Consider the following 57,671-nt stretch of genomic DNA (forward strand, 5'->3'; position numbering starts at 1 on the left):
GATTGTTACATGGAATTTGCCGAGATTTAGCTCTGCAAGTGCAGATTGGTCGCCCTGCTTAATAAGGAACTGCCGACTAAACTCACCAAGTCCTTTGATCAATTCAAATTCAGCATCTGTAAGTTTAAAGCCTTCTGTATAATCTTCATAATTTGCTTTGGGGTTTGCTAGAAAAATGTAAGTCGCACACTGTTGAATGAGCGTTTTGGCGATATTGCTTTCTAGGGCATCACCGGGCTCTTGTGTCGCGTACACAAAAATACCATTTTGTTTACGGATTGTTTTTTGTTTGTTTTTTGCTAAATCTTCAAAATATGGGTCTTGTAACGGTTTCCAAAACTCATCGAAGATATACATGAACCGCTGCCCACTAATCATTCCTTCCGTACGGTAAAGCAAATACATCATGACCGGAGTGCGAGTCTCTGGGTTATCTAAGAATTCGGTAATATCAAAGCCGTAAATTTGATGTGTTGAGAGATCAAGTGCATCATTGGGATTATCAAATAACCATCCATAATCACTACCCTCACACCATTTTATTAAACGAGCATGCACTGATGGGTGTGCGTTATAATCACTCAAATGTGGGTTTGGTAAGAATTGTATCAGAAAAGACAAGCGGCGTAGCGATTTGTCAATATTATCACTCATAATAGATGTGACAGCTTGGTTAATTTCCTCTTCGTCATGGTGTGTGACTTCACCACCAGCTTCTGCCAACTTCTTAACAAATTGTTTCAAAAATATCAGATTATCTTGTGTGGGGGGAAGCTGGAATGGGTTAAAACCGCTTGCTTTACCGGCTTTAAATGACAGATATCGCCCTCCCATTGCTCGAATGGCAATTTCCATACCGCGATCTTTATCAAAAACAACAGTTGTTGGCTTGAATTTTTGTGCTTGCGCTAACAAAAATCCGAGAAGCACAGTTTTACCGGAACCAGACTGTCCAATGAGAGCGGTATTTCCAAGTAACCGTTTGTCTGTTGAATCTTCTTCAAGTTTGGAGGCGTGAAAATTGAAATAAAGTGGTGTTTTGCTTGTTGTTTTAAGAATTGTAACCGCTGGTCCCCATGGGTTTCCAGTTGGTTTACCTGACATAAAATTATGAAAGGATGAAAATGACAGAAAGTTCAGCGATGTAATTGGTGCTGGACGTGGTCGCCATTTCCAATTTGCAGGAAGTTGTGCCCAATAACCAGCCTCTATGGCTAAATCTACGGGTTTGGGCAACACTGCAACGTCTAGCAGCGCTGCACTCGCTTTTGCCATATGGTCGCGAACTTGTTGAACTGTATTACCGTAGACGGTTAATGTACAGTGGTGCTCACCCATGACAAAATGTCCACTGACAAGTTGATTTAGTGCTTCGTCAATTTGTTCAATTTGACTCGTTGCCACATCGCGTGCATCGATAAGATTACGTTGATGCCGTTGTAGGTAATCTTTGGCAGCATGCCGTGAGAGCACAGAAAAGCTTTGGGTTAATACGAACTCGAAATCACTTTCCAGCAAAACATTCAGTTGGCCTGGTTTGGTCGTCGTATCGTATTCCTTAATTTCTAGCATGCCAAACCGACGCATGCCACTGGTTGTACGTAGTTCACCAAGAGCTCCCCATTTTGAAAAAAAAGGCCGATTAATAGACATATAGTCGGCAAATCGATCGTAGCATATTGGCATAGGACGATATTCACCATTAACAAGCATGCCAAGAAATTCGAGCGCAGAAGAGTAAGCATGCCCATTTTTTTCATAAGTACCAAGAAGTTCTGCTCCGTAACGTTTTAACGATTGACCTAAGGTGTTGTTGATGTCATTGAGAGCTTTGATACAGGATTCTTGCTGCATCTTTTTTTGATCAAGAGTTTCACGTTCATGCCGAGAAAAAAATGACATAACCTTATCAGCTATCGGTTGAAAAACGATGGTCAAATACAGATCATTGACCATTAAATTATAACCGGTAAAACTCTGCTGGTATTTCTCATCAAGCTGATAGCAAAACATTTGATCAAATGTTGAATTGGGATATTCATAAACGCGCCGACGTACGATATGAGTCCACAGCGATAAATTGGCTGATGCAATGCCGCGCAAGGTATTGTTTAATTCTTTTGTCCACTGAAAAATATCTTCTTCTGAAGCACTTTGGTGCGAACGCCCGTCAATCTTCCAGATCGACAAATACTCCCCATTTTTTGTAGAAATGATTGTGTCTGTAATGTGGTGTGAATAGGGTATGAACAGACTCACTGGCGTCTCTGATGCGAGGCGTTTGCTGCTTTCAACAGCCGTCATATTTATCTCCTTTTGCGGTAATTAGAGGGACTGTAACTTGAGGCGCCCCAAAAGTCTTTGTTACGGTTGCGAAACTTAGTATCAAGCCATAACCACCAGATACGAAACGCTTTATCATCATTTTTGGTAATTTGCACCATAATGAACCATAGCGGTGGTGCAATTACCCACAAAAAGATATTTACTGTCATGGCAACAGTAGCGACACCTATAACCATCACAATAAGTGGCATCATAGGCACCCCCCAAATTGTTGGAACACGGGTTGCACCTTTGAATAAAGGAAATGCTTCATGTTTTTGTGGTTTCACTGGTTGCTCCGGTTAGTTGATGTAAAACAATAGACTGCTAAGATAAAATGCTGCGCTTGCAATGATAATACTGAATGACCATCGTATGAACGTAGCTTTTGAGATGATGCGAAACAGATAAATAGGCAAAAGCAATAAAAGAAGAACAGCACCAACAATGGGAATCAACATACTTAACCCATATTGCATACCTATAAAAATATCTATAGACTTGCCTTTTGTTTGAGCATATGCAGATTGGATCGTTAAAAACATAATTGATATTATAAAAAGAGTGCGGATCCTTTTATTTTTTGCTTGAAGAATATTTATCTGTTTCATATTTCTACTCTCCTTATGACTGAAATCGCCATAAATAATATCCCCTTTGTAGTATAATAAAAATCATTACAAACACATGCACAGTCAATTAACATGATTAAAAAACACCCTGTGCCGTGCCAATTTTTATATTGGCTTCACTTACCTGTAAATAACAGGGTGGCAAGTTGGGTTGCTGAACCAGCAATGATGACACCAATTGCCCATCTTACAAATGTATCTTTTTCGATATAGCGTCCTGCATAGCCAATTGCTAAACATAAAAGGATAACAGCAGCGGCAATAGGAATAATTTTGTTAATGAGTTCGTCCCGCAGAGTTTCTAAAGCGGTTTTAGCATTTTTTAGATCTGCATATGCAGGATGAGCCATAAAAAATACAGTTACAGCTGCAGAGATTGCGATAATTGTCTTGCTATTTTTTGATCGGAAGTTATTGAAATGTTTCATATTTTACTCTTATTTTATACTTTACAATAGAGGTAATAGAATTATTAGCTTATTATAGCTAATGAGTAATTTTAGCACTTTAAAAGAATGTTTTGAATTTTTTTATTTTATATTAAATCCATTACGCGTTAAATAACATAGTGGCAATTTGGGTTGCTGAACCAGCAATAATGACCCCAACCGCCCACCGTACAAACGTATCCTTTTCGATGTAACGCCCTGCATAGCCAATTGCTAAACACAAAAGGATAACAGCAGCGGCGATAGGAATAATTTTTCCAGTGAGTTCTTTTTGCAGAGTTTCTAAAGCGGTTTTAGCTTTACCCAGAGTTTTATCAGCATACACAGGACTGCTTATAAAAAATACAGTTACAGCTGCAGCAATTGCGCTGCTTATATTACTTTTTGAATAGAAATTCTTGAATTGTTTCATATTTTACTCTTATCTTATATTCTAAATGTAAACGAGACTATCATTAATCTTTTATAATTTATGCACAATTTGTATTTAACATGTTCGTAATCGGCTTTAATTAACTGCTTTAAATAACATAGTGACAATTTCAGCTGCAGAACCAGCGATGACAACACCTATTGCCCATCTTACAAATGTATCCTTTTCGATATAACGTCCCGCATAGCCAATTGCCAAGCATAAAAGGATAACAGCTGCAGCAATAGGAATAATTTTGGTTAATTCTCCCTGAAATTTCTTTAAAGCCTCTTTTGCATTTTCTAAATTCTGTGCCTGAGCACACACAGGATTCATTATAAGAAAAGCGCTTATCATTATCGCAATTGAGATGGGTTTATTAACTGTTGCTTGAAATGTTGTTAATTGTTTCATATTGTTTATTCCTAATTTGGATTATGGATTCTACCAATAATAAACTTTTTCTTAGATGCTAAATAATATTTTATATCGATATGAAAAAAATAATTGAAATTTATAATTCATTCTCATTATACTTTTGTGAATAACATATTAGCAATCTGTAGTGCAGAACCAGCGATGACAACACCTATTGCCCATCGTACAAATGTATCCTTTTCAATATAACGTCCCGCATAACCAATAGCTAAACATAAAAGGATAACAGCAGCGGCTATAGGAATAATTACATCTAATTCTTTTTTGAGCGTATTTAGAGCTTTTTTTGCATTTTCTAAACCGCTTACTTGAGCATATACAGGGTGTGTTATAAAGAACGCACTTATCATTGTGGCAATTATATTAGTTTTATAGCTTATTTTTGTTCGAAGAATGTTTAACTGTTTCATATTATTTACCTTAATCCAGAGTGTTGCTGGCATCAAATAATCTTTTTGTTTTTTACTAAGTCAAATTTATATTGATATGGATAAAATTATTTAAATTTATACTACTGTTTGAATAAAAAGATATTGTATATCACATAACTTTATAATTCATTGTCATTATGCTGCTGCTTTAAACAATAAACCAACAATTTCAACAGCAGAACCAGCGATAACAACACCTATTGCCCATCGTACAAATGTATCTTTTTCGATATAACGTCCCGCATAGCCAATTGCTAAGCACAAAAGAATAATAGCAGCAGCAACAGGAATAATTTTGGTTAATTCTCCCTGAAATTTCTTTAAAGCCTCTTCTGTATTTTTCAAACCTGCTGCCTGGGCATACACAGGATGTGACATAAAAAATACAGTTATAGTTGCAGTGATTTTATTGTGAATCACTTTTGAAAGAATATTTGCTTGTTTCATGTTTTTTATCCTGATTAAGTTTAAAATTGCCATAAACAACCCCTCTTTCATGAAGAAATTTAAGGAGATATTTGGGATCAGCCCAAGTTCTTAATTTTCCCCTTTGTGTAAGAAGTGTGTACTTATTTGGTTTCCCAGTTATCGGATCATCTGCAACAAATGTGAAATACCATTCCCTTTCTGAGCGCATCACGATTGTAATTTCACGTGCGGCCTTTTGATTGAATGCTATATCAACACTGTTTTGCTCTATCATTTTCATTCTTTGTGCCCTCAATTAGAAAAGATTTTATATAATCTTTCTAATTTAGAGCTTTAATATCCCTTTATCTACCTCTCATTCCTATATCCTATCAAAATTGTAGTTTTAATTTATAAATAGAGTGAGCGTTATTCCTGTTGCTTTTCCAATGAGGGGATATCTTCTTTCGTAAAAGCATCACGCACACCACTTGCTTTGTGCGTGAATGCATCTGCTAATTCTTCCGAGGGGGAAAGAAGTGGATCTAAATTAATTTGTTGTTCTTGCTTCTTTCTATGAAGTTTTACAGGTTCTTGTGATTCTCCACTTGTAATTGCAGGAGCTTGATCTTCAGAATGAAAAGCAACTTTTTGTCTATAAGCGCTAGGAGAGCCACCTTTGAAACTTTTTAGGTTATAAAAATTTAACACGGTTTGCAATTTAGTTCGCTCAAAATTGTATCCTGATATTGTTTGTTCAGAACAATGATTTAAAGCAGATTGTACAACTTTAAAATTTTTGCACGGATCAAAAACATCAGAAAAAGAAATATCAAACCATTTCAAATTTTGAACATGAATTTGCTTCAAATATACGTCAAAATTATGTCTATTTTGTCTAAAACATTCTGTTGTTTCTTTAAATATGGGCATTTGATGTGATAGTTTATAATTATCACGCACATTTATTGCACAAAAATCATTTTTCGATTTTTGCATAACAACATTTTTAAATGTTGTGGGATGTACAGCGGAGGCGTATACAGCAGCCAACATTATGAAATTTGGAATAGTCATAAACAGTACACCCGCAAAGATCTTATTGATATAAATATAAATTCCGTGTGACTTTTTTAGCTGTTGCCACACTGGATTTGGAGAGATTTGCGAAGAGAAATTGTTCGGTCTAGAGTACCCCTTGTAATTATAGATGCTCCTTTTTCTAAGAATAGTTTTAAGACAGACCAATACCCGATCAATTATGTAAATTTGTGATACAAAAGCGAAGACATTACACCAGCGAATATTACAATCATTTTGTTTACAGAAAGAGAGCTTACTCTCAGGGAATAACCGTTTTTTGGAAGTTATTGATTCTTTTGTATCATCTTCTGATTGTTCAAATCTTTTTGAGAAGGATTGATACGAAGGAGAAAGCTGGTCTCTGTAAAAAATTTCCTTATTATTAGAAGGAACTGTATCATCGTTATGCGTAGAGGGCTTGTCCTTTGTTGCGTATTGCCATAGTTTATAAAGTGGCGATTTATGTTCACTTGTAACCGCTGGTTCATAAGAAGCAGAGAGGTGCGATCGAGTCTGTACATTCCACTTACCAATTTCAGTGCTCAAACTGAAAGACGATAGGGTTGTGATAGCTGAGACACAAATAAATGATTCTTCGTGGTTCAAAGCACATCTCCGTTAAGTGATATATTTATCGTAATTTAAATTTCGATAACAAATAGGCGAAAATCGTCTATAATTGTGGTAAAAATATGGCAAAGTGAAATTCTTTTTTTGCAAGGGGAGTAATAAAGGTGAATAATCTCAAAAATATGAATTTTGATGAACTGCAAGAAATGCGTGCTCAAATTGAGGTGGAGTTAAAAAAACGGCAAGCAAAAGAGAAGCAAAATGCACGGCGGAAAATTCTTGAAATTGCTAGTGCACATGGAATTAATATCGCTGATCTTGTCAATAAAGAACGTCATTATAGAAATCCCAATAACCAATGGGAATTATGGAATGGACGTGGGCGTAGGCCTAGGTGGATTAAAGAATGGTTGGAAAATGGTTATACGCTTGAAGAATTAGAAGTGACATAGAGTAAGATTTACGATGAAGGGATATGACTCAAGTATTGTCTTCTTTTAGTGATTTTATGGATAAAAATGCTGAAATGATATGTTGGAAAACAGTCTGCCAAATAAAACTACAGGAAATACAAAAGCTTTTATTCGAGAATAAAGTATATTCTTTTACATAGGTTCTTATGTTTTTGTGTAGAATAGTCGTTTGATACTTTTAGAATTTTTTGTCTTTCTTTTGTATGATTAGAGAGGTGAGGTGTCTATTTTAGCTTTTTCATGCTCGTTATTGTTTTCGTAGTTTAGATTAAAAGATTGCTTTGAAAATAAAGAAGTTGGGCAATTTCTTAACTTTTAGCTGTTCTCTTTTATTGTGTGAGAGGGGGAGGGTTGCATGCTTAGTTCATAAAAAAACAATCACGATAGAGTGTGGGTAATTTTGTTGTGCATCATAGATGGGTTTTTCTAAAGTCTTGTTCAAAAGAAGCAAAGGAATCATTTTGTTAAAAAAGCGTTGGTTTATGAAGGAAAAAATGAACAGAGTATGACTTGTGTTTAAAGTGGGAGACCGTGTAGGAGACGTGGGGCATTAGGGGTGAGTCCGGAAGCTTCTTGAATGAAATACTTTTTTATCTTTGGTGCTTGATTAATAATTCCAAGACCGGTATCACGAAGCATTCGTAAGAGAAGATTATCATTAGAAAAAAGTTTATTAAGCCAGTCATTACTTAAAGCCATACGTACAGTTTCAAAACGTCTCCAGCTTTGGTAACGTTCTAGAGCTGTAAGGGATCCGATATCAAGACCTAATCGTGCTGTTTCGATAATAACCTCGGCGAGTGCAGCGCTATCACGGAGTCCTAAATTGAGTCCTTGTCCTGCAAGGGGGTGAATTGTGTGGGCGGCATCACCAACAAGAGCAAAACGAGGCTTGATGCAGTGACGCGTTAAAGAAAGGCTCAAGGGAAAAGCTTGGCGTTCTCCATTCCAAGAGATTTTTCCAAATCGATGACCAATGCGTTTTTCGAGTTCTATTTCGAAAATAAGAGTATCAGCTGTGAGGTAATATTGCGCAGTTTTGTGGTGTTCATTCCATACAATGGCAGATCGGTTGCCTTTAAGAGGAAGCAGAGCGAAGGGGCCAGCAGGTAAGAAATGTTGCGTCGCTTGACCATGATGGGGTTTTTCGTGTTCAATTGTACAGATAATTGCTGTTTGTTTGTAGGGATGAGAAAAGTTTTTTAGACCTGCTTTTTGGCGTAATTTTGAGTGCGCTCCGTCGGCTGCAATGAGCAACTTTGTTTGCCAAATGTCTTCGTTGCTTAAAGTGACAGTTGACAGTTGATTTTCTTGATGAAAATCAACGACGCGCATGTTTGCTATGACAGTAATATTGAGATCTTTTACACGCTTTTTTAAAGCGTGGATAAGTTTTCTCTGTTCCACCATAGCAGCAAAGGGTTCGTTGGGGGTAATCTCTCCTTCAAAGGTTAAAAGCGTTGGTTTGACAGGATCATTTGCACATGCATCCGTGATGATCATTGAATGAATGGGTTGGGCGTAGGGTTGTATATGTTGCCAACATTGCAATTGTTTGAACATACGAATAGAAGCAGCAGAAAGAGCAATGGTTCGTATATTGGAAGTAGGAAGTTCTTCTTGAGAAGCAGCATCAACAATATTAATTTTTAAATTAGGCGCTGCTTGCTTGAGCGCTATTGCTAAGGTGAGACCAACAACGGCTCCCCCTGCAATAAGAATATCGCATTGTTTTATATTTTCATTGGATTTTGTCTTTTTCTTGGGGTTTACACTTTTATTGCAATTAGAATACACAACGCTTTGTTCCATTGTTGGTCGTTTTTTCACTTTTAAAGTGAACATTTTTAATTTACTTTTCTTCTTCTTTGTTTTTTTTCTAAAACATGAAGGTTTTATCCTCCTGCTGGTGTAGAGATAGATGATTTAGTTTTTTCTCCTGCTGATGGCTTATTTGGTTCAGTTCATAATCTTACAGAGTCGATGTTACCCTTGAATATTTCCTAAAACTCTACACTTCTACACGGGTTGATGCAAAAGAAAACTGAAATCAGATAAAAATAGCATGTTTTTTATGTGTAATGTGTCTTCTCTCACGTTCTTGAAGGAAAATCTTTTAAAGTATTACAGAGAAGAAGACTGCTATGATTATGATGGTTAAAACTGTGTTAATATTTTGCGGTCATAATTTTATAACTCTTTAATTGTGGAAGTTTTATCTTTGGAATTGATGGATGCAGCGAAGTTCTCCACCTTATGATTTATTAGAAGCGCAGAAATCTTATGGTTCGCGGCTCATTGAAATGTTTTTACGCCAGATTGGTGTTTTCATTGGGCTTGGGCTTTTGGCTTTCCTTATTTTTTGCGTTTTCGCTTTAGCAACGTGGAATGTTGCAGATCCCTCTTTGACACATGCAAGTACCAATAAAATTACAAATTTCATGGGGTGGACAGGGGCAATTTTTTCAGATTTTGTCATGCAGTTTTTTGGTTTGGCAAGTCTTGGTGTTCTTTTGCCGCCATTATTTTGGTCGTTTCTTTTGTTAGCACAAAAGGATATCCACAATTTGATTTTTCGCCTTTTTTTATGGGTGATATCAACGATTTGTTTTTTAATTGCTTTTGCTCTTATGACACCCGTTGCTGTCTTTACCTATTGGCCATTGCCAATGGGGTTGGGAGGCCTTTTGGGAGATAAAGTTTTAAGTGCTTTTTATGCAATTTTCCCTGTCTTTTTTTCTCCATTTCAGACAGTGCTCTTGGGGTTTGCTTTTATTCTTTTAGGCTTTTTAATGGCTGCTTTTGCCGGTAATGTCGTATGGCGACGCCGGACAGATAAAAGAAAAATAAAAAATGTCCAAAAAAACCAAGGAGTTGATCCTTTTCTGGATGTGTCAGAAGAGACAGAAGAACTTGCCGAAGAGAGGGGGCAGAACGGTTTTTTTGCTACAACTTTTGGAGCATTTTTACATCTTGTTTATTTTTTTCAAGCGCGTTTTTTTCGCCTTTTCTCCATCAAGAGTCGTTCTAGTCGCTCTAAAAGACAAGGAAAGTCCTTTGATCGAATTGAACCAGTTTTCTTGGACGAAAAAACAAAATGTCAGGAAAAACAAGAAAAGGTTCAGCCTCTTAGAAGCCGTGCTTTTAAGCCTTTAAAGACTTCTTCAAATGGTGGTTTTCTTCTTCCTCTTTTGGATTATCTTGCTGTTTCTCCTCCAGCAGCAAGGGATGCAAAACTTTCTCCTGCTGCTTTAAAGGCCAATTCTCATGAACTTGAAGGTGTTTTGTTAGATTTTGGCGTTAAGGGAAAAGTTATTGATGCGCGTCCCGGTCCGGTGGTAACTTTGTATGAATTTGAACCGGCAGCGGGTATTAAGTCTTCTCGTATTATAGGTTTGGCAGATGATATTGCACGCTCGATGCGTGCGATTTCAGCGCGCGTTGCTGTGGTTCCAGGGCGGAATGTGATTGGAATAGAATTGCCCAATGCAAAACGTGAGATGGTTTATTTACGGGATATTTTGCAAGCGCAAGAATTCGTGGACAGTAAAGCAAAATTAGGGCTTGCTTTAGGCAAAACAATTGGGGGGGAAACGGTGATTGCGGATTTAGCAAAAATGCCGCATCTTTTGGTCGCTGGTACAACAGGCTCAGGAAAGTCTGTTGCTATTAATACCATGATTTTGTCGCTGCTTTATCGGATGACCCCTGAACAATGTCGCCTCATTATGGTTGATCCAAAAATGCTTGAACTCTCAGTTTATGATGGTATTCCCCATTTGTTAACACCTGTGGTAACGGATCCTAAAAAAGCGGTCATTGCCCTGAAATGGGCCGTTCGTGAAATGGAAGAGCGCTACAGTAAAATGTCAAAATTGGGGGTTCGCAATGTTGATGGCTTTAATGCGCGTCTTAGAGAAGCAGAAGGTCAGGGTGAGACAATGACGCGCACAATTCAAGTTGGATTTGATCATGAGACTGGTGAGCCCCTTTATGAGACCGAAACACTTGATTTTACGCCTATGCCTTATATCGTTGTCATTATTGATGAAATGGCCGATTTGATGATGGTGGCTGGGAAAGACATTGAAGGTGCCGTTCAACGCCTTGCGCAAATGGCTCGTGCTGCTGGTATCCATGTGATTATGGCGACACAGCGCCCTTCGGTTGATGTGATTACGGGGACGATTAAAGCTAATTTTCCTACACGGATTTCTTTTTCTGTCAGTTCAAAAATTGATAGCCGGACAATTCTTGGTGAACAGGGGGCTGAACAATTGTTGGGGCAAGGAGATATGCTCTTCATGATGGGAGGAGGGCGTATCCAGCGTGTGCATGGGCCTTTTGTGGCTGATGATGAAGTAGAGCAGGTAGTGGCACATCTCAAAGCACAAGCGCTGCCTGACTATTTGGAAACTATTACAGAAGAGATTGCAGAAAATAATGCGGAAGTTTCCTTAACGTCTCCTGCAGCAGATGATCCCTATAGTCAAGCTGTTGCTATTGTTCTTCGTGATCGTAAGGCTTCAACCTCTTATATTCAACGTCGTTTAGGGATCGGATATAACCGTGCTGCTACATTGATTGAGCGGATGGAAGAAGAAGGGATCATTAGTGCAGCAAATCATACCGGTAAACGAGAGGTGTTGATACCTTCTGAAGAGGAACGCTTTTGAAATAAAAATCTTTTGATAGTCTCTGCAAATAATATCTTTATCTTTTAAAGAAGGATATTTATTGTTCATTTTCTACTTAATAAGATAATAAATATTCTTTGGGAGCATTTTTATGAAAACGCCTTTTTTAACACAAAGAAGAGTCTTTGGGTTTGTTGGAATTCTTTTTTTTGGGTGCTTAACTTTTTCTGCTTTTTCGCAATCCTCCAATAAAGTGGTAAAGGCGCAAACTATTGCTAATCGCTTTGCGGCAATTAAAACAATGACAGGCGATTTTATTCAGTTTAGTCCGAAGGGGAAAATGTCTCAGGGGACATTTTACTTAGAGCGTCCAGGGAAAATTCGTTTCATTTATAAAAAAATACCCTTACAGATTATTGCAGATGGTCAATTCGTAGGAATTAATAATCGCGCTCTGAATACTTGGAATTTTTCACAACTTTTTCAAACACCAATGAAATTTCTGTTAGATGATAAAATTGATGTGTCATCGGGGCGTTTGTTAGCATTCCGTGAAGATCCAGGGGCGGTGACAATTGTGCTGCGGGATAAAAGCATTGGGGCAGGGCAAATAAGAATGGTGTTTGATTCTAAAAGCACTGCTTTGCGTCAATGGACAATTGTTGATCAACAAAATTTGGAAACAACTGTTCAAATCATGAATGTACGAACGGGCGTTAGATTTGCTGATGGGATGTTTACACTTCCCTCGAAGAAATAATGTTGTGGTTCATCATCGGAATTGAAATAGATGTTCTTTCGTCTTGCTACTTGGAATATTAATTCTATCCGCTTGCGTCTTGCACAAGTTTTTCAATATTTGGATCTTTTTTCTGTGGATATTTTGTGTCTCCAGGAGACAAAATGTCCAGATGCTCTCTTTCCACGGGAGGCTTTTGAAGCAGCAGGTTATCAGCATATCGCTTTGAGTGGACAAAAATCTTATAACGGTGTAGCAATTCTTTCGCGCTTGCCTTTTAAGGCTGTTGAAAAACGTTTTTTTTGTCAAAAACAAGATTGTCGTTATATTTCAGTGATTGTTGAAGTGTATGGCAGGGACATACAAATTCACAATTTTTACGTTCCCGCGGGTGGTGATGTGCCGGACGTGGAAATGAATGAAAAATTCCGTCATAAACTTGACTTTTTAGAGGAAATGTCCTCGATCCGTGCTGATCAGAGAAAGGATTTTTCTTCTCTTTTGGTGGGTGATTTGAATATTGCACCTTTGGCAGAGGATGTTTGGTCTCATCAACAATTATTGAAGGTTGTAAGCCATACACCTCTTGAAACTGAGCGTTTAAAAGCTCTCTGTTGTCAAGGTGGCTGGGTTGATCTGATGCGTATGCATATACCTGTTCCTACCAAGCTTTATACATGGTGGAGCTATCGTGCACGCGATTGGGCGCTTGCTGATCGTGGACGGAGGCTTGATCATATTTGGTCTTCGCCAAATTTAGCACCTTTTGTTGTAGATTTGTCGATTTTTCGTCGTGCACGGGGGTGGAATCAACCTTCAGATCATGTTCCGGTACAAACTGTATTTGATTTTTCAAAGTAAATCTGGAATAAGAAGTAAATAAAGTCTTAATAATAATGATTCTGAAAAAATGCAGGGGTTTCAATGCATATCAGAAAGCTCAAAGAATTTTTTTATAATCTGTTGCATTATAGTGCTTTGTTTTGTTTTTTTATATCGGGGTGTATGGTTGGTCCTAATTATCAGAAAACATCTTTTCGTGTTCCGAAAAAATGGGGAGAGCAAACAGCACTGACTACAGGGCGTTCAGTTGTGCTTGCCGGATGGTGGCGGCGTTTGAATGATCCTGTTTTGAACGCGTTAATGGATTCTGCAATTTCTGGGAATAATAGTGTTGCTATTGCTAAAGCACGGGTTCGTCAAGCCCGTGCGAGTTTAGGGCAAGCTGTGGGATCTCTTTTGCCTAATCTATCAAGTTCAGTTGCAGCAGATCGTACTGGTACTCTGGAACCTCATGGTATTTTAAACCAATATATGACTCAATATAATAGTCGCTTTGATGCGGGTTGGGAATTAGATTTTTTTGGTGGACGTAAGCGAGAAATTGAAGCAGCGCGTTATGGTCTTGAAGCTGCTGTGGAAGATATGCGTGCTACCATGGTCACGTTGTTAGGAGATGTGGCAACAAATTATATTCAAATGCGTGGTTGGCAACAAAAGTTGCACATTGTGCGGCAAATTGCCGTATCCCAGCGTCAAACATATGAATTAATGCGTGCCAAATTAAAGGCTGGTGATGTTTCAGAACTTGATGTCTCAAATGCGCAAGCACAAGTGGCCAATACAGAAGCCGATATAGCACAGATGGAAGAAAATTTGGCAATGAGTATTCATCGCCTTTCTGTCTTAACTGGTCGTGTGCCGATGGCTTTAAAGGATCTTTTACAAAAAAATGCAAGGCAAGCAAAAATTCCGCAACCACAATGGCCAATACCAGCAGGAATTCCGGCTGATATTTTGTTAACACGTCCAGATTTACGGCGGGCAGAGCGCCAATATGCGCAAGCGACAGCACGGATTGGTCAACATGAAGCAGATCGTTATCCATCCCTCACTTTAACAGGGAATATTTCAACAGCAGCAGAGACAATTAATCAATTATGGAAGGCGTCAACAATTGCTTGGATGTTGGCACCTGGTCTTCGTATTCCTTTTTTTAATGGGGGACAGATTGAGGCTTCAATTGTCGCGGCACGGGCGCAACGTGATCAAGCTTTTATTACTTATCGGGCGGCTGTGTTGGAAGCTTTAGAAGAGGTAGAAAACGCGCTTGTAAGATTAGCTAAAGAACATCAACGTCTAAAAAAGCTTATTGTTGCAAATGAAGCTTCTCTGCATTCTTTAAAACTTTCACGGAGCCTTTTTGAAAATGGAAATATCAGCTTCCTTGAATTGTTAAATGCTAATCGCTCTTATTATTCTGCACAAATGGCGCTTAAAGATAGTCGCGTTTCTTTTGTTACACAATATGTTGCATTGATGAAGGCGTTGGGAGGTGGTTGGGATGGTGAAGTTGATGCGTCACGTCCTGAAATCGTTGATGGTAAATCTCGTGCGCTTACAAAGGTAAGGTAATGAAAAAAAGTTTCATAAAAAATTTTATTACAAAACGTAAAAAACTTTCCTTCTTTTTAACGGTTTCCTTTCTTCTCATCTTATTCTTTTGGATGCGTTCTGTTGTTTTTGGAACATCATTACCCACTTATATGACCGCCGTGGTGAAGCGTGGAGATATAGAGGAAAGTGTTTTGGCTTCTGGTCTTGTGCGCCCCTATCGGTTGGTCGCTGTTGGTGCGCGTGCAACAGGGCGTGTGGTGTCAATGCGTGTTGTTCCTGGAAGTGTTGTCAAAGAAGGGGATCTTTTAGCTGAAATTGATCCTACAGATCAGGAAAATGATCTGAAGAGAAAAAAAGCAGCTCTCGCACACTATGAGGCGAGTTTGGTCGAACAAGAAGCCTATCTTTCGCTTGCACAGAAAAATTTAGAACGTCAGAAAAAAATGATTGAATCGCATGCCGTTTCGCGCGCTAATCTCGATGAAGCTGCGACACAAGTAAAAATACGGGAGGCACAAATTGATCAGCTTCGTCAGCAGATTATACAAGCGCAAATAGATGTGGATAGTGCAAAGGTCAATTTGGGTTATACGCGCATAACCGCTCCTTCAGCGGGAACGGTTCTAGCAACAGTTGTCGAAGAAGGGCAGAATGTCAATGCTGTTCAATCGGCGCCAACAATTGTTATTTTAGGTGATTTGTCAAAGATGACTATTAAAGCACAAATTTCAGAAGCTGATATTCTTAAAGTTCGAGCTGGACAACCGATTTATTTTACAGTTTTGGGCAATTCGCAACGTCGTTATGAGGGCGTTTTAGAAAGAGTGGAGCCCGCTCCTGAAGAAATTCGTGCTGATGTGAGTATTAATTCTGGCATGGCTGGTTCTAGCGCTTTAATATCATCGGCCATCTATTATAACGGAATTCTCCATGTCGATAATGCAGACAATTTTTTGCGGACCTATATGACTGCGCAAGTTCATATTATCTTAGGACGTGCTCAGAATGTTTTGTTGGTTCCAAGTGATGCTTTACAGAATGAAACAACAGGGAACAAAGCATGGGTTTCTGTTTTGGAGGATCAAGATAAAGTGGTTACTAAAGAGGTAACAATTGGATTGAATAACAAGGTTGTTGCAGAGGTTATCTCAGGGCTTAATGAGGGTGATGTGGTTATCACAGGCGCACGTGATGGCGTAATGCCAGAATCTTCTGATAAACAGAACAAAAATGAGATTTAAGCCATGAAAACAGAGAAAGCAGATGCTGTCATTGTTTTGGAAGATATTGTGCGTCAATTCCCTGCGGGTGAAACATTCGTTACTGTCTTGAAAAACATTAATCTTACCATTAAACGGGGTGAAATGGTAGCGATTGTGGGTGCTTCTGGTTCAGGAAAATCCACATTGATGAATATCTTAGGGTGTCTTGATCGAGCAACTTCTGGTCGTTATTGGATTTCAGGGAAAGAAACAGCTGCCCTTTCTGCTGATGAATTATCCGCTTTGCGGCGTAACCATTTTGGATTTATTTTCCAGCGTTATCATTTGCTCAATGAATTGACAGCATTGGGTAATGTTGAAATTCCAGCTATTTATGCGGGGCTCCCTGTCGCAACAAGAAAACAACGTGCACAAGATCTTTTAACACGTTTAGGTATGGGGGAGCGGATCAATCATCGACCAAATCAGCTTTCAGGTGGTCAGCAGCAACGGGTTTCTATAGCCCGCGCTTTGATGAATAATGCAGAGGTTATTCTTGCTGATGAACCAACAGGTGCATTAGATAAACACAGTGGTCAAGAAGTGTTGCGTATTTTGGATGAGCTTCATCAAGAAGGACGCACCATTATTATTGTAACGCATGATATGCAGGTGGCTGAAAGAGCAGAGCGTATCATCGAAATTAGTGATGGGGAAATTATTGCTGATCGTGCGTCAAAGGGTGCAGAAACAAAAGCTGTGGAAGAAAAAATAAAAACGGATAATCAATATGGGGAGAAAAATTTCAAAGACAAAAAACAGCTTGGTTTTTTTCATTCTTTTTACGAGCGGTTTCGTGAAGCATTTATTATGGCTTTATTGGCAATGAACGCCCATCGACTACGAACTTTTTTAACAATGCTTGGGGTGATTATCGGTATTGGTGCCATTATTGCTATGGTGGCCTTAGGAAATGGTACACGAGAGAAAATTCTGGAAAATTTTAAAAGTTTGGGTTCTAACACATTAACAATTTTACCTGGAAAAAGTCTCTCTGATCCACAAGCAGAGAAAATAACAAGTTTGGTGGAAGCGGATGCAGAGGCTCTCTCTCATTTGCCCTATGTTGCTGGTGTAACACCACAACTTTCAACAAGCTCTACGATACGTATTGGAGCCGTCGAAGCCAATGCTGTAATTGTTGGGGTAGGAGAACAATATTTTCAGACACAAGGACTCAAAGCGCTTCAAGGAAGATTTTTTGATCAGAAGAGCGTGCATGAGCGAGCCGTTGATCTCGTGATTGAAAAAGAAGCACTTTCTGTGCTTTTTCCTCATGGTCATGAGAATCCCATTGGAAAGGTTGTTCATGTGGGTAACGTTCCCGTGCGTATTCTTGGTGTGATAGATTCACAACATATGGGAGGCACTTCTAATACGTTGCAAATTTATTTGCCCTATACAACAGTGCAAACCCGTTTGCTTGGAACAACACAGGTTCGTGCCATTACGGTTAAGATTGCTGATGACGTCGATTCACATTTAGCAGAGTCCATGGTAAAGCGTTTTCTTACTATGCGGCATGGTGGAGAAGATTTCTTTATTAGAAATTCAGAATTCTTCCGTGAACGTATTATGGAAAGTACACATATTTTAACACTTTTAGTGTCTTCAATTGCATCTATCTCGCTGATTGTGGGGGGTATTGGGGTGATGAATATTATGCTGGTTACTGTTTCGGAGCGGATCAATGAAATTGGGGTACGGATGGCTGTTGGGGCGCGTCAGAGTGATATTTTGCAGCAATTTTTAATTGAAGCGATTTTGGTTTGTGTCATTGGTGGGGCGCTAGGGATCCTGTTTGGATTTTCTATCGGGGGGCTGTTCCTTCTGTTTAAGGCGCCTATCCACTTAGTTTATACCATTGATTCTATCATCCTATCCCTTACTTGTTCAACCCTCATAGGGGTCTGTTTTGGTTTTTCACCAGCACGGCAAGCTTCCAGGCTTGATCCTGTTGTTGCTCTCTCGCGTGATTAAGCATTATCAATTGCCGCATGCTTATTGTTATGCTTTCTACTTGCATGAAGCATTTATGAAGCAAAACATGGATAAGAAAAGTTTAGTATTATTCGGTGCTCTGTTTTAGAAAACGTTTTATTTGTTAAGTGGCGTGTACTTTATAACTGTATAATAAAGGGTGAAGTTTCACGACACAACGGATCATAGATGAATTCCCATTGTCTTTTTAGAGTACTAAAATATACAATTCTTAACTCTCAATAGAACTGTAACAAAAAAGAATATTCAGAAAGATCTGAATTGCTTCAAATCAAACCTAAACTCTTAGCAAAAGCTTTGCCTAACACGGCTATGCTCCTCAAACATGGATTGCAATCAGAAAGGGATTTAATCGGTTCTATGGAGCTCTTAGCTAAAATGAAAGGGATTTCTCTTCATGCCCTTCAAGAAGTTAAACAAACTATGGGGATGAAAAAAACGGCTCTCGCTATTGCTCTTATCGTCAAAAAACATTGCAGGGAAATCATTAAATCACCAGGAGGATATCTGCGAGGGATGGTTGCTAAAGAAAACAGAGGTGAACTCTACTTAGAGCGTTCTTTCTATGCTTTGTTGGATGAAGAATTTAAAGGAAAACTTCATGATTTTTCTATAGCCGAAAATAACAAAATCAAACAAAATGAAGAAAAAATGTCCTTGTTTAAAGCAGAATTAAATGAAATTCTCAAAAAGTGGGAAATACCTAAAAATGCTAACAAATATGCTTAGCCAAAATGGCAGATTCTTAAAAAAATAAAATTTTTGTGATTTTAAAAATAAAGAAAGGAGCTGAATTATGGATATTTTGCGAAAACTTCATGCTAACAACCTCTTCCTTAAAAGAGACTTATATCATAATTCAGCTTTTGTAGAAAGTATAGACTGTAAATTTATTTTAGATATGTTATAAATTTTAGCTTGATAATCGTATAAGATAAATGATTAATCAAGTATATTAATTGTTTAGAGGAGTAATGAATATGTCTCTTAATAAAGAAGATATCAAATTTGTACAATCAGCAGCCTTATTTCGTGCGCAGCACGTTCTGTTTTAAGGATTTTCCCAAAAAGATAATGGCACCTTATGGTGCCATTATCTTTTTGGGGAGGAGATATATATCTATGATTGATCAGATTATAGGTCCAATTGGGCAGCAAGCTTTTTTGGATAATTATTTCGAAAAAAAACCGTTAATACAAAAATCTGTTAGTAAGTTGCATTCTCTGTTCTCGACGCGTGATTTTGATCGTTATCTAATCGCAGGGGAAGGTTCACTGCATAATTTTGTGCGAATTTCTAAGAATGGCGCTACTATAAATATTCCAACTTATAATGGTCAAGCTATCACACAACGAGAATTTGTTCTTCAACAGTTTAAGGCAGGAGCAACGTTTAAGTTAGAAGAACTTGATTCAAGACATCCAGAAATTTCTATTTTATGCAAACAATTAGAACAGATTTTTGGTGGATATGCATTTGCAAAACCATTTTTAACCGGTGCTAATTTCAATGGGTTACCAGTTCATTTTGATACAACAGAAGTTTTTGTTGTGCAACTCGAAGGTAGAAAATCTTGGAAAGTTTGGGAAAAGCTAATTGCAAATCCTACTTTGCCTATGCAACGATCTCTCGCTGAAGATGAACTATCAGTACCTGAAATTGAAGTTGTTCTTGAGCAAGGGGATATTCTTTATATTCCGGCTGGTACTCCTCATGTTGTTAAGTGCTTAGATGGTCATTCTCTGCACATGGCCTTTGGATTACAACCGACTAAGATTTTTGAAGTGTTGGAAGGTTTTATTCGCTTAATGTCCGAACATATTGATGGCTTACGCAGAAATGTTTTTCCATTTAGTGAGAAGGATACATTAGAAACATTAACGAAGGACTTATTAAAACGAATAGCAGTAGTGTCATTTGATAACATGTTATCTGATTTTGAAATTGCTTACAACGCTACAAAACATGAAATATCAGACAAACGATTGGTATCTCTAATCAATATGCATAACATTAATAGCCAGACACATTTACAGGTACGCTTAGGAGCAAATTTGTGTATTCGGGAGAATGAAGATGGGCAACATATATCTGTTTATTTTAGTTCAACAATCCATCCTGGTAAACCTCTAATTTCTGCTCCTTCAAGTTTATCATTGCCTGCCTTTTGTCGAGGTGAAATTGAATCGATTTGTGCAAAAAAATATGAAGTGTTTACTCCTGCTTCTTTAGCAGGAAAATTGAATGATGAATCAAAAGTGACGCTTTGTAGTGAATTGGTAAATTTTGGAATTGTTTCTTTGGTATGATTCAATGTGGGAGAAATGTATCTTAATCTTCTTGAAAAAATATTAGTTAACACAATTTATGAGCCAGACATTCCTATTAAAACAGCTGAAGATATTGAAGAAATTCGTATAGTTCTTGATAAACTTATAGCAGAAAACATTGATTTAGGTGTATCAGCAGAAGTTCTGGCAGACAGGTTGCAATATACCAAGCGATCGCGAAATGTTCATACCTATGTAAGTGGATTAGCGTTAAAGAATATACGTCATGCCGTGATGACAGTGCATAAAGAAGATATTGAAGGAGATCTGATTGATTGCGGTGTTTTTAGAGGAGGAACCGCTATCTATATGGCCGGTGTTTTACAGTATTTATCTTCATCGCGATGTGTATTTGTGGCAGATTCTTTTACTGGCTTACCAGTACCGAGTTTGCAAGATGGAGTGTTTGTCAATCAGTTTTGGCACCGTTTTATTAAAGAATTGCCCAAGTATAGTCTTGATTGTTTGGCGTCGCTTGATGATGTACAGGAAAATTTTCGGCGTTATGGATTACTTAAAGAAAATGTTGTGTTTCTCAAAGGATGGTTTGCTGAGTCGTTACCTCAGTTGCCTCCTAATTGCCGGTTTAGTGTAATTCGCATAGATGCAGATTGGTATCAATCAACGATGGATGTTTTAATACATACATATCCAAAATTTACTGCTGGAGGTTTTGTTATCATTGATGATTATAAATTGCTTGGTTGCAAGAAGGCTGTTGATTCTTTTAGAGAGAAAGAAAAGATTGACAATCCAATCAGCATTGTTGATGAAAAAGCAGGAGTCATATTTTGGCGCAAGTGAACGTGACAACAAAAAGTCACTTACTGATGCTTTTACTGGGTAATGGCATAGTGTCATTTGGCGGCTGGATTGATTACATCGTGATTTTGACTATATCCGTGTTTTTCTGGAAAGCTGATCAATATGATGTAGCTTTGATTGGAGTGGTAACATTATTGCCGGGAATACTTCTGTCTAAGCCAATTGGAATTCTAGTGAGTAGTAAGTATATGATACATTGGTTGCGGGTATCATTGCTATTACGTGCGCTATGTACTGTCTTTTTATTGTTGTCCACTAGTCTGCAAGGATTTATTATACTGGCAGTCATTCGATCAACATTCAATAGTGTAGCCATTCCAGCACTTTCCGTTCTCAGTGCAAATTCTGTGCCTGAACATGAACGTACCCGTTACTATTCTATATTTAACATGATCAATAGCGCGGCAAAGATGATAGGACCTGCTTTGGGTAGTGCTCTCTCTGCATTTTTTTCAGATACATATACTTTATTGTTTTCTGGATTTCTTACATTGCTAGGCTTTATAGTGTTTTGTTGCATTTGCGCACCATCTATCTTGTTGCCAATGATAAAAAAAACTAATACCATGAAATCACAGCATGGGCTTTATGGTACAACTTGGTATGCATATGCTGGTGTGGTGTTCGTTTATTTTGCAATGATCTTTATGGTAAATAATCAGTTACCGGTTATCCTCAATACACTGCAAATGAATAAAGAGGTTCTTGGCATGCTGGTATCAGCTTCGGCGATTGGTAATTTTCTATATGGGTTTTGGAGTGTAAAACAATCAAAGCATAAACCACTTAAGGGCAAAATATCGGAATTGTTAAAGCCCGCAATATCAACAATGGTTTGTTTTGTGATGCTTTCAGTGTGTTTTTTTTACTTGGATTTATTACTCATTAAGACTTTGTTATTATGTTTTTTCCTAATTGGAATGATTAGTGCTCGCTTTTTCATATCTTCTAACGTTTATCTTGTAACCAATTTCAATGAACAGATTGGATTGGCTTCTGGATTGGTGCAGTCTATACAAAATTTAGCTATGTTAGTAGCTCCGTTTATTGGAGCATTTGTTTTAGATCACACTTCGTCTGGGCTGTTGTTCCTTCTTTCTGGGGTGATTGGATTGTTCTGTTTATTTGGTATCAGAATATTGGTGAACAGTTCTTTTTCGATTGTTAGTTCTGAATAATTTGTTCATCAACTAAATAAGTATTTTACTAGTTTTTTAAGCTCAGGGAGAGTAGAGATTGAAATGATTTATAAAAATCTGAATATCCAACCAACAATCATCATACGTCCTAGTTATAATTTCAGTGTTATGGTAACGAAAGATATCATTTTACCTTCTTGGCAAGGACACCCAATGGCAGCTCTTCCTTATTGATAAGTCCATTTTTTAAGTATTATATTACTACAGACCATCATAAAAATAATTATAAATATAATATATGTAAAACATACGCTAAACATATGCCTCACATATGTAGTGTATACATCCTATATATGTTAAGTGTATGTAGTATATACATATGGCATATGTATAATAAGTAAGGTTTTTAATACACGCCAACAATTGTCTTTTGCTTCACAAAAGGGGGAGTTGGAAAATCAACTCAGCCCTTGTTCTTTCGCAGGTTTTAGCTCAACAGGGTTCAAAAGTTAAAATAATAGATACCGATCCCAATCAATCCATTGCCGATGAATGGTGGAAAAATGCTAGTCCTAATTACCCTCTAAACATAGATGTTCAAGGAGGAGTTAATGAGAACACTATTATAGATGAAGCAGCAAATAAACATCCAAAAAGTACTGAGTTCGAGTCAGTTTTCTGCTTTTAGTGCTATTGCACCTGGACATAACAAAAACTTCCAGAATCCTAGGATTCCCAAATGATGGGCTGTTTTATATTCTCGAACTAGGTTTTTTTGGCATCCCATTGATCGTTGCGTAGACGATCAAAACACTTGTACTAATAAAGCAATTTCAGAAAATTGGCAACAAAAATTAAAACAGCTTTTTGCTTTATCATGAGAGGCGGGCAGCCTCTCAAACTCTCTGGAACCTTACCAAAATTCTGAATGTGGTGTAAAGTAATCCTATCAAAAGTGAAATTTTTATTTGTCAATTCATATTTTTTGCAAGTTCTTGCTTTGCAAGCGGTGTATTGTAATTTGAAATGGAAAAAGAAGTAATTTGCAATTGTAGATTGGATTTCCTTTGAAATGTCTTTGATGTTAATAAATTTTCTATTAACAACCCTATAAGAGCATCGTTTGCTGGCTATGCATTGATTTATAAAGATAATTTATTGTTTTTCATATTGCATTAGCTCTCCGAATATCGTAAAATTTTCTTATTTCAAACCTTCTCATATTGAAACAAGTAAAATCACGGACTTGCATGTCATTAGTGGGGCTGATGTGTGGGTAAAACTAGAGAGAAAAGGCGTTAAAACGCTTTTTATGAATGTTTTCGAGGGGCTGTTGTAACAGCTAGAGCAGAAAAGAACGATGGTGCTGCTTGTGGCAAATTTTCAGAATATGAGCAGGGTAAAGATTAAAACATGGTTCTGATGTATACCTCGATTGTTTTGATATATTGAAAAATAAGAATGCGTACTTGATTGATCTGCTGTATCGTACTTTCATTGCCGCTCTTTTTAACGGGATAGGCTATGAAATTGGCCTCAGGCATTAAGGTTTTAAGTTCGCGCAAAGAGCGCCACATGTGGTAGTCATGAGTGACAATATAAACTGTTTGGTAGTGGTGCTTTTTAATCCAAGCTGTGCTTTCTTCAGCATTCCCTTTTGTGTTCGTTGCTTTATGGCCGATGTCAACGCAACAGGTAAAGAGTTGTGGAGTAATATGTGTGCTGTGCTTCAGTCTTTGGAGATTGGTTACGGTGTTTACTCCACTGATCAAAAGTCGCGAACCAAGCCTCTTTTGGAGCAGGCTTAACCCTGCTTCTATTCGGTTCTCTCCCCCCGTTAGGACGATGATTGCATCTGCTTTTGGTAAGGGATTTGGCGGTTGAAGCCGCTCAGTTTTTTCGGCAAAGATAATGAAACTAACACAAAAAAGCAGAGTGATGATTAAAAGAGAAAATGTTGTCGGTGGAAAATAACGAAACAAACAGCGTAGAGAGCATAAATTGCCGTTGGTATGTTTTTTCAGAGAATGCTCTTGTTCATCTTGCATCAATGATTTGGGATCATATGAGTTGTAGGTCATAAAATTAAAATAAGCCGTTTTCACATTGATCAATTTTTTTAAGTTGTGCTAAAATAGTTATGCGGTTTGTAAGCATGGTAAGCAAAGAAACAAAAAAAATAAGACCAATGATTTTTCCATAAGGAATGGAACTTATGTAAAAATGTCCAAACAAAGCGGTGACTTGGCTAGCTTCCACTTTCCCTATGTTATAATTTGTCCAAAAGCTGAAAGCAGCAAACAGCAATGTGCTTGTGATACCACCATATAATGCACCGCGCAGTGCAGTTTTAAAAAAATGCCAATCAAATTGTCGTGCAATGAAAAGGGTTTCAGTTCCTAGGAAATATAAGACATTAATAATATGCGCATTTTCTGCCAAAGCATTGCGTGTGGCAAAGATAACCGTGAGGATCAATGAGCCTAAAACCAATATTAAAATTGAAAAACCAATGAAAACAGTTGTATGTGCCATTGTTGTAAAACGCTTCACCCAAACACGGTGATCATCAAATTGACCTCCTGGAACTTGTGTTTTAATGGCATGACTAATGGCATGAAAGTCAATTTCTTCTTTCTCGTTTAGTGTTACGATGATAAGACGAGGAAGAGGCAATTCATTTAAGCTTAAACCCGTGCCAAGCCATGGTTCGAGCAATTTTTCAGTGGCTGTTTGGTCAACAATGGTGGCATCGTCTACACCATGAAATGTTTTAACCAACTTAACCGCTTCATGAAGGGCTTTTTCGATATTAATATTTTCAGTTGGACGTATTTGTATGGTTGCTTCATAGCTAATTTGATTACTCCAGCTATGAGCCGCTCGCTGGACGAGATCAACCCCGATCAATGTGAGGCTGGAGAGAAAGGTCATAATAGCAATCACTGCAATCAGTGCTCGGCCTGAAATGTTGTCGCTGGGAATAATCGCAGTTGTGTTGTTTTTATTGCTTGTAAAAATGGGGAAAAACTTATTCATGAATTGTCATCCGTCCATTATGGAGAAGCATTCGTCGTGCTGCAACTTGTTCCATCAGCGCAATATCATGGGTGGCAATAATGACGGCTGTTCCAAAACGATTTAATTCAATAAACAAGCGGAGCAGGCGTTTTGCCAAAGGGGGATCAACATTTCCTGTTGGTTCATCCGCCAAAAGAATTTCAGGTTGGTCAATGAGTGCACGGGCAATCGCTACCCTTTGTTTTTCTCCACCGGAAAGAACGGGAGGTAAAACATGAATATGATCTCCAAGACCTACCCAACAAAGAAGATCTTCTACTTCACTGCGATAAGTTGCTTCTTCTTGTCCCTTAATGCGTAAAGGTAAAGAGACATTTTCATAAGTGGTCATGTGATCAAGCAGACGAAAGTCTTGAAAGACGACGCCGATACGTTGCCGGAGTGCCGGAAGCTCTTGTCGTTTGAGTAATGCCGTATCGTGGCCAAACAGATCAATATGACCGCGTGTTGGCTTGAGTGCCAAAAACATCAGACGCATCAGTGATGTCTTTCCTGCTCCAGAAGCGCCGGTGAGAAATTGAAAGGATCCCGGAGGAATATGAAAACTGATATCACGAAGAACTTCTGGGCCCATGCCATAGCGCAAACCAACATTTTCAAAATGAATCACTTTTCGTTACCACTTCGTTGTTATAGTGCATCATCCTAAGGATTTTTGCTTTCATTGCTATAGGCTCTTGGTTCTTTTTAATATTTTCTTCCACCATTTCCAGTTTGTTATTGAGAAATACTGTCTGTAAGAATATGATCAGTTACTCCCTTTCCTTAATTTTGCCTTTATTTATGATTTTAGCAGGAATTTTAAAGTGTTTCTAGCAGAAACGTAAAAGTCAACAGGCCTGTTTTTGACAGAAGATGTTTATCTTTGGAGGTTGGTAACAGTAGCTTTTCTTTTTTAGATTCTCGCTGAAATTCATACTCTTTAGAATATTTTTTCAATCCGTTCTTGTTGGACTTGAGAAAGAATGTCTGTTTTGAGAGCGGTTGAATGGTTCCATTGTGTTGTTTTTCCCTTTATTGGTGACTTTAGCAAGAATGCTAAGAGAATTTTAGAAGGAAAGCTAAAGTCACCGTTGTTGTTTGGTGTTTAAGCTGCGGATTCTCTATTTTGCCGATTGGCAATCAGATCTTCTACCACTTGTGGTTCAGCAAGGGTCGAGATATCGCCTAAACTATCAAAATTATTTTCGGCAATTTTTCGTAAAATACGCCGCATAATTTTTCCTGACCGTGTTTTTGGCAATTGAGGGGCAAATTGAATTTTGTCCAAGATGGCAATGGAGCCAATTTCTTTTCTGACATGGCGAATAAGGTCTTTGTGTAACTCTTCACTTGGGGATGTCCCTTCCATTAAGGTGATAAAACTGTAAATTCCTTGTCCTTTAATGGGGTGAGGATAACCAACAATCGCTGCTTCTGAAATGGCGGGATGAGAAACAAGTGCGGATTCAATTTCGGCTGTTCCTAGTCTATGTCCAGAGACATTGAGAATGTCATCAACGCGTCCTGTAATCCAATAATAATCATCACTATCGCGCCTACAGCCATCGCCTGTGAAATATTTGCCTTTATATGTGGAAAAATAGGTTTCAATGAAGCGCTCATGATCATTGTAGAGGGTTCGCATTTGACCTGGCCATGAGTCAATGATGCAAAGATTCCCTTCTGCTTCGCCTTCTAAAACATTTCCTTGCTCGTCAACAATTTGGAGCTGAACACCGAAAAACGGACGTGTTGCTGAGCCTGCTTTGAGTGGTGTTGCACCAGGAAGGGGGGTGATCATATGCCCTCCTGTTTCTGTTTGCCACCATGTATCAAGGATGGGACAGCGATCATCTCCAACGGTGTGATAAAACCATTCCCATGCTTCTGGATTAATTGGCTCACCTACTGTGCCTAAAAGCCGCAAGGATGTTCTTTTCGAGTGTTCGACAAAGGAATTGCCCGCACCCATTAAGGCACGGATAGCTGTTGGTGCGGTATAGAGCGTGTTTACTTTATGTTTATCAACAATTTCCCAAAACCTGCCTTTGTCAGGAAAAGTTGGTGTTCCTTCAAACATCAAGGTGGTCGCACCATTGCATAGAGGGCCATAAATCAAGTAAGAATGACCGGTGATCCAGCCAATATCAGCAGTGCTCCAGTAAATTTCTCCAGGATGATAATCAAAAACATATTGATGTGTCATCGATACATAGACAAGATACCCTGCTGTTGTATGCAACACGCCTTTCGGTTTGCCTGTTGAACCCGAAGTGTAGAGAATAAAGAGTGGATCTTCAGCGTTCATTGGTTCTGCTGGGCAATCCGTTTTGGCATCGGAAACTTCTTCATGATACCAAAAATCACGCCCCTCTACCCAATGAATTGCTTTACTGGTGCGCCGTATGACCATCACTTGATCCACATCGACATGTTGGCGTGCTGCAATCTCAATGGCATGATCAACATTGTCTTTTAAGTTAATCTGTTTTCCTCCCCGTAAGCCTTGATCAGCGGTAATGATGAAGGTCGATTGGCAATCAACAATCCGTCCTGCTATTGCTTCAGCAGAAAAACCAGCAAAAATAACTGAATGAATGGCACCAATGCGGGCACAGGCGAGCATGGCATAGGCTGCTTCTGGAATCATCGGTAAGTAAATGGTAACTCTGTCGCCTTTTTTGATACCATGGTTCTTTAAAATATTGGCAAAGCGACAAACATGTTCATAAAGCGCATTATAGGTTATTTTTTTATCATGGTAAGGATTATCTCCTTCCCAAATCAGTGCGATTTCCTCGCCATGGGTTTTTAAATGGCGGTCAATACAATTATAGGCGACATTTGTTATTCCATCTTCATACCATCGAATGGGGACATCTGCGTTAAAGGAAGTATTTTTGACTTTTGTATAAGGTTTAAACCATGCAATGCGTTGACCATGTTTTGCCCAGAAACTTTCTGGATCATTGATACTTTCCCGATACCATTGTTGATAGGTCTCTTCATTGATGAAAGCATTTTTTTTTATATTCTCTGGTATTGGATGGATTTTTTCAGACATAAGTTCCCTCTCTTTATACTTTATATTTGGAAAAATCAGCTGTTGTAGTTTTATATTTTTGGCAGAATTTTTCCAAAAGTCTTTTCTTAAATGAAAATCCTCATGAGGAGATTAGACTAAATTACAAAAATTGGTATAGTCAATTTTAAAATCTGAAGTATTTATATTTAAAGAGATGTCTTAAAGAGAGACTATTTTTATGCTGTTTTACGGGGCTCAAGTGCAGCAAAGCACATTATAATATTGTAAAAAAATGCATAACAGTATATTAATATCGATAGTTTTTTATAAGCGCATTAAGAAATGAACGTTTAGAAAAATTTCATATAAAGCATTAACATCGATAAGGTGCGGATAATGCATAGATTATCGACATCCTTTGTAAAATTATTTACAAAACGCAACTATTGCGATGATAGAGATTTGTTCTTTGCGTAAATGTACAGAGTGTGCTCTTTAGTGCTTTGTGTTATAGTGTTTACGAATAATTTTAGGGGGTGATGTTGGGAGATGGGGACAAAGAGAGATGTTTCTTAAAGATCTCTATAAGTGAGCAATGCATTGAAAATAGAGCATTAACATCTTTTTTGTTTTTTACGACAAAAAAATCAAATGAACTCTTCAATGATGCGCACCCTAAAATATCCTCTTTAACGCAAAAAGAGATATGCTGGATAATGTATTGATTTGCATGTTCTTTGTGTTGTTCTGTCGTTTTGTAAAAGAAAATTTTATTAAGACTTAATATAAATTGAAATATCTCCGTAAAAAATCAATACTAAAGCATATAACACTTAAAAATAAAGAAGCTCTGATAGCTGACTTCCGATTGTAATCTAAAATTTTTCTATAAAAAATAAAAAAAACAGAGGGAAATATAATCATTGCGAAAAACAAATTTGCGATTTCATAACGGATATTCATTATAATAAAATCCTGATTGTAGTGTATGATATCGCATAGATATCTCTGAAAACTATTTCAAGCCTCTTTGTGTTAATTTATTAAGTAGATATTAATATAAAATAAAATATCTATGCAAAATTATAATAATAATTCATAGAATAACTAGTAATAAAAACAATGTAATAGGTAATTTCTAGTTATAAAATAAATGTTTACTGAAAAATAATAAAAATAGAAATATATAATTAATACATAGAATACTTTTATTTATTTAATGCATTTATATAGAAATATAAGAGCAAAAACTGTTGTTAACATAACTAATAAGTACATTATACGCTTTTTAAGATTATATCCTTTCAATTTCAGCACAATTATAAATATTAGTCCAACTAAAATTGTTTGAAATAATGCTTCCAATAATTTATGATAAATATCCATTATAAAAAATTATCTAAAAATTTATATAAACCAATATAGTTCAATAAAAGAATAACAATAAAAAATATAAAGCTTGTTAATAATGAATTTCTTATAGAATCTTTCCAACTGTAAGAAAAAAATTTATAATAAAAAAGATGTATTAAGCCAAAAAAAACTGTTACAATGAAATATTCAATAATTTTATGATTAAAATCTGACATTACTAAATCCAAATTATAATATATGAGATTATAAATATCTCTGAAGTCTATCTCAACTATAATTGTAGACAATATAACTTAGATATTTTTTTGAAAACAATTACAAAATCACTAACTTCAGAGATATCTTTGTATTTATTTTCTCTAAATTAGAAAAAACACTCCCAAGTTTTCTGTGCTAAACCCAAACCAAAACCTCCTAAGAAACCAGTCGTGGCGCCTATAACGCCACCCATAAGTGCACCTGGACCAGTTATAGAACCCGCTGCCATTCCGGTTATCCCTCCTGCAAATCCAAGCTCAAAACCCTGTTTATTCATGTGAGACATGAAATCATTAGGGCTACATGCTCTTGCATAAACAGGTGTTGAATCATTTAAAGTATAAACTAAACCTGAACCAAAATTACGCATATAAATCCTCCTTAATTATTTTGGAATCAACGTATCATTATGATACATGCAAATGCTTATCATTTTAATTTTTAAGTTGTTAAATATAATTTAATTATAGATATAACAAAATATATAAATAATTAAATATATTTTTGTATCTATATAAATATTCATTATATAATAAATGATATTTTTTATTTATAATATTTGATATATTAATGTAATATTCTTTTTATAAATTAATAAAAGCAAATAGAACATTTTGAAAAATTGATATTCTTGGTGAAGCTGTTCAAAAGAGCGCAAAGAAAGGGATGTGCATATCGAGCGCAGTCTTGTTGCTCTTGTTTTGTGTGTATGTGTGGGGCAATTGTTTTGTTTTTTGAGTGATTATCAATCGCCTTTTATTCTGTCATGTATGGAAAGTTTCTCTTTCTTTTTGTTGTTTTTATGGATTGTTGTTAGGGTATTAATATGGCTTTTGGTGTTTAATGGGGTATTTTAAAGGCTAACCAATGGGTTTGCATAAGAATTGGTGTCGTCTAAAACACCCAAGCCCATTTTACGACGCTGCTCGTGGATGATAGAGCGTAAAAGCCATTGAGCACCACCATCTTTACGCTTATGAAGGTAAAGGTGGCGCCATCATGCTCTTTGTCAGCCTCAATGTTGCGACAGCCCTTGGTCTTTAGACGATTCATAAGAGATATTTTTAGTCCTTTCTTTAGAGTTTTTTACCTACATGCCAGCTCCGTTTGTGATGTGTCGGCAAGGGATTCAGTTGATGCAAAATGAAATGTTTTAAGATAAGACACACTTACAAGATTTGGGGGTATGATACAAGTTGAAAATGATAATTTATCTTTATAAATCAATATGTTGTCTTGTAGATACGTTTTAAGACTTTTTCTGCTTGCTTTGCATATTTGGCAAAGGAGTGAGCTGCTTTTGTGGATTAGAGCGGTTGAAGCAATTAGCGGTTTTTTAAACGAGAATCTTGGCAATAATTGTACGTAATATTTTTTGCCATTGTTTATCGCGTGATGTCCTTTCTCCTTCGTGTGTAGTGCATTTTTATCATCCTATCATGACAAAGGGGTTCTTTTTTGCAGATTTTAATGCAGATGTGTTGAGAGAGGGCGCTGTCCAAATAGAGTAGAGCCAATGCGAAGGACGTTAGAGCCAAATTGTAGGGCTGTTTTAAAGTCATTGGACATGCCCATTGAAAGTTTTGCAAGATCAGCTTTTTTTGCTAATTTTGCTAATAGGGCGAAATAGGGTCCGGGGTTTTCTTGTACTGGGGGGATTGCCATAAGGCCGATGATGTTAAGTCCGTAATGATTTTTGCACTGGGTCACAAAAGGGACGACTTCTTCTGGTGGAATACCACTTTTTTGCGGTTCTAAGCCAATATTGACTTGAATATAGCAGGGGAGGTGTTTGTTCTGTTTTTGCATTTCGTCTGCTAAGCTCTTGGCTATTTTTTCACGGTCAATGGTTTGAATGACATCAAAAATTTTAACAGCTTCTGCTGTTTTATTGGATTGTAAAGGTCCGATGAGGTGAAGTTCGACCTTTTCAAATTGTTGACGCAGGTGGGGCCATTTTTCAGCAGCTTCTTGCACACGGTTTTCGGCGAAAAGGCGCTGTCCTGCTTGCAAAATGGGGCGTATATTATCGGCTTGGACAGTTTTTGAAACAGCGATAAGTTGGACTTCTTCTAAGGGGCGATTATAGCTTTGGCATGTTGTAGCAATGTCTTTTTGAAGGTTTTTCCATGCCTCAATGGAAGGATGAGGGGAAGGATTATTTTCTCTGTTCATAAGTGTCTTCTTTCTGTTTTTATTAAAGGATTGAACAATTGTTGATAGCGATTGCTTATAAGGGCTTTGTAAGATACTTAATAAAATATTGATTGAAAATATTGACGATGGAGTTAATCCATGGTCAAGCATAAAAACAAGTTTTTAGTTCAATTTTATTAAAGAGTATAATGACAATGACAATTGAACGTTCTAATTTAGGTGAACGCTATAATCCACGTGCCCACGAACAAAGGTGGCAAGCAATTTGGGATGAAAAAAAGATTTTTCAGACCGTTCAAGAAGATTGCCGTGAAAAATATTATGTTTTAGAGATGTTTCCTTATCCTTCTGGGCGCATTCACATGGGGCATGTGCGTAATTATGCCATGGGGGATGTTGTTGCGCGCTATAAACGTGCAAAGGGGTTTAATGTGCTGCATCCCATGGGGTGGGATGCTTTTGGGATGCCAGCTGAAAACGCTGCTATGCAAAATAAAGTGCATCCCAAAACTTGGACCTATCAAAATATTGCTGTAATGCGTGGGCAATTAAAACAATTAGGGCTCTCTCTAGATTGGTCACGTGAGTTTGCAACGTGTGATGTGGATTATTATCATCGCCAACAAATGTTGTTTCTTGATTTCTATCAAAAGGGTTTGGTGGCACGCAAAGTGGCCAAGGTCAATTGGGATCCGGTTGATCACACTGTGTTGGCAAATGAGCAGGTGATTGATGGTCGAGGATGGCGTTCTGGTGCGTTGGTGGAACAGCGTGAATTGACCCAGTGGTTTTTTAAAATTAGTGATTTTAGTGAAGAGCTTTTGGCTGGTCTTGAAAAGCTTGAACAGTGGCCGGAAAAAGTGCGCACGATGCAAAAAAATTGGATCGGTAAGTCACAAGGCTTACTCATTCGTTGGGCTTTAAAGTCAACAGATCCTGATGATGAAGTTTGTGAGGCATTGAACGAAGTCGTTTGTTATTCAACACGTCCTGACACGCTCTTTGGTGCTGCTTTTTTGGCGCTATCTATTGATCATCCTGTTGCTAAAGCTCTTGCGCAAAAAAACAAAGAATTGGCGGCTTTTATTGAAGAGTGTCGGTGTGGTGGAACAACAACGGTGGCTCTTGAAACCGCTGAAAAACAAGGGTTTCGTACATCGCTTTTGGCTGTTCATCCCTTTGAGCCAACGGTGCATGTTCCCGTTTATATCGCCAATTTTGTGCTGATGGACTATGGAACAGGGGCTGTTTTTGGTTGTCCTGCCCATGATCAGAGAGATTTGGATTTTGCCCGTAAATATGATCTTCCCGTACAGCCGGTGGTTTTGCCGAAAGGGGTTGAGAGAGAAGATTTTGTGATTGGGGAAACCGCTTATACCGGTGATGGTGTGATGATCAATTCACGCTTTTTGGATGGCTTGACACCACAACAAGCTTTTGAAGAAGCAGCGAAAAGGCTTGAGGGGCAAATGCTTCATGGGAAGCCCCAAGGGCAAAAAACCGTGCAGTTTCGATTGCGGGATTGGGGAATTTCGCGTCAACGTTATTGGGGATGTCCGATTCCAATGATCCATTGTACGTCTTGTGGGGTGGTTCCGGTGCCTCGCGCTGATTTGCCGGTGGTGTTGCCGGATGATGTGACTTTTGATCAGCCGGGCAATCCTCTTGATCGCCATCAAACATGGCAAAATGTTGCTTGCCCTGTTTGTGGGCAGCAGGCACGACGTGAAACCGATACTATGGACACATTTGTCGATTCTTCTTGGTATTATGCGCGTTTTACTGCGCCTTTTGCACAAGAACCCGTTGATAAAAAAGCAACAACGGAATGGTTGCCTGTGCAACAATATATTGGCGGAATTGAACACGCAATTTTACACCTTCTTTATGCGCGCTTTTTTATGCGAGCCATGAAAAGTGTGGGGTATGTGAGCGTTGATGAGCCGTTTAAGGGCCTTTTTACCCAAGGAATGGTGGTTCATGAAACCTATCGCGATGAGAAAGGGTGGGTTTCACCAGAAGAAATTGCGATTGTTGAAAGGGATGGAAAACGGCAAGCTTATAAATTGTCTGATAAAAGTGAAGTGACAATTGGTTTGATTGAAAAAATGTCAAAATCAAAAAAGAATGTCGTAGATCCTGATGATATTATCGCATCCTATGGAGCCGATACTGTGCGCTGGTTTGTGTTGTCAGATTCTCCTCCTGAACGCGATGTTATCTGGACGGAATCTGGTGTGGAGGGAGCGCACCGCTTTGTTCAACGTGTTTGGCGTTGTGTGGCTGTGAGTGCTTCAGTGTTAAAGGACGTCGCACCATGTGCGGGGCATCAAGGGGAAGCTTTGGAGCTCTCAAAGGTCGCTCATCGTACCCTTTGTGCTGTGGAAGATGATTTGGAAAAATTTGCCTTTAATCGTGCCATTGCACGCCTTTATGAGTTCTTGAATATTATGGCTCCGTTGTTAAATAAGGTAGAAAGTGTTGAAGATGAAATGAAGGCAGCTTTGCGTCAAGCGATGGATTTTTTTCTTGCGCTGATTGCGCCTATTATGCCTCATTTGGCAGAGGAATGTCATGCTGCTTTAGGTGGAAAATCCTTGATTTCTGAACTTGCGTGGCCTGTTTATGACCCCGCATTAACTGTTGAAGAATGCTATACTTTACCGGTACAGATTAATGGTAAAAAACGTGGTGAGGTGCGGGTGGCAGCAACAGCGAGTGAAGCAATGATTGAAGAAGCTGTATTAGCTCTTGATTTTGTACAGGCGCATCTTGTTGAAAAATCGGTCAAGAAAATGGTTATTGTTCCAAAAAGGATTGTCAATGTCGTTATTTAGGAAATTTATTTTTGTCGGCTTAGCGGGTTTTCTTACGCTTTTGTGTGGATGTAGAATTGAACCGCTTTATCAGCAGGGATCACAGATTTCGACAACAATAAGATCTGTCGATTCTGTTTTTGAGGATTCATCTGCGAAACAAAAACCTTTGAGTCTTTCCCAAAAATTAGCCTCCATTGTTGTTGCAGAACCATCCGATCGTTTTGGTCAAATGGTCCGCAATCATTTGCTGTTTCTTCTGTATGGAAATGGGCAGACACCTTCTACACCAGCTTATCAATTGGCATTGAAAACATCGACCTTTACACGCAATTCTGTACAGATCGAGATGGATCGCGAGAGAAAAAGAGAGGGGCGTCCTTCTGTTGGAACCGTGATGGGTAAAGTTTCCTATGTTTTGCAAGATATGAAAGGTGTTTTGCTTGCTGAAAGTACGGTAAGCATGAGCGCGTCTTTTGAACGACTCCGCCAAGAATATGCAACTTTGCAAGCAGAAGAAGATGCACAAAAGCGTGTGGCGGAAGAATTGGCTGAAGAGATTCTCCTGATGCTTTCAAAAGATCTTTCAAGTCGTTAGGCAATATTTTGTCCGGTTTTTTTCCAATCTTCTAGGAAGATTTGTAAGCCTTTATCGGTTAAAGGATGTTTAGCCAGCGCTTTTAAGATTGCTGGTGGGACAGTGGCAACATCTGCACCGCTTAGTGCCGCTTCTTTGACGTGGTTAACGGTGCGGATTGAGGCTGCTAAAATTTGTGTTGTAAAACTGTAGTTATCGTAGATTGCACGAATCTCATGAAGCAATTGCGTACCATCTATGGAACAATCATCGAGTCTGCCGATGAAAGGTGAGATAAATGTTGCCCCTGCTTTGGCAGCTAGGAGAGCTTGATTGGCTGAAAAACAAAGGGTAAGATTTGTTTTTAATCCCTGTGTGGTCAGGGCTTTACAGGCTTTCAATCCCTCGAGCGTTAAGGGAAGCTTTATGCAAATATTCTCAGCAATTTTTGCTAAAACAGCGGCTTCTTTCATCATGCTTTCAAATTGTGTTGCTGTCACTTCAGCAGAAACAGGCCCATCAATGAGATGACAAATTTCTTTTATAACCTCGAGAATATTGCGTCCCGATTTGAGAATGAGAGAGGGATTGGTGGTGACACCATCCACGAGGCCTAAATTTTGTAATTCTCGGATCTCTTCAATATCAGCACTATCGACAAAAAATTTCATCTCAAATCTCCTCGTTTGGGGGCTTGTTCCTTCATGGACGCTCATTTTTTATTCTGTTTTTCGTTATGCGCTCTTGTTTGGCGCAAAAGCAAGAGGAAGAATTCTTCTTTATGTTCTTATTCCACATGATGCTATTAAAGCCAACAGGAGTTTTGAAGGTTTATGCGCAGATTTTCTATGTCATCACATAAATTTGCTAAAAGAACAAAATTGGGGAGGGAGTTGTTTGTCTTGTGAGCTTAGCATTCTTATTCATGCTGAAATGGATAAAACTCCATTTTTATGAAGGGGAGGATGCATTTTTGTTTGTTTTTTATGGGGGGATGTGAAGACGCTTCTTGTGGAAAAGATGCTTTCGTAAAACAGCGTCATTGGTTTGCCCATTTACGGGCTTTTTTAAGAAACCTTTCTTAAAGCACTCCAGCGCATTTCACGACGGTGCTTGCGAGAGGTATAGCGTTAAAGTCCTTGAAGGATCACCATCTTTATGTTTGTAAAGAAAAGTCTGCACTATCATTCTCTTTGCTAGCCTCCAGCGTTGTAATAGCCCTTGCATTAAGATGACTTATAAAAGATACTTTGCTCCTTTCTTCTCATTTTTATTCATCCGCAAGTTTTGTTTGTGACATGTGGGAACATGATTTTACTTGATTCAAAATGAAAGATTTTAAGGTGAGAAAATCTGACATATTGCGGGTCTTATTCAACAGAGAAAATGATCAATGATCGTTATCAATTAGGGTTGTTGATGAGGAGAGGATCATAAATCAGAGAAATGATTTTCTGCAATGCTCTCAAGAAAACGAGTGGTGTGAAGACACTCTGTGCGCAGGCTGGCATGGTGATTGTAGAAAAGAACGCGTGTGACGTTTCGAGAAAAAATGATGGAATCTGTAATAGCAGAAGAGTTTCTCTTTTGGTGTTTTTTTGTTGTGGATGCTTATCGTTCTTGGCTTTTATCTGCTATGGAGAAGAGAGAATTTTGTGGTTTCATGATGGTTGGTGTATGGATGAGGTGTTGTTGGAGGGTTGGAATGGAATGTCCTGCTGGGGATGCTTCATCAATGGAAGTTGGAAAAGAAGCCAGATGCGCTTTGTGGAAGAGATTTGTGTAAAATTTGAGACAAAAGATGAAGTCAAATGTGACAGAAGATGTGCGGGAGAGGAAGATCGTTTCGGTATTGGTGCCTCTTCCTGTTGATCAGGCTTATAGTTATGAGGTGCCATCTTCTATGGAGGCTGGAATTGGCTGTTTTGTTCGTGTTCCGGTGATGGGGCGCCAAGTTTGTGGTGTGGTAGTGGATGTTGAAGAGGAGACAGTCAAAGAGGGGCAAGGCGCTGGAGTGAATGGTCGAAAACTCCGTTCTCTCCTTCATGTTTTTGATTGTCCGCCTTTAAAGGCGGAGATGTTAACATTCTTGCGTTTTGTTGGTCGCTATACGATGACTCCTATTGGACTTGTTGCACGATTTGTTTTGTGTGTGCCGGCTGCTTTAGAACCAGAAGCGCAAATGCCGGGCTTGCGATATTGTGGAGGAGATGTGGAGCGTCTCACACCAGCGCGATTACGGGTTTTGGAGTTGGTGCGCGGTGGTGGGATTTGGACACGTTCTGGTCTTGCGCATGCGGCGGGAACTTCTGTTTCTGTTGTTGAGGGATTAAAAGCGCTGGGAATTTTTGAAGAGGTTATGGTGCCGCCGCCTGCTCTTGTGGGCAAGCCTGATGCTGATTTTTGTCCCCCTCAGTTGGAAGGAGCACAAAAGGAGGTTGCACGCCTTTTGCGAGAAGCTGTTTTGTCTTCTCGGTTTCAAGTGTTTCTGCTTGATGGGGTGACGGGGTCAGGAAAGACAGAAGTCTATTTTGAAGCTGTGGCGCAGGCACTTATGGGGGGTAAGCAGGTTTTAATTCTCTTGCCGGAAATTGCTTTAACCCAACAATTTTTAGATCGTTTTCATGCACGTTTTGGAGCTGCTGCTGCTGAGTGGCATTCCGATTTGGCGCCGCGGCGGCGTGAACGTGTGTGGCGGCAAGTTGCAGAAGGGCGGGTGCGGGTTGTGGCTGGAGCGCGTTCAGCGCTTTTCCTTCCCTTTTCAGAGCTTGGTTTAATTGTCGTTGATGAGGAGCATGATGGTGCTTATAAACAAGAAGAGCGCGTTTTCTATCACGCGCGTGATATGGCGGTGGCTCGGGGATCTTTCGAGCATTTTCCTGTTGTTTTATCTTCAGCGACACCGTCGATTGAAAGCCAAGCAAATGTTTTGTCAGGGCGTTATCAAAAGGTGCATTTGCCTTCGCGTTTTAAAGCCGCTGCACTTCCAAAGTTGCGGGTGGTTGATATGCGTCAAGGCGGTGTGCAAAAGGGGCGTTTTATTTCTTCTCCTCTTGAAGACGCTTTGACACAAACCCTCGAGAAGGGTGAGCAGGCACTGCTTTTTCTTAATCGCCGTGGTTATGCACCTTTAACTTTGTGCCGAATTTGTGGACATCGGTTTCATTGTAATGATTGTTCAAGTTGGTTGGTAGAGCATCGTTTACAAGGGCAATTGAAGTGTCATCATTGCGGATATCATCAACCCATTCCAGAGGCATGTCCTGAATGTGGGACGCTAGATCATTTGGTCGCTTGTGGTCCGGGGGTGGAGAGAATTGCTGAGGAGACACGAAAACTTTTTCCACAGGCGCGGTTGTTAATCCTCTCAACGGATCTCAAAGGTGGAATTGGTCAGTTGCGGCGCGAATTGGAAACAATTGCTAATGGTGAAGTGGATGTTATTATCGGAACGCAGCTTGTCGCTAAGGGACACCATTTTCCTGGGTTGTCTCTGGTTGGGGTAATTGATGCTGATCTTGGGCTTGCCAATGGTGATTTACGCGCCGCAGAGCGTACCTTTCAACTCTTGTCTCAGGTTACAGGAAGAGCAGGGCGGATGGGGTTGGAAAGTCTAGGATTGTTGCAAACCTATCAACCAGAGCATCCCGTCATACAGGCTTTGCTTTCTCAACAATGTGAGGATTTTTATACGCATGAGATTGCACTGCGTCAGCAGCATCATCTTCCACCTTATGGACGACTTGCCTCTTTGATTGTCTCTTCAGAACAACGTCAAGCTGCAGAGCATTATGCCCGTGTCTTGCGCCAAGTGGCACCACGGGAGAAAAATATCTCGCTCATGGGGCCAGCAGAAGCACCATTAGCTCTGATTCGGGGGCGTTATCGTTTTCGGCTTTTACTTCAGGGACAGCGTTCCTTTGATATCCAAGGCTTTATTCGTACAATGCTTGCAAATGCACCTAAAATGCCTTCTTCTGTTCGGGTTCAAATTGATATTGATCCACAAAGCTTTCTCTAAAAGTACGGTAAGATGATCATAGCGTGGGGAGACTTCTTTGTGAGATGCCTTAAGGAGAGAGTATAAAAGATTCTGTTTTCCCTTTTTGTAAGGCAATTGAGGGGGGTGCTTATAAGTTTGACAGGATACATTTTTGGCGTAGTGGGAGCTGTTTTTCTGAAAGAAAGTCTAACATTAGAGAAGTTTCTTTTGTTTTTGCTGTTAGAATGTTTGTGAAGCAAAGAAAGAGGCTTGAAAAATCTCTCAGAAGGTGTCAAAAGAAAATACGAAGAAAAACTGTGGTGTTAACCTGCATATTCTAAGAAATTGTTTTCAAAAATATTTTGAATATTTTATTAAAATTTTTAGAAAGCATCAATTTGGAGTGTTGCGAGTCGATTATGTCTGTGCTAGAAACCCAAAAGTTTTTTATTCTAGGTTTTAAGGAGTGAGTTCTTAAAATTTAGAGTGTCTAATTTATTTCATCTGATAGTTATCAGAGAGTCGCTCAAGGGAAAGAGGCGGTATTTCGTGTCGGATTCATTTTCTCTTATACCGCTGCCATTGGTAGATCAACGCTATGCACAAGCGTTTTTTGATTTCGTTCAAGAAGCAGGGGCTGTTGAAAAAGTTGAAAAGGCAGTGGCATCTTTTTTACTTGTCTTGGATCAAAATGAGGACTTAAAACGCTTTGTGCGAAGTCCCTTTTTTTCAGTAAAAGAACAAGTGAAAGCGATGCGTTCTGTTGTTCAATCACTCAAATTTGATGATGAGAGTGCTGGTCAGATTGTTGGTAATTTTTTACGCGTTATTGTGGTAAATCGTCGGCTTGGTGCCTTGTCTGGTATTTTACATGCTTTTCAACGTCGTGTTGCTCTCTCTCGTAGGGAAATTTCGGCGCAGGTTGTTTCTGCTTATCCGTTAAATTCTCATCAGGAACAAGAGGTGCGGGTGGCTTTGGAAAGTGTCGTTGGGGGAAAAATTTTGCTAAACACCTTTGTAGATCCAACAATTCTTGGTGGATTGGTCATTCGTGTGGGGGCGTCTCAGATTGATACGTCTCTTGCAACAAAATTATCTTCGCTTAAGCTTGCATTGAAAAAAGAGGTTAGTTGATGGATATTAGACCATCTGAAATTTCAAAAATTCTCAAAGAGCAAATCAGGGACTTTGACCAAAAGGCTGAAGTTTCAGAGATTGGTTGGGTTCTCTCGGTGGGGGATGGTATCGCCCGCGTTTATGGTTTGGATAATGTCCAAGCAGGAGAAATGGTGTCCTTTTCAAATGGTGTGCGTGGTATGGCACTGAATTTGGAAATCGATAATGTCGGGGTTGTGATCTTCGGGTCAGATCGCGATATTCGTGAAGGTGATACCGTTAAACGGTTGGGCACTATTGTTGATGTTCCTGTTGGTCCTGCTCTCCTTGGACGTGTTGTTGATGCATTGGGAAACCCTATCGATGGTAAGGGGCCCATTAAAGCAACAGAACGCCGTCGTGTTGATGTGAAAGCTCCAGGAATTATTCCACGTCAGTCTGTGCATGAGCCAATGTCGACCGGATTGAAAGCTATTGATGCGCTCATTCCCATTGGGCGCGGACAGCGTGAATTGGTGATTGGTGATCGTCAAACTGGAAAAACAGCGATTCTGCTCGATACATTTTTAAACCAAAAGCCATTTCATGAAAAAAATGCGGGGCAAAACAAAGATAAGGTCTATTGTATTTATGTGGCTATTGGGCAAAAGCGTTCAACGGTTGCGCAATTTGTTAAAGTGTTAGAAGAACGTGGGGCGCTTGAATATTCCATTATCGTTGCGGCTACCGCCTCTGATCCTGCTCCGCTGCAATTTATTGCGCCTCTTGCTGGGTGTGCGATGGGTGAATATTTCCGTGACAATGGTCAACATGCCCTAATTGGTTATGATGATCTTTCCAAACAGGCCGTTGCTTATCGCCAAATGTCCCTTTTGTTGCGTCGTCCACCAGGGCGTGAAGCTTATCCTGGTGATGTTTTCTATCTTCATTCACGCCTTTTAGAACGGGCTGCGAAGCTCAATGCTGAAAATGGTTCGGGATCGTTGACTGCTTTGCCCGTGATTGAGACGCAAGCAAATGACGTTTCTGCTTATATTCCTACCAATGTGATTTCCATTACCGATGGACAGATTTTTTTGGAGACTAATTTATTCTATCAGGGAATTCGTCCTGCCGTGAATGTTGGTCTTTCTGTTTCGCGTGTTGGTTCTGCTGCACAGATTAAGGCGATGAAACAGGTTGCTGGTTCGATTAAAGGTGAATTGGCACAATATCGGGAAATGGCTGCTTTTGCACAATTTGGTTCCGATTTGGATGCCTCCACGCAACGTCTTTTAAATCGTGGCGCGCGCTTGACAGAACTGTTGAAACAGCCGCAGTTTTCTCCCCTGAAAACAGAAGAGCAGGTCGCTGTCATCTTTGCTGGGGTGAATGGTTATCTTGATCCTTTGGCTGTTTGCGATGTTGCGCGATTCGAACAGGGACTTTTAACCCTTCTGCGGAGTGATCACCAGGATCTTTTGCAAGCAATTGCTAATCAGAAACAATTAACCGATGAACTTAAGGATAAGTTGCTCATTGTTCTTAAGTCTTATGCGAAAAATTTTTCGTGATAAATTGATGGAATGCTCGAATGGCATCGTTGAAGGATCTTAGAGACCGTATCGCCTCGGTTAAGGCAACTCAGAAAATTACCAAAGCCATGCAGATGGTTGCGGCAGCGAGGTTGCACCGTGCGCAAGAGGCAGCTCAGTGCGCGCGCCCTTATGCACAGCGCATGGCTGCTGTTTTAGCGAATGTTGCTGCTGATGTTGATGCGATTGATGCGCCTCCCCTTATGCGCGGTACCGGTCGAGATGATGTGCATCTTTTGGTGGTGTGTACCGCTGAGCGGGGATTGTGTGGTGCTTTTAATGTGCAGATTGCTAGGCGTGCACGCGAACAGATTAAAACACTGCTTGCTGCTGGTAAAATCGTTAAAATTTTAACCGTGGGTAAAAAGGGGGCAGATATTTTATCGCGTGACTATAAAGCTTTGATGGTTGATCACATTGATTTGCATTCTGTCAAACGGATTGGTTTTACTGAAGCAGCGATGATTAGTCAGCGGATTATTGATTTGTTCAATGAAGGCGCTTTTGATGTCTGTACGTTGTTTTATTCTGAATTTGTTTCAGTGATTAATCAGCGTCCTACCGCTTTTGGTTTGATTCCAATGACTTCTGCCAAAGGAGCTGCTGAGACAAGAGAGACTGTTAAAAAGACAGAGAAGAGCCAAGATCTACAGACGATGGTTTATGATTATGAGCCCGATGCGGCCTCTCTTTTAGAGGCGCTTGTTCCACGCAATCTTTCCGTGCAAATCTTTAGGGCTTTGCTGGAAAATGTTGCTGGTGAAATGGGCGCGAAGATGACGGCTATGGATAATGCATCACGCAATGCGGGCGAAATGATTAATAAATTGACGGTGGCTTATAATCGTCAGCGTCAGGCACAAATCACGACGGAATTGATCGAAATTATTGCGGGCGCTGAAGCGCTTTAAATGGAAAAGGTAAGAATTGATGGTAAAAGCAGTGACGTCAAGCAAGGAAGCAGTAAAAGTTGAGAAAAAGAAAACAGCTGCTCGTTCAGGCGTGAAAAAAGCCGCCTCAAAATCTCAAACGAGCGTTAAGGATTCTTCGGATCTTAAGCGTGCACCTTCTCAAAAAGATGTGCGAACAAGTTCTAAAGATGTTCGTCAAAAGGGCGCTGTTGGTGAGATTAAACAGGTGATTGGTGCTGTCGTTGATGTGCAGTTTGAAGGTGCGTTGCCAAATATTCTCAATGCATTGGAAACAGACAATTTAGGAAATCGGTTGGTTTTAGAAGTTGCGCAGCATTTGGGTGAAAATACTGTTCGTACAATTGCTATGGATACCACCGATGGGTTGACACGTGGTCAAAAGGTCTTTGATACAGGAACACAGATCTGTGTGCCGGTAGGAGAAGCAACGCTTGGTCGTATTATGAATGTGATTGGAGAACCGGTCGATAATGTTGGTCCAATTGCTGCGGCGAAAATGCGCTCTATTCACCAAGATGCTCCTGAATATGTCGAGCAATCAACCGTGTCAGAAATTCTTGTCACCGGTATTAAGGTTGTTGATTTGCTCGCGCCTTATTCTAAGGGGGGAAAGATCGGTCTGTTTGGGGGCGCTGGGGTTGGAAAAACCGTTCTCATTATGGAGTTGATCAACAATATTGCAAAAGCCCATGGGGGGTATTCTGTCTTTGCTGGTGTGGGAGAGCGCACACGTGAAGGAAATGACCTCTATTATGAAATGATCGAAAGTCGTGTGAATGTGAACCCAAAAGAGAATAATGGTTCAACGGAAGGGTCAAAATGTGCGCTTGTTTACGGGCAAATGAATGAACCACCAGGTGCACGTGCACGCGTCGCTCTTTCCGGATTGACGATAGCAGAAAGCTTCCGTGATGAAGGGCAGGATGTTCTTTTCTTCGTGGATAATATTTTCCGCTTTACGCAAGCTGGTGCTGAAGTTTCTGCTCTTTTGGGACGTATCCCTTCTGCTGTTGGATATCAACCAACTTTGGCAACCGATATGGGGGCTTTGCAAGAGCGTATTACCAGTACGAAAACAGGGTCTATTACTTCTGTGCAGGCTATCTATGTTCCAGCAGATGACTTGACCGATCCAGCACCCGCAACGTCTTTTGCCCATTTGGATGCAACAACAGTTCTTTCACGCTCGATCGCTGAAAAGGGAATTTATCCCGCCGTTGATCCGTTGGATTCTTTCTCACGTATGCTGGATCCTCTGATTGTGGGGGAAGAGCATTATACTGTTGCTTGTCAAGTGCAAACCATTTTGCAACGCTATAGAGCGCTCCAGGATATTATTGCTATTCTTGGCATGGATGAACTTTCTGAAGATGATAAGTTGCTGGTGGGGCGGGCACGTAAAATTGAACGCTTCCTTTCGCAGCCTTTCCATGTTGCTGAAGCCTTTACAGGTTCACCTGGAAAACTCGTGCCTTTAGAAGAGACAATTAAAGGCTTTAAAGGTCTTTGTGCTGGTGATTATGATGACTTGCCAGAAGCAGCTTTTTATATGGTCGGTTCAATTGATGAAGCCATTGAAAAAGGAAAGCGTCTTATTGCAGAGGCTTCTTCATAAGAGGTAATTTGTAAGGGATGCTTGTTGTGAAGAGAATGAAAATTCCTTGTTTCGAGCTTCGTGGAGATTTTTGTGGAACATAATAAAGAAGAGCATTTTTTGTTTGAGCTTGTATCGCCTGAGAAGATTGTCTTTTCAGAGCAAGTGGTATCGGTTGTTCTTCCTTCAGCGTCCGGTGCTTTGACAGTTATGGCGCATCATGCTCCTTTGGTCGCAAGCATTGTGTTGGGCAGTGTTCGTATTTGTACTTCTTCAGGGGAAAAGCTATTTGCCGTTTGTGGCGGTGTTGCTAATATTACCTTTTCGGGATGTTCTCTTTTGGTTGAGCATGTTGTTGCTGTTGAGCATCTTTCTTTTGATGCGTTGGAACAGCAGATTTTGCAAGTTCGAGCAACATTGGAAGGGGAGAAAAGTGATACGGCAAACCGTAAGAGGGAAGAATTCTTTCATCAATTGGCAGTTGGTGCTGGGGTGAGTGAGGCGTAAAGGATTATACGGGAAAAAGCGGCATGAGCGGAAAAAAGAGTACGGTTGTGTCTGCTAAAAGAGGAGGAAAACCTTTTCCACGTCCGGGCCGTATTTTCGCGGGGCCGTTACCAAAATGTTTCGTTTATATTTTTGCTTCTTTCATTTTGCAATGGGCTTATGGTTTAGGAGCAAATATTGTTCAGTCTAACATTATCCATCTCACCGGTGACTTCCATGCAACTCTCATAGAAACCACATGGTTGGTTGCTGCTTATATGGCACCAAATGTTAGTGTTGCGATCATGTTGATCAAAATTCGCTACCAGTTCGGCTTGCGCGCTTTTGCTGAATTATCAATTCTTGGCTTCGTTTTGGTTTGTGTTTTGCAGCTCTTTGTGACAGATTTGCGTTCGGCTCTGATCATTCGCTTTTTTGCTGGTATTGCTGCGGCGCCTTTGGCTTCACTCGCGCTTCTTTATATGATGGAGGCTTTTGCTCCAGCAAAAAAGTTTACTGTTGGTCTTAGTTTGAATTATATGAATGCGACTTTAGCCCTTCCCCTCTCGCGTTTGATTTCACCAGATTTATTGGAACATGGTGGATTTTCTAGTCTTTCAGCGTTGGAAATGGGTTTGGTTCTTATTAGTTTGGGCTGTATTTTTTCGCTTCCACTGACTCCCGTTGTCCGTAGTAAAGTCATTCAGAAGTTAGACTGGGTGAGTTATGGTCTGATTGCCTTTGGTCTTGGTCTCAATGCGGTGGTTATGTCTGTTGGAAAATTGTATTGGTGGTATGAAGCCCCGTGGATTGGTTGGGGGCTTGCGCTTGCTGTGTCTTCTTTAGTGATTGCAATTATCATTGAGCTTAATAGAGAAAAACCATTGATTGATTTACGCTGGCTTTTCAGTAAAGAAATGGTGCAATCTGTTCTCATTTTATTGGTCTTTCATGTTTTTTTATTAGAGCGCTCAACTTTAGCAGCAGAATTTTTTAATCTTTTTGGTTTGCTCAATCGTGAAATGATGCCTATGTATCTCGCCGTTATAGTTGGTGCTCTGTTGGGGGGAGGGATTTGTGTCTTTTTCTTACGTGCTGGGCGTGAGGATTATTTTTATTTGGTCTCTTTGGGATGTTTAGCACTCGGGACTTATTTAGATAGCCATGTGAACCAATTCACACGTCCGCAAGATATGATGTTGAGCCAAGGGTTGATTAGCTTTAGTTATACACTTTTTTTACCTGCTGCTCTTTCTAGGGGATTTGTGATAGCTGGTGGGCGAGGACCGCGTTACGTTTTAAGTTTTATTACACTTTTTTTGCTGACACAGGTGACGGGTGGATTGATGGGGTCGGCTCTTTTTGGGAGTCTACAGTTTTTTTTCGCCCATAAGAATTTTGAATTTTTAACACAAAATATTATTATAACAGATCAAGCTCTTTCAGTTGAAATGAGCGCCTTATTTTCGCCTTCTTATGGCGATTCCTTTGCCAATATTTTAGGAGATAGGCAAGCGGCGGCTCAGCTTATTGAGAAATTTAAATTAGCAGCAAATATTTTTGCTTATGATGATGTTTTTCGGCTTTATTTTTATATTGCAATCGTTGTATTTGTGGTCTTTCTTGTCAAAATATTCGTAAAGTCATGTTCTTTCTATGTATTGATAAAGCAGAACAATATCCGTGAAGAGGGATGCAAAAAATGATAAAAGCATTACGGTCGAGATCGACGCTTATTGCATTCTTCTCAGGTGTTATGGGTATTTTGTTGATTCTATGGGCTTGGAAACTCCCTCCTTTTGTTAGTACGATCCAAGTCACTGATAATGCTTCCATTAAGGGGAATATTACTCTCATTAGTTCACAGATCTCTGGGGTGATTGCGCGGATTTATGTTCAAGATTATCAACGGGTTGAAAAGGGAATGCTGCTTTTTGAACTCGATGATGCTCTCTTTCGCCAACAGTTAGCAAGAGCACAGGCTGTTTTGGATGCAAAAAATGCAAAACTTGAAAGCATTGTTTTTCAGGATAAGCTTTTGCAAGGAGAAATTAATACAGCAGAAGCAGAATTGGCGCGGTCGCGTGCTTTTTCTAATGGTCTTCCTCAAAGCAAAAAGTTAAGTTTTGGCGATGCTGAAAATTCTGTTTCTCGGCCTCTTTCGCAGTTGTTGGCAGCACTTGAGACAAAACGGCAATTACAAAAACAGTTAGATCTGGAACGAAAAAATTTAGAGTCAGAGGTTGCAGAAGCAAAAGTTGGCGTTGAATTAGCGAAGCTCAATTTGGATCATACGAAGATTTTATCCCCTAAAACGGGATCTGTTGGCTTGGTGGGGGCACGGGTGGGACAATATGTTGTACCTGGTAGGCAATTGGTATCGGTCATTTCTGATGATATTTGGGTTATTGCCAATTATAAGGAAACCCAACTTTCTCAAATGCGTGTTGGGCAACCCGTTATTTTTTCTGTTGATGCATTGGACAATAAAAAATTAACAGGGCGTGTGGTCCGTTTTGCACCTGCAACAGGTTCAGAATTTTCACTGTTAAAAACAGATACAACTATTGGCAATTTTATTAAAATTGCGCAACGTATTTCCGTGCGTATTGCTTTAGATCCTGGACAGGATGGGGCTGAAAAACTCATCCCAGGGATGTCTGTCGTCACCTATGTAGATACTTCACAACGCGCTGCTCCTGGAGGTTAAGGTTTTGGGTTTGTTGAGTTTGATTTTTATTCCGTTCGTTTATAGCAAATGGGCATTTACTCTAGAAGATTTCGTTTGGTTTGTTATGATGCATCTCTTTAAGTTTTTCTACGCTCTGTTATAAAATATCATCCCAAAATCTTTAGAGAAAACACATTCACGTCTCTTAAGGGTTCCGTGTCGTTTTTTTCTGATGATAGGTTTCTTTTGCATAGATTTATGTGTTGAAGTGTAAATTTCAATAGAGGCTTTAGAGCAGAGCTTTTCTGGTGAATTGATCAAGGAATCATATAAGCTCTGAGGATCTGGAATCTAAGCAAAAAATCAGCGTGTTATCGGATTGGCAGTGCGCAGGAAACTCCTCCTTTAGAGGGAGGTGATCCTTGAACTTGGATGGTTATGATGTGTCGTCGCGTTTTTTAAGTTGTGCTTTTTAAGCTACAAAGACTCGATTCAAAGTAGGCATGATATAAGACTAGTTGTGTTGTGAATTTTTACGGATCAACCAAAGACTTGTTAAAATCGATCCTGCTATTAATGCAAGGGTTGTTTTTGGGTGCTCTTTAGCTTTTTTCTTCAATTGTGTCGTATACTCATTGAGGTAGCGAAGCGCATGATGCCCTTTTTGTTTCCATGTGTTAAGCATATCGGAAATGATCTCAAAGTTGCTGTTACTGGAATGCCAAGAGCTTGTCGGTGTGCGTTCATTTTTTAATTGTTCAATCTGTTTTTTCATTTTAGCATTTTTGGAATGGGTTGAAAAGAAACACATCTGTTGGCTCCTTCATCTTTTATAGTGTTTTATGACTGTTGAAATTGTGTTTGGAGTTTTTGTATAACGGCTTAAAGATTGAAAGGTTGCATTGATTGCTTTACTTATTGACGTGGGATGAAAGTCAAAAATTGTAGTTCAATGACGGAATTTCTTCATTCTTTTTTAAAATTGTACCTTGGTAAGCCTTGCCATAAATGATGATCAAGAAATGCTAAATTTTGAATTTGAGGGCTTGATGAGCACAGCGTATCCTTTATCGAAACCTCTTGAGCGTCGCCGCTCTGTTGCTGTTGCTGTTGGCAATGTGATGGTTGGTGGCAATAACCCAATTGTTGTTCAGTCGATGACCAATACCGATACTGCTGATGTTGATGCAACCGTTGCACAAGTTGCTGCTCTTTGGCAGGCTGGTTCGCAATTGGTTCGCATCACCGTTGATCGTGATGAAGCTGCTGCTGCTGTGCCAAAAATACGAGAACGATTGGAGAAGCTAGGCTTTTTTGTGCCCTTGGTGGGGGATTTTCATTATATTGGTCATAAGCTTTTATCAGCACATCCTGCTTGTGCTGAGGCTCTGGCAAAATATCGCATTAATCCTGGAAATGTAGGATTTGGGGCAAAAAAGGATCGGCAATTTGCCGAAATTATCGAGATTGCTTGTCGGTATCGTAAATCTATTCGCATTGGTGTGAATTGGGGGTCCCTTGATAATGCGTTGTTGACACGGCTTATGGATGAAAATGCACTGCAAGAAAATCCCTTATCTGTAGCTGAAGTTATGCGGGAAACTGTCGTTCAGTCGGCTTTACTTTCAGCTGCTTTCGCTGAAGAGTTGGGGTTGGGACGTGATAAAATTATTCTTTCTGCTAAAGTGAGTAATGTCCAAGATCTTATCGCTGTCTATTGTATGTTGGCGGGGCGTTGTGATTATGCGCTCCATTTGGGTTTAACAGAAGCAGGAATGGGAACAAAGGGTGTCGTTGCTTCTTCGGTGGCTTTGGGAATTTTATTACAGCAAGGAATAGGGGATACCATCCGTATTTCATTGACTCCTGAACCTGGTGGAGATCGGACAAGAGAAGTGAAGGTGGGACAAGAACTTTTACAAGTGATGGGGTTTCGGCAATTTTTACCTGTTGTTGCTGCTTGTCCTGGTTGTGGTCGTACAACCTCGACAGTGTTTCAGCAATTGGCACAAAAAATTGAAGCCGATTTGTATAAAAATATGCCTATCTGGCGTGAAAAATATCCTGGTGTTGAAAGTTTGAAGGTGGCAGTGATGGGATGTATTGTCAATGGACCAGGGGAATCAAAACATGCTGATATTGGAATCTCTTTGCCTGGGGTTGGGGAAAGTCCGGCAGCGCCTGTTTTTATTGAGGGACAAAAGGTAAAAACTTTGCGCGGCAGTCATATTGCTGAAGAATTTGAATCTCTCTTAAGTGATTATATTCATACCCGCTTTGGGCAGGATTGAGAGAGCGTTGAAGAGATTCTAAAATAGACAAGATATTGATTTATAACGATAATTTATCGTTTTGCATGTTGAATGAGCGTCTCGAATATCCTAAGATTTTCTCATTTCAAATCCTGTTTATGTTGAATCAATCAAAACTATTCCCTTGGACATCACAATTGAGATTAACGTGTGGATAAAAAATAGAGAAGAAAGGAGTAAAAATGCCTCTTATGAATCGTCGCAAGGGCTGTTGCAACATTGGGGGACGGTAAAGAGTATGATGGGGCCGGCTTGTACCTTCATAAGTGTAAGGATGGTGGTGCTCAATGGATTTACCGCTATCCCATTCACGGGCGGTGTCGTGAAATGGGTTTAGGGGCTTTAAGAGATATCTCTTTAAAAAAGCCCGTGAATTGGCAACTCAATGGTGTTTTGTTTTGCATGAGGGGCGTGATTCCATTAAAGAACGTGAAAAACAAAAGCGTGAGGCAATGCGTAATCTCTATTATCTAAAAGATATTGCTCTCGATGCTTTTGAAAGCCGTAAAGCTGAATTCAAACATGATGGTAAAGATGGGAATTGGTTTTTACCTTTAAAATTTCATATTCTCCCTAAATTAGGTTGTTTACCGGTTTCAGAAATCACTCAAACAGATATACGCAATACGCTTGCCTCCATTTGGCATACAAAAGCTGGGACTGCTCGAACGGCATTGATACGCCTTAATCTTTGTTTCAAATATGCTGCTGCATTGGGTTTGGATGTTGATTTACAAGCAACAGAAAAAGCAAAAGCTTTGCTAGGCAAACAACGCCATAAAGTTCCGAATAGACCGGCAATGGATTGGAGAGATATACTGGCTTTTTATAAAACACTTTGCGAAATAATAGCCATACCACAATTGGCTTTGCGGTTGCTTATTCTGACAGGTGTTCGTGCATATCCTTGACGTCATATCCATAAAGATCAGATTCAAGATGATATATGGATCATCCCTGTTGAGAAAAAAACGCTTTTATTTTATATCCTCTTCTGTCTGTATTGTGGTTTGTGAATTTTAATTTTTTCGTGTTGCACTAAAGCGGGCTGCTTGTTCGAGTGGTTTTGCTTTGATGCCAAAAGGGCGGAGAAGTGCTTCTGCTTTCATAATGAGCGCGTCTCGCTTTCTTTGTGTTTCTTCAATGCCATAAAGACGAACAAAAGTGGCTTTATGCGCTGTTTCATCTTTGCCGGCAGTTTTGCCTAAAACCTCGCTGCTCGTTGTTACATCGAGAAGATCATCCGTCAGTTGAAAGGCTAAACCAAGATATGTTCCAAAAGCAGCAAGTTTTTCTGTTAATTCTTTTGAAGCGTTGCCGATGATTGCTCCTGCTTGGCACGCAAAGCTTATAAGGGTAGCTGTTTTCATGTGTTGGAGAGTTGTGATGTTGGTGCTCTCTTGAGTTTTTTTTTCCGCTTCAATGTCAAGCATTTGACCCCCTATCATGCCGCCTAGCCCTGATGCTTGTGCAAGAGCTGTGATCAGCTTTATTCTCGTTTCAAAAGGAAGGGCGGAAATTTTATCGGCAATGATTTCAAAAGCAAGGGTTAAAAGGGCGTTGCCTGCAAGAATCGCTGTTGCTTCATCGAATGCTCTGTGAACAGTCGGTTGTCCGCGTCGGAGTGTGTCGTTATCCATGGCGGGAAGATCATCATGAATGAGTGAGTAACAGTGCACACATTCTAAGGCGCAGGCAACATCAAGTGCGTGTTCGGGAGGGATATCAAAAAGTGCTGCACTTTGCATAACAAGAAAAGGACGCAGGCGCTTTCCACCATTCAAGACGCCATAACGCATCGCTTTGAGAAGAATTTCAGGACGGGCAATTTCACCATTTTGAACGTGATCATTTAACAGTATGCTAAGCCGTTTTTCAAGGGCATGACCATGTTTCGCAAGAAGGGTGGTAAATTCGTGCATTCTTGCTTCCTTTATTTTTTTGCAAAATAAGATAAAAAGAGAAAGGCTATCGTTTTTTCTTATTTGAGGTAATTTGCATAAGATTTTTTTCTAAGAAATCAATTTCTCTGTTGATCTTTTAGACAGACTGTAGGCCGGAATTGTATTAAAGCCAAATGAAAAATGAAATAAAAATCTTATTAAAAGGTTTTCGTGAAGGGTGAAAATGTCGTTTCTGGTAAGAGTATTGCTATTTTTGACGTTGCCTCTTCTTTCTGATCAGTGTATAAGGGCAGAAAATATCGAATTTATGATTTTTGATACAGGCTCTGTTATTTTGACATTGCCTCTTCTTTTTAGTGGATTTGGAGTGTCTCTTTATGGCTGTACCTAAACGAAAAACCTCTCCCTCGAAGCGGGGTATGCGCCGTTCGGCTGATGCCTTGAAGGCGCAAACTTATATCGAGGATAAAAATTCTGGTGAATTGCGTCGCCCTCATCATATTGATTTGAAGACCGGGATGTATCGCGGACGTTCAGTTTTGCCTGCGAAAGATTGAAATCCTCCTCTCTCTTAAGGGATAGGGTTTATTTGATGCACAGGTGGTTTCTGTGCACGGGTGGTTGCTTCTCAGTTATCTTCTTCAATGGGGATAAGTGAAAAGCAAAGCTTCCTGTTGTACGGTGGATGTTCTTGTAGCTCTTTTTTCTTAAGGGGTCATGGTAATCATTCCGTATGCACTTTGTTAAACTCCATGAACTTTGTTGAAATTCCTTGTCTTGAGGACCGTAGGAGTTCTTTCCCCCTTATGGTGTTAATAAAGCTGAGGTTCTTTGCCATCTGAAAGATGACCGGAAGATTCTCATGCAATAGGGTGTGTGTTTTAGGAGAGCGGTGAAAGAATTCTCTATCGCTCTTGAGAAAATAAGATTGGTGAGGAAACTCGTTTTCTCAATCACGAAAGTGCTTTTAGAGTGACAAAAGCAAGATGAGAAGTGCAATCTTGTTAAGAAATGGTGGATAGAAAGAGATAATACACCAATTGCGCCAATCTCTATTAGAGGGTAGCGCTTGGCCAAGTCGAAAATGTTCTTGTCGCACTGAATTTTTTTTAGGACAAAAATAAAATCAGCAGAATGCTGATTTTACTTTTTTTACTTTATTTTCAAGATTAATTATGCAGCGTAAACAGCCTCATCATTTGCGTTTACTTTATCTTCCTCAGTTTTAAATCCGCGCTTTGGCTTGCTCGAGAGATGCATCTCTATAAGATTGATAGCTTCTGTTTCAGAAAGATTGTTAATAACAGCAATTTCACGGGCCATTCTTTCAAGGGCAACAGTATAGAGTTGACGTTCAGAATAAGATTGCTCGGGTTGTAGGTTTGAACGAAAAAGATCACGCACCACTTCAGCAATACAAATAAGATCTCCCGAATTGATTTTAGCATCATACTCTTGAGCACGGCGCGACCACATGGTCCGCTTAACCCGTGCTTTTCCATAGAGAACTTTTAAGGCGCGTTCAACAGAATCACCCGCTGATAATTTGCGCATTCCAACGGAAAGAGCTTTTGCAATGGGAACTTTGACATCCATTTTATCTTTCGCAAAATGAATAACAAAAAGTTTTAATTTATGTCCTGCAACTTCTTGATCTTCAATCGCTATAATTTGCCCTACGCCATGGGTAGGGTAAACGATATATTCAGAGGTTGCAAATCCTTTAGCATTAGAGGGTGTTCCGTGTTGGGATGCCATATTTTAATTTACTCCCTTTATAACCAACAAATGTATCGGAAAACAGGCTATAAACCTGAATGCTGAAGTTCTTAACCAAGTATATTACAATAATTAAGTGAACATAAAAGCCGCGTACTTTTAAATTCAACAAAAGCACATTGCTTTACAACAAATAAAGCAATAAAAATACTCAGAAAGATGAACATGTTAAAATAACATTAACATCAAAATTCAAAAGAATCAATCATTTCACTTGAGAATTTTTATTTTTGTAAAAGAATAGTTTCGACTCTTTAAAGGGGAATGAAAGAGTATTGTTATTCTTCACCATTTCCTGGTTTTTCTGAAAAATACTTTTCTAATTTATTTGGAACGCCATCCATTTCTTTTGCTTGTGGAAGAGGATCTTTCCTAGTGGTTAAATTAGGCCATTTGTTCGCATAATGAAGATTAAGCTCTAACCACTTTTCTAACCCCGGTTCCGTATCAGGTTTAATGGCTTCCGCTGGACATTCTGGCTCGCAGACACCACAATCGATACATTCATCAGGGTGAATAACAAGCATATTCTCACCTTCATAAAAACAATCTACAGGGCACACTTCAACGCAATCCGTATATTTACAATGAATACAGTTGTCGGTTACTACATAAGCCACGATCGAGCTCCAATTTATTTTAATGATCTTTGGAAGAAAGTGTCTGGGTGTTTTTGTTATTTGTGAGTTGATCGCGTAGCGCTGCTAATTTTGCAAAAGGTGAATCAGAATGAGAGCGTTTTTCTTTTTGAAAGGGTTTACGCTTCATATGTTTAGTGTGAGGGATATTAGATTTGTGAGAATGTCTCTTGGGTGAGATGGCTTCTTGAGAGCTTTTTTCATCTGTGCTTGCCCTTGTTTTAAAAGATTTTTTCGGTTTATTTGACCACCTGTTTCCGGATTTTTCACGATTTTTATGTGTATGATGGTGAGATTTAGGTTGATAACGCCAGAGTAAAACCACTTTCTCTTCTGCTGTACTTGGTTTTTGCTTGGCAAAATCACCAACAGGTTCAGCAGCCGGTAAGGAATTTATCGCATTGGTGTGTGTTTCAAGACAACAAGACAAAGTGCTTTTTGCTTCCTCTCTTGTTGCTAAGGTTTTCATAATTTGCCATTGATCACCAACACATTCTGCCGCTGGAACAGCTGGTGTTGTGGGATATGCATGAGAAGAAGCTTGATCTGCAAGGCAATGTTGTTCAAGATCAGTCTTGCTCATGGGATGAGATTGATAGCCAAGTCCTTTAAGAATTTCTTCCATATCGGTTCCATTGGCTCCAAGAATAGACATCATGGTTGATGTGACAAAAAAACTTTTGCCATCATAGGCTCCATCAGGTTTAGGTTCAGTTCCTTGTCTCCAATGGAGAGCAGGGCGGATGAGGTTGGCAAGTCGTTCTAAAATATCAATGCGTACTGCTCGTTGTCCTAGGATTCGATAACCAGCTAATTGATAAAATTTGCGGTTATAGGTGGGGTCAACAATCAAAGAAGTGCGTCCAGCTGAGAGTGCGGCACAAATTTCATCCATGCCTGTTTGGTTTTGTCCCTCATTTTGAAGAATCCATAATAGCGTAAGGGCTTGGACTGGAGCGGGCTTAATCATTGCTGCAACGTAAATATGAAAAGCGCCAAAACGCACACCGAGTTGCCGCAACACAGTACGCGATTCTTGATCAAGGCTTTTGACAATGGTAGCAACTTCTCGTCGTGGTAATCTTCCTAAGGCATTGACAAGTTGTGAAGCAAGGTCGCGTGTTGAATCCGTCAAGCTCTCAGCATTGCGTAAATCAAACAGGGGTTTTAAAGCCGTTTCAAAATGAAAAGTAACAAAACGCTCCAATCGTTTTGTCACGTTATCCCGCGCTTCTCCTGTTAATTGCGTATCTGCCAAAACAATCAGTTTGGGTTTAAAAAAATCTTCCGTTGTAACAAGTTGCCCTACAGGTTGGCCTATCCAGCGTACAATTCCATCAGAATTAAGGCTAAAATCTCCATTAGAACCAGCACAAAGGCGTGCTGCTCGTTTGGAAAAGGCAAGAATCAAATCGTCATTATTGAGAGCGTTTTGCGCTTCAGTGGTTGAATCGCACTCCTTTTTGTTGGCATAAAAACGTAACCCTTCAAACGTACCATTGCCATGTTTTTCAAGGAAAATATCATTTCGTTGAATAATCTTGCTCTCCATAACCATTTTCTTTCTTAGTATTCCACTGGTAAAAAGCTTATTCTCGACAATCTCATCATTGTCCTGATCCTTTAACATGTTTGTCGCGTTTGCTTCAATCATTCTTGTCATTTTTTGATGCTTTAATTTTAAGTGGTTCTTTTTTATTCATTCTGCAGGTTTATCATATATTTATTACACTTATTGGTTGTGTTGTGAAGTTAGAAAAATAAAATAAATTTTTCATGAAAAAGAAATAAGTCAAAGTTTAAACAAAAGAGGATTGATCCTACGCAACCATTTTCTTTTTTCTGTTCTGGTCATGATGAGGGGAAAATAAGATTTTTTACACAATTTTTGTCGGTAAATAAGGATGTATCCTATCGCCATTTTGTTGGTAAATTGCTGGCTTTTTATGGGAAGTTTTACCATGACAAGAAAAAAACAATTGCGATTATAAAAATACACGCTAAAGTAGCAGCCATACAAAAAACAACTTTTGAGTTCTTTTTTGCGAAAGAACGATGGTGTCGTTGCCAAATCAATTTTGATAATTTTAATCGCAAGGGGTTATTATGGGTCATCTTTCAAATGCTGTGTATAAAAGCAGCAAAAATTATAGCGATGCAGACAAAAGCTTGGGACGTAATATGATGCGTTCTGCTATGCAAGCGCCTTATCTTGAACGACAAAAAGAGCATGATTTGGCTCTGCGATGGAAAGATAAACACGATGATGAAGCTATGCATCAAATTGCAGCGGCTCATATGCGTTTGGTGATTGCAATTGCTAACCGGTTTAAACATTTCAAAATGCCGTTAGGGGATCTGGTGCAAGAGGGATATGTTGGGCTTTTGGAAGCTGCCGCTCGTTTCGAGCCTGATCGGGAAGTGCGTTTTTCAACTTATGCAACATGGTGGATACGCGCTTCTATTCAAGATTATATCTTGCGAAATTGGTCTATTGTTCGAGGGGGAACCAGTTCTTCGCAAAAGGCGCTTTTCTTTAATCTTCGACGTTTGCGTGCGAAATTGGTGCAGGATGATAGTGCTCTTTCAAAACAAGATATCTTTCGCACAATCGCTGAAAAACTCGGTGTTTCAGTGCGCGATGTTGAAACAATGGATTTTCGTTTTTCTAGTTCTGATAATTCCTTGAGTGTTTCTGTTTCTGAAAACAGTGATAATCCTGTTGCTAAAATGGATGCTCTTGTCGATGATAGTCCGCTTCCCGATGCTCTCATTGAACAGGTGATTGATGGCCAACGGCGGACACAATGGCTCTACGATGCATTGCAAATTCTCAATGAAAGGGAGCTTGAGATTATTCG

General features: G+C 39.5%; 51 protein-coding genes and 1 pseudogene (2 of these 52 cut by a window edge). 28 read left to right on the top strand and 24 right to left on the bottom strand.

The window, feature by feature from the left end:
• The 10 genes from AC0QT1_RS01195 to AC0QT1_RS01240 form a co-directional block, all read right to left on the bottom strand.
• A protein-coding gene (locus tag AC0QT1_RS01195; RefSeq protein ID WP_473199793.1) for a VirB4 family type IV secretion/conjugal transfer ATPase crosses the window boundary here: on the bottom strand, positions 1-2,304 show its 5' portion. Its footprint begins 168 nt before the window's first position; 2,304 of the gene's 2,472 nt are visible here — the first part of the coding sequence; the start codon lies at positions 2,302-2,304; its stop codon lies off the left edge, out of view.
• A 2-nt stretch (positions 2,305-2,306) separates the two neighbouring features.
• Positions 2,307-2,615 carry a VirB3 family type IV secretion system protein gene (locus tag AC0QT1_RS01200; RefSeq protein ID WP_473199792.1) on the bottom strand — a complete coding sequence of 103 codons (309 nt, stop codon included), beginning with the start codon at positions 2,613-2,615 and terminating at the stop codon, positions 2,307-2,309.
• A 12-nt stretch (positions 2,616-2,627) separates the two neighbouring features.
• Positions 2,628-2,936: a conjugal transfer protein gene (locus AC0QT1_RS01205; protein ID WP_473199791.1), complete on the bottom strand. Its 309-nt coding sequence runs from the start codon at positions 2,934-2,936 to the stop codon at positions 2,628-2,630.
• Between the two features lie 137 nt (positions 2,937-3,073).
• A complete protein-coding gene (trwL, locus tag AC0QT1_RS01210; protein ID WP_473199790.1) occupies positions 3,074-3,385 on the bottom strand; it encodes a VirB2 family type IV secretion system major pilin TrwL in 312 nt (103 codons plus the stop codon).
• A 121-nt stretch (positions 3,386-3,506) separates the two neighbouring features.
• A complete protein-coding gene (gene trwL, locus AC0QT1_RS01215) occupies positions 3,507-3,818 on the bottom strand; it encodes a VirB2 family type IV secretion system major pilin TrwL (RefSeq protein WP_473201465.1) in 312 nt (103 codons plus the stop codon).
• A gap of 96 nt (positions 3,819-3,914) precedes the next feature.
• Positions 3,915-4,232 (bottom strand): VirB2 family type IV secretion system major pilin TrwL, encoded by a 318-nt coding sequence (gene trwL, locus AC0QT1_RS01220; RefSeq protein WP_473201466.1) that lies wholly within the window; start codon positions 4,230-4,232, stop codon positions 3,915-3,917.
• 116 nt (positions 4,233-4,348) lie between these two features.
• Positions 4,349-4,666 (bottom strand): VirB2 family type IV secretion system major pilin TrwL, encoded by a 318-nt coding sequence (gene trwL, locus AC0QT1_RS01225; protein ID WP_473201467.1) that lies wholly within the window; start codon positions 4,664-4,666, stop codon positions 4,349-4,351.
• A gap of 156 nt (positions 4,667-4,822) precedes the next feature.
• Positions 4,823-5,134, bottom strand: coding sequence for a VirB2 family type IV secretion system major pilin TrwL (gene trwL, locus AC0QT1_RS01230; RefSeq protein ID WP_473201468.1), 312 nt, complete (start codon positions 5,132-5,134; stop codon positions 4,823-4,825).
• Entirely contained in the window at positions 5,094-5,396 is a 303-nt protein-coding gene (korA, locus tag AC0QT1_RS01235; RefSeq protein WP_473199785.1) for a KorA family transcriptional regulator, read from the bottom strand. Before korA ends, trwL (AC0QT1_RS01230) begins: the two co-directional genes overlap by 41 nt.
• Before the next feature lie 128 nt (positions 5,397-5,524).
• Complete coding sequence (locus AC0QT1_RS01240; RefSeq protein ID WP_473201469.1) at positions 5,525-6,172, bottom strand: lysozyme family protein; 648 nt, start codon at positions 6,170-6,172, stop codon at positions 5,525-5,527.
• A 740-nt stretch (positions 6,173-6,912) separates the two neighbouring features.
• Here AC0QT1_RS01240 and AC0QT1_RS01245 point away from each other — a divergent pair.
• The gene (locus AC0QT1_RS01245) at positions 6,913-7,200 is read left to right on the top strand and encodes an H-NS histone family protein (protein WP_473199783.1); all 288 of its coding nucleotides are present in this window, start codon (positions 6,913-6,915) and stop codon (positions 7,198-7,200) included.
• 537 nt (positions 7,201-7,737) lie between these two features.
• On the opposite strand, the gene AC0QT1_RS01250 is transcribed toward AC0QT1_RS01245, so the two are convergent.
• The gene (locus AC0QT1_RS01250; RefSeq protein ID WP_473200011.1) at positions 7,738-9,033 is read right to left on the bottom strand and encodes a ubiquinone biosynthesis hydroxylase; all 1,296 of its coding nucleotides are present in this window, start codon (positions 9,031-9,033) and stop codon (positions 7,738-7,740) included.
• A 422-nt stretch (positions 9,034-9,455) separates the two neighbouring features.
• On the opposite strand from AC0QT1_RS01250, the gene AC0QT1_RS01255 reads away from it, so the two are divergent.
• The 11 genes from AC0QT1_RS01255 (at position 9,456) to AC0QT1_RS01305 (ending at position 22,786) form a co-directional block, all read left to right on the top strand.
• Positions 9,456-11,897, top strand: coding sequence for an FtsK/SpoIIIE family DNA translocase (locus AC0QT1_RS01255; protein WP_473199782.1), 2,442 nt, complete (start codon positions 9,456-9,458; stop codon positions 11,895-11,897).
• A gap of 112 nt (positions 11,898-12,009) precedes the next feature.
• A complete protein-coding gene (locus AC0QT1_RS01260) occupies positions 12,010-12,618 on the top strand; it encodes a LolA family protein (RefSeq protein WP_473199781.1) in 609 nt (202 codons plus the stop codon).
• Between the two features lie 30 nt (positions 12,619-12,648).
• Positions 12,649-13,458, top strand: coding sequence for an exodeoxyribonuclease III (locus AC0QT1_RS01265; RefSeq protein WP_473199780.1), 810 nt, complete (start codon positions 12,649-12,651; stop codon positions 13,456-13,458).
• A 63-nt stretch (positions 13,459-13,521) separates the two neighbouring features.
• Positions 13,522-15,012: an efflux transporter outer membrane subunit gene (locus tag AC0QT1_RS01270; RefSeq protein WP_473199779.1), complete on the top strand. Its 1,491-nt coding sequence runs from the start codon at positions 13,522-13,524 to the stop codon at positions 15,010-15,012.
• On the top strand, positions 15,012-16,235 hold the full coding sequence (locus tag AC0QT1_RS01275; RefSeq protein WP_473199778.1) for an efflux RND transporter periplasmic adaptor subunit: 1,224 nt from the start codon (positions 15,012-15,014) through the stop codon (positions 16,233-16,235). Before AC0QT1_RS01270 ends, AC0QT1_RS01275 begins: the two co-directional genes overlap by 1 nt.
• A 3-nt stretch (positions 16,236-16,238) precedes the next feature.
• Positions 16,239-18,236, top strand: a complete 1,998-nt coding sequence (locus tag AC0QT1_RS01280) for a MacB family efflux pump subunit (RefSeq protein WP_473199777.1) — start codon at positions 16,239-16,241, stop codon at positions 18,234-18,236.
• Positions 18,237-18,518: 282 nt separating this feature from the next.
• Positions 18,519-18,986 carry a replication initiation protein RepC gene (gene repC, locus AC0QT1_RS01285; RefSeq protein ID WP_473201470.1) on the top strand — a complete coding sequence of 156 codons (468 nt, stop codon included), beginning with the start codon at positions 18,519-18,521 and terminating at the stop codon, positions 18,984-18,986.
• 393 nt (positions 18,987-19,379) lie between these two features.
• A complete protein-coding gene (locus AC0QT1_RS01290; protein ID WP_473201471.1) occupies positions 19,380-20,567 on the top strand; it encodes a JmjC domain-containing protein in 1,188 nt (395 codons plus the stop codon).
• A 15-nt stretch (positions 20,568-20,582) separates the two neighbouring features.
• Positions 20,583-21,392 carry a TylF/MycF/NovP-related O-methyltransferase gene (locus tag AC0QT1_RS01295; protein WP_473201472.1) on the top strand — a complete coding sequence of 270 codons (810 nt, stop codon included), beginning with the start codon at positions 20,583-20,585 and terminating at the stop codon, positions 21,390-21,392.
• On the top strand, positions 21,389-22,591 hold the full coding sequence (locus AC0QT1_RS01300) for an MFS transporter (RefSeq protein ID WP_473201513.1): 1,203 nt from the start codon (positions 21,389-21,391) through the stop codon (positions 22,589-22,591). Before AC0QT1_RS01295 ends, AC0QT1_RS01300 begins: the two co-directional genes overlap by 4 nt.
• 63 nt (positions 22,592-22,654) lie before the next feature.
• Positions 22,655-22,786: a hypothetical protein gene (locus AC0QT1_RS01305; protein WP_473201473.1), complete on the top strand. Its 132-nt coding sequence runs from the start codon at positions 22,655-22,657 to the stop codon at positions 22,784-22,786.
• A gap of 1,172 nt (positions 22,787-23,958) precedes the next feature.
• Here AC0QT1_RS01305 and AC0QT1_RS01310 read toward each other — a convergent pair.
• The 3 genes from AC0QT1_RS01310 to ftsE are packed head-to-tail and all read right to left on the bottom strand — an operon-like array spanning position 23,959 to position 26,243.
• The gene (locus tag AC0QT1_RS01310) at positions 23,959-24,633 is read right to left on the bottom strand and encodes a YdcF family protein (RefSeq protein ID WP_473201474.1); all 675 of its coding nucleotides are present in this window, start codon (positions 24,631-24,633) and stop codon (positions 23,959-23,961) included.
• A gap of 4 nt (positions 24,634-24,637) precedes the next feature.
• Complete coding sequence (locus AC0QT1_RS01315) at positions 24,638-25,591, bottom strand: cell division protein FtsX (RefSeq protein WP_473201475.1); 954 nt, start codon at positions 25,589-25,591, stop codon at positions 24,638-24,640.
• Positions 25,584-26,243, bottom strand: a complete 660-nt coding sequence (gene ftsE, locus AC0QT1_RS01320) for a cell division ATP-binding protein FtsE (protein WP_473199772.1) — start codon at positions 26,241-26,243, stop codon at positions 25,584-25,586. The genes AC0QT1_RS01315 and ftsE overlap by 8 nt, the downstream gene beginning before the upstream one ends.
• Before the next feature lie 355 nt (positions 26,244-26,598).
• Between ftsE and AC0QT1_RS01325 the strand changes: the two genes are divergently transcribed.
• Positions 26,599-26,724 (top strand): hypothetical protein, encoded by a 126-nt coding sequence (locus AC0QT1_RS01325; RefSeq protein WP_473201476.1) that lies wholly within the window; start codon positions 26,599-26,601, stop codon positions 26,722-26,724.
• Here the strand turns inward: AC0QT1_RS01325 and acs are convergent.
• From acs to AC0QT1_RS01345, 4 genes are all read right to left on the bottom strand, one after another.
• Positions 26,721-28,679: an acetate--CoA ligase gene (gene acs / locus AC0QT1_RS01330; RefSeq protein ID WP_473201477.1), complete on the bottom strand. Its 1,959-nt coding sequence runs from the start codon at positions 28,677-28,679 to the stop codon at positions 26,721-26,723. The genes AC0QT1_RS01325 and acs overlap by 4 nt on opposite strands.
• Before the next feature lie 1,699 nt (positions 28,680-30,378).
• Complete coding sequence (locus tag AC0QT1_RS01335) at positions 30,379-30,642, bottom strand: hypothetical protein (RefSeq protein WP_473201478.1); 264 nt, start codon at positions 30,640-30,642, stop codon at positions 30,379-30,381.
• A gap of 524 nt (positions 30,643-31,166) precedes the next feature.
• Entirely contained in the window at positions 31,167-31,325 is a 159-nt protein-coding gene (locus tag AC0QT1_RS01340; RefSeq protein ID WP_473201479.1) for a hypothetical protein, read from the bottom strand.
• Between the two features lie 414 nt (positions 31,326-31,739).
• Positions 31,740-32,447, bottom strand: coding sequence for a YggS family pyridoxal phosphate-dependent enzyme (locus AC0QT1_RS01345; RefSeq protein ID WP_473201480.1), 708 nt, complete (start codon positions 32,445-32,447; stop codon positions 31,740-31,742).
• 176 nt (positions 32,448-32,623) lie between these two features.
• On the opposite strand from AC0QT1_RS01345, the gene leuS reads away from it, so the two are divergent.
• Both leuS and lptE read left to right on the top strand, forming a co-directional pair.
• On the top strand, positions 32,624-35,266 hold the full coding sequence (leuS, locus tag AC0QT1_RS01350; protein WP_473201481.1) for a leucine--tRNA ligase: 2,643 nt from the start codon (positions 32,624-32,626) through the stop codon (positions 35,264-35,266).
• Positions 35,253-35,843 carry an LPS assembly lipoprotein LptE gene (gene lptE, locus AC0QT1_RS01355; protein WP_473201482.1) on the top strand — a complete coding sequence of 197 codons (591 nt, stop codon included), beginning with the start codon at positions 35,253-35,255 and terminating at the stop codon, positions 35,841-35,843. The genes leuS and lptE overlap by 14 nt, the downstream gene beginning before the upstream one ends.
• Here the strand turns inward: lptE and fsa are convergent.
• Complete coding sequence (fsa, locus tag AC0QT1_RS01360; RefSeq protein WP_473201483.1) at positions 35,840-36,493, bottom strand: fructose-6-phosphate aldolase; 654 nt, start codon at positions 36,491-36,493, stop codon at positions 35,840-35,842. The genes lptE and fsa overlap by 4 nt on opposite strands.
• A gap of 881 nt (positions 36,494-37,374) precedes the next feature.
• Here fsa and AC0QT1_RS01365 point away from each other — a divergent pair.
• The 9 genes from AC0QT1_RS01365 (at position 37,375) to AC0QT1_RS01405 (ending at position 48,216) form a co-directional block, all read left to right on the top strand.
• A complete protein-coding gene (locus tag AC0QT1_RS01365) occupies positions 37,375-37,608 on the top strand; it encodes a hypothetical protein (RefSeq protein WP_473199765.1) in 234 nt (77 codons plus the stop codon).
• A 15-nt stretch (positions 37,609-37,623) separates the two neighbouring features.
• Entirely contained in the window at positions 37,624-39,843 is a 2,220-nt protein-coding gene (locus AC0QT1_RS01370; RefSeq protein ID WP_473201484.1) for a primosomal protein N', read from the top strand.
• Positions 39,844-40,353: 510 nt separating this feature from the next.
• Positions 40,354-40,938, top strand: coding sequence for an ATP synthase F1 subunit delta (gene atpH / locus AC0QT1_RS01375; protein WP_473199763.1), 585 nt, complete (start codon positions 40,354-40,356; stop codon positions 40,936-40,938).
• Positions 40,938-42,473, top strand: a complete 1,536-nt coding sequence (atpA, locus tag AC0QT1_RS01380; RefSeq protein WP_473199762.1) for a F0F1 ATP synthase subunit alpha — start codon at positions 40,938-40,940, stop codon at positions 42,471-42,473. Before atpH ends, atpA begins: the two co-directional genes overlap by 1 nt.
• 20 nt (positions 42,474-42,493) lie before the next feature.
• Complete coding sequence (locus AC0QT1_RS01385) at positions 42,494-43,405, top strand: F0F1 ATP synthase subunit gamma (protein ID WP_473199761.1); 912 nt, start codon at positions 42,494-42,496, stop codon at positions 43,403-43,405.
• Positions 43,406-43,424: 19 nt separating this feature from the next.
• A complete protein-coding gene (gene atpD, locus AC0QT1_RS01390) occupies positions 43,425-45,041 on the top strand; it encodes a F0F1 ATP synthase subunit beta (RefSeq protein ID WP_473201485.1) in 1,617 nt (538 codons plus the stop codon).
• Between the two features lie 72 nt (positions 45,042-45,113).
• The gene (atpC, locus tag AC0QT1_RS01395; protein ID WP_473199759.1) at positions 45,114-45,527 is read left to right on the top strand and encodes an ATP synthase F1 subunit epsilon; all 414 of its coding nucleotides are present in this window, start codon (positions 45,114-45,116) and stop codon (positions 45,525-45,527) included.
• A gap of 23 nt (positions 45,528-45,550) precedes the next feature.
• A complete protein-coding gene (locus AC0QT1_RS01400; RefSeq protein ID WP_473199758.1) occupies positions 45,551-47,212 on the top strand; it encodes an MFS transporter in 1,662 nt (553 codons plus the stop codon).
• A complete protein-coding gene (locus tag AC0QT1_RS01405) occupies positions 47,209-48,216 on the top strand; it encodes an HlyD family secretion protein (RefSeq protein ID WP_473199757.1) in 1,008 nt (335 codons plus the stop codon). The genes AC0QT1_RS01400 and AC0QT1_RS01405 overlap by 4 nt, the downstream gene beginning before the upstream one ends.
• 475 nt (positions 48,217-48,691) lie before the next feature.
• On the opposite strand, the gene AC0QT1_RS01410 is transcribed toward AC0QT1_RS01405, so the two are convergent.
• Complete coding sequence (locus AC0QT1_RS01410) at positions 48,692-48,988, bottom strand: hypothetical protein (RefSeq protein WP_473199756.1); 297 nt, start codon at positions 48,986-48,988, stop codon at positions 48,692-48,694.
• Between the two features lie 238 nt (positions 48,989-49,226).
• Here AC0QT1_RS01410 and ispG point away from each other — a divergent pair, with 238 nt between their 5' ends.
• Together ispG and AC0QT1_RS01420 are read left to right on the top strand one after the other, a co-directional pair.
• Complete coding sequence (ispG, locus tag AC0QT1_RS01415) at positions 49,227-50,468, top strand: flavodoxin-dependent (E)-4-hydroxy-3-methylbut-2-enyl-diphosphate synthase (RefSeq protein ID WP_473199755.1); 1,242 nt, start codon at positions 49,227-49,229, stop codon at positions 50,466-50,468.
• A 203-nt stretch (positions 50,469-50,671) separates the two neighbouring features.
• Positions 50,672-51,397: pseudogene (locus AC0QT1_RS01420) on the top strand (tyrosine-type recombinase/integrase); the annotation flags it as partial.
• Between the two features lie 111 nt (positions 51,398-51,508).
• Here the strand turns inward: AC0QT1_RS01420 and AC0QT1_RS01425 are convergent.
• Positions 51,509-52,411 carry a polyprenyl synthetase family protein gene (locus AC0QT1_RS01425; protein ID WP_473201486.1) on the bottom strand — a complete coding sequence of 301 codons (903 nt, stop codon included), beginning with the start codon at positions 52,409-52,411 and terminating at the stop codon, positions 51,509-51,511.
• A 359-nt stretch (positions 52,412-52,770) separates the two neighbouring features.
• Between AC0QT1_RS01425 and rpmF the strand changes: the two genes are divergently transcribed.
• Positions 52,771-52,950, top strand: a complete 180-nt coding sequence (rpmF, locus tag AC0QT1_RS01430; protein ID WP_473199753.1) for a 50S ribosomal protein L32 — start codon at positions 52,771-52,773, stop codon at positions 52,948-52,950.
• A gap of 616 nt (positions 52,951-53,566) precedes the next feature.
• Here rpmF and AC0QT1_RS01435 read toward each other — a convergent pair.
• The 3 genes from AC0QT1_RS01435 to AC0QT1_RS01445 form a co-directional block, all read right to left on the bottom strand.
• Entirely contained in the window at positions 53,567-54,151 is a 585-nt protein-coding gene (locus AC0QT1_RS01435; RefSeq protein WP_473199752.1) for a CarD family transcriptional regulator, read from the bottom strand.
• A gap of 299 nt (positions 54,152-54,450) precedes the next feature.
• A complete protein-coding gene (fdxA, locus tag AC0QT1_RS01440; RefSeq protein WP_473199751.1) occupies positions 54,451-54,792 on the bottom strand; it encodes a ferredoxin FdxA in 342 nt (113 codons plus the stop codon).
• Between the two features lie 19 nt (positions 54,793-54,811).
• Positions 54,812-56,362 carry a hypothetical protein gene (locus AC0QT1_RS01445; protein WP_473201514.1) on the bottom strand — a complete coding sequence of 517 codons (1,551 nt, stop codon included), beginning with the start codon at positions 56,360-56,362 and terminating at the stop codon, positions 54,812-54,814.
• 554 nt (positions 56,363-56,916) lie between these two features.
• Between AC0QT1_RS01445 and AC0QT1_RS01450 the strand changes: the two genes are divergently transcribed.
• Positions 56,917-57,671, top strand: partial view of an RNA polymerase factor sigma-32 gene (locus AC0QT1_RS01450; RefSeq protein ID WP_473199750.1) — the 5' portion only. Its footprint extends 157 nt past the window's final position; only the first 755 of its 912 coding nucleotides appear in the window; it begins with the start codon at positions 56,917-56,919; its stop codon lies off the right edge, out of view.

This window comes from Bartonella sp. P12B, assembly GCF_055796185.1.

Coding starts and splice junctions, on each gene's coding strand:
- AC0QT1_RS01335 (WP_473201478.1), bottom strand. CDS start 30,642: ATGCGTAATTTTGGTTCAGGTTTAGTTTATACTTTAAATGATTCAACA.
- AC0QT1_RS01345 (WP_473201480.1), bottom strand. CDS start 32,447: ATGAACAGAGAAAATAATCCTTCCCCTCATCCTTCCATTGAGGCATGG.
- AC0QT1_RS01255 (WP_473199782.1), top strand. CDS start 9,456: ATGCAGCGAAGTTCTCCACCTTATGATTTATTAGAAGCGCAGAAATCT.
- AC0QT1_RS01425 (WP_473201486.1), bottom strand. CDS start 52,411: ATGCACGAATTTACCACCCTTCTTGCGAAACATGGTCATGCCCTTGAA.
- trwL (WP_473201467.1), bottom strand. CDS start 4,666: ATGAAACAGTTAAACATTCTTCGAACAAAAATAAGCTATAAAACTAAT.
- korA (WP_473199785.1), bottom strand. CDS start 5,396: ATGAAAATGATAGAGCAAAACAGTGTTGATATAGCATTCAATCAAAAG.
- atpA (WP_473199762.1), top strand. CDS start 40,938: ATGGATATTAGACCATCTGAAATTTCAAAAATTCTCAAAGAGCAAATC.
- AC0QT1_RS01370 (WP_473201484.1), top strand. CDS start 37,624: ATGAAGTCAAATGTGACAGAAGATGTGCGGGAGAGGAAGATCGTTTCG.
- AC0QT1_RS01270 (WP_473199779.1), top strand. CDS start 13,522: ATGCATATCAGAAAGCTCAAAGAATTTTTTTATAATCTGTTGCATTAT.
- AC0QT1_RS01410 (WP_473199756.1), bottom strand. CDS start 48,988: ATGTGTTTCTTTTCAACCCATTCCAAAAATGCTAAAATGAAAAAACAG.
- AC0QT1_RS01400 (WP_473199758.1), top strand. CDS start 45,551: ATGAGCGGAAAAAAGAGTACGGTTGTGTCTGCTAAAAGAGGAGGAAAA.
- AC0QT1_RS01435 (WP_473199752.1), bottom strand. CDS start 54,151: ATGGCATCCCAACACGGAACACCCTCTAATGCTAAAGGATTTGCAACC.
- trwL (WP_473201468.1), bottom strand. CDS start 5,134: ATGAAACAAGCAAATATTCTTTCAAAAGTGATTCACAATAAAATCACT.
- leuS (WP_473201481.1), top strand. CDS start 32,624: ATGACAATTGAACGTTCTAATTTAGGTGAACGCTATAATCCACGTGCC.
- AC0QT1_RS01240 (WP_473201469.1), bottom strand. CDS start 6,172: ATGACTATTCCAAATTTCATAATGTTGGCTGCTGTATACGCCTCCGCT.
- atpD (WP_473201485.1), top strand. CDS start 43,425: ATGGTAAAAGCAGTGACGTCAAGCAAGGAAGCAGTAAAAGTTGAGAAA.
- trwL (WP_473201466.1), bottom strand. CDS start 4,232: ATGAAACAATTAACAACATTTCAAGCAACAGTTAATAAACCCATCTCA.
- AC0QT1_RS01260 (WP_473199781.1), top strand. CDS start 12,010: ATGAAAACGCCTTTTTTAACACAAAGAAGAGTCTTTGGGTTTGTTGGA.
- AC0QT1_RS01385 (WP_473199761.1), top strand. CDS start 42,494: ATGGCATCGTTGAAGGATCTTAGAGACCGTATCGCCTCGGTTAAGGCA.
- AC0QT1_RS01310 (WP_473201474.1), bottom strand. CDS start 24,633: ATGACCTACAACTCATATGATCCCAAATCATTGATGCAAGATGAACAA.
- rpmF (WP_473199753.1), top strand. CDS start 52,771: ATGGCTGTACCTAAACGAAAAACCTCTCCCTCGAAGCGGGGTATGCGC.
- lptE (WP_473201482.1), top strand. CDS start 35,253: ATGTCGTTATTTAGGAAATTTATTTTTGTCGGCTTAGCGGGTTTTCTT.
- AC0QT1_RS01315 (WP_473201475.1), bottom strand. CDS start 25,591: ATGAATAAGTTTTTCCCCATTTTTACAAGCAATAAAAACAACACAACT.
- AC0QT1_RS01205 (WP_473199791.1), bottom strand. CDS start 2,936: ATGAAACAGATAAATATTCTTCAAGCAAAAAATAAAAGGATCCGCACT.
- AC0QT1_RS01305 (WP_473201473.1), top strand. CDS start 22,655: ATGATTTATAAAAATCTGAATATCCAACCAACAATCATCATACGTCCT.
- AC0QT1_RS01275 (WP_473199778.1), top strand. CDS start 15,012: ATGAAAAAAAGTTTCATAAAAAATTTTATTACAAAACGTAAAAAACTT.
- acs (WP_473201477.1), bottom strand. CDS start 28,679: ATGTCTGAAAAAATCCATCCAATACCAGAGAATATAAAAAAAAATGCT.
- fsa (WP_473201483.1), bottom strand. CDS start 36,493: ATGAAATTTTTTGTCGATAGTGCTGATATTGAAGAGATCCGAGAATTA.
- trwL (WP_473201465.1), bottom strand. CDS start 3,818: ATGAAACAATTCAAGAATTTCTATTCAAAAAGTAATATAAGCAGCGCA.
- AC0QT1_RS01250 (WP_473200011.1), bottom strand. CDS start 9,033: ATGGAACAAAGCGTTGTGTATTCTAATTGCAATAAAAGTGTAAACCCC.
- AC0QT1_RS01325 (WP_473201476.1), top strand. CDS start 26,599: ATGTCTGTTTTGAGAGCGGTTGAATGGTTCCATTGTGTTGTTTTTCCC.
- trwL (WP_473199790.1), bottom strand. CDS start 3,385: ATGAAACATTTCAATAACTTCCGATCAAAAAATAGCAAGACAATTATC.
- AC0QT1_RS01265 (WP_473199780.1), top strand. CDS start 12,649: ATGTTCTTTCGTCTTGCTACTTGGAATATTAATTCTATCCGCTTGCGT.
- AC0QT1_RS01445 (WP_473201514.1), bottom strand. CDS start 56,362: ATGGAGAGCAAGATTATTCAACGAAATGATATTTTCCTTGAAAAACAT.
- AC0QT1_RS01405 (WP_473199757.1), top strand. CDS start 47,209: ATGATAAAAGCATTACGGTCGAGATCGACGCTTATTGCATTCTTCTCA.
- AC0QT1_RS01280 (WP_473199777.1), top strand. CDS start 16,239: ATGAAAACAGAGAAAGCAGATGCTGTCATTGTTTTGGAAGATATTGTG.
- ispG (WP_473199755.1), top strand. CDS start 49,227: ATGAGCACAGCGTATCCTTTATCGAAACCTCTTGAGCGTCGCCGCTCT.
- AC0QT1_RS01295 (WP_473201472.1), top strand. CDS start 20,583: ATGTATCTTAATCTTCTTGAAAAAATATTAGTTAACACAATTTATGAG.
- AC0QT1_RS01365 (WP_473199765.1), top strand. CDS start 37,375: ATGATGGAATCTGTAATAGCAGAAGAGTTTCTCTTTTGGTGTTTTTTT.
- AC0QT1_RS01340 (WP_473201479.1), bottom strand. CDS start 31,325: ATGAATCGTCTAAAGACCAAGGGCTGTCGCAACATTGAGGCTGACAAA.
- AC0QT1_RS01290 (WP_473201471.1), top strand. CDS start 19,380: ATGATTGATCAGATTATAGGTCCAATTGGGCAGCAAGCTTTTTTGGAT.